The following is a 56,766-nucleotide window of genomic DNA, read 5'->3' as shown; positions in this document are numbered from 1 at the left end:
TGCCGCTGGGCTACCTCCAGACGGTCGTGCAGATCGCCGCCGAACGCGAGGACCTCGGCACCGAGTTCCGCTCCTGGCTGGCCGAGTTCGTCAAGGCCGACGCGGCAGGCGGAACTGGTACATGACAGCGACGGCCGACGCCGAGGCGGCCGCGAACGAGTTGACGCCGCTCGCCGACTACCTGGGCAGCGTGCTGCGCAGGTTACGAGCGCTGCCGCCACTCGACCTCGACCTCACCCAGGCACACGGCAACGTCCTCGCCGAGGACGTGGTCGCGCCGCACGCGTTCCCGGCCTTCGACCAGGCGGCCGTGGACGGGTACGCGGCCCGCTGGGAGGACATCTCCGGAGGGGGTCGGGGCCCCAGCTACGTCCCGGCCCCCTCCGGCACGCCCGGCGGGCGGACCATCCGCCTCAACGTGGTCGGCGACCTCGGCGCGGCCAGCTGGCGACCCGTCCGCCTCACCCCGGGCTCGTGCTTCTCGGTGGCCGCCGGGGCGCCACTGCCGGTCGCCGCGGACGTGGTGGTCCCGGTCGAGTGGACCGACCAGGGCATGGCCGCCGTGGAGATCTTCCGCACCCCCAAACGGGGGTACGGCGTCCGCCGCGCCGGTGAGGAACTGCCCGCCGGTACCCTGCTCGCCCGCGCCGGCACGTACGTCTCCCCGGCCCTGGTCGCGGTCTTCGCCGCCACAGGCATCGGGCACGTGGTGGTCCGGCCCAGCCCACGGGTGGTCATCGTGGCCACCGGCGACGAACTCGTCGACGTGGGCCGGGGGAGCCAGCCGGGGCAGGTGGTGGACGCCAACTCGCACGCGTTGACCGCCGCCGCGGCCGAGGTGGGCGCCCTGGCGTACCGGGTGGGGATCTGCGACGACGACCCGGAGGGGCTGCGCGGGCTGCTGGAGGACCAGACCCTGCGCGCCGACCTGATCATCACCACCGGCGGCACCGGCACCGGCCCCGGCGACATGGTGCGTCGCATCCTGTCCCGGCGCGAGGGCGGCCGGGCCGGGCCTGTCACGTTCACCGACGTGGCGCTCTATCCCGGCACCGCGCTCGGGTTCGGCACGGTCGGCGCCGAGGAGGTGCCGGTGGTCTGCCTGCCCGGCGACCCCGGCGCCGCGCTCATCGGCTTCGAGGTGCTGGCCCGCCCCGCCATCCAACTGCTCGCCGGTGCCGAACCGGTGTTCCGACCCAGCGTCCGGGCGCACCTGCTGGAGACCGTGTCGTCGCCGGGCGGGCTGCGCGAGTTCCGGCCCGCGCACGTCGCCGAGCGGCGCGGCGGCGGGTACACGGTGCAGCCGCTGCGCGGTGGGCCGTTCACCCTGTCCGGGCTCGCCGAGGCGAACGGTCTGCTGGTGCTCGGCGAACGGGTCACCACCGCCGCCGCCGGTTCCACCGTGGACGTCCTGCTGCTGGACCGCCGCCGGTGACGGCTTCGCGGTGTCACCGGCACATCGTGGGTCCACTTGCGCACGAACCGGTCCCGCGCGGGAGACTGTGCGGGTGAGTCTCTTCGGACCAGCCCGGGCGCCCGGATGGCCGGCGGTGCTGGTCGACGGTCCGGTGCTGCTGCGGCCGTACCGGCGCTCCGACGCGGCGGCCTGGTCGGAGGTACGCCGGGCCAACCGGGCCTGGCTGGCGCCCTGGGAGTCATCGCTGCCGGGCAGCTGGGACGAGATGAACTCACCTGCCGCGTTCCGCTGGGTGCACCGCGACCAACGCCGGTCCGCGCGCGAGGGCGAGGGCATGCCCTTCGCGGTCTGCCTGCGCGAAGCCGACCGGGACCGGCTCATCGGGCACCTCAACGTGGGCAGCATCGTGCGGCGGGCGTTCTGCTCCGGGTACGTCGGCTACTGGGTGGACGCCCGCGTCGCCGGCCAGGGAGTGATCCCGACGGCGCTCGCGCTCGCCGTCGACCACGCGTTCGGCCCGGGTGGGCTGCACCGGGTGGAGGTGAACATCCGTCCGGAGAACCGGCCGTCCCGTCGGGTGGTGGAGAAGCTCGGCTTCCGCGAGGAGTCGTACCACGTGCGCTACATGCACATCGACGGCGCCTGGCGGGACCACATCGGATACGCGATGACCAGCGAGGAGATCGCCGCCGAGGGCGGACTGCTGGCCCGCTGGCACCGGGTACGCGCCGCCGCACGGTGAGCCGTCCCACGGACGGGATCGGCGCGGCGCGGTGGCATGACGGTCGGTGCGCCGTAACCTCAAGTAACTGCAAGCTGTGGCAAGCGCTGCCTGTCCGGACGATCCACGCACCCGAGCGCGACTGGTGGAAGATCCTGCGGTCCGGCGGCGGTTGCTCCGAATTCGGTGACGGGAGGGGTGAGGGTGCCGACCTCGGTGCTCCTCGCCGTCCTCGCCGCCGCCGGCCTGCTCGCCCTGGCCCCGGCGCTGGTCCGCCGGTACGACGCCACCGAGCGGCTGGTGGCGGAGCGGGCGCAGTCGACGGCGCGGGTGCTCCAGCGCCGCCGACGGCGTCGCACTGTGCCGGGCCGCAAACCGGTCCAGCCGCCACGCTCACTCGTCGTCACCCTCAGTGAAGATGCGACTACTGGAACATTGGTGGTGCCGGTCTCCGCGCCGCCGGTGGCCCGCCGCTCCGGCCGGCTGCGCGCCGTGCCACCCGCCGCGAAGCGACCCCGTCGACGGCCACCCCGCCGGCACCACACGCCAGCTGTCTACCGACGCCGCCGCGTCCTCGCCGCCCTGCTGCTCCTCAACGTCGTCGAACTGATCGGCGTGCTGTTCGTCAGCCCCGGCTTCTGGATCAGCTTCGGGGTCACCTTCCTGCTGCTGGCCGCCTACGTCGTCCACCTGCGTGGTCAGGCCCTCGCCGGACGCCGTCGCCGCCGCGCCCGCGCCCGCGAGGCGGCCTGGCTGGCCGCCCGGCAGGCCGAGGTGCGCCGCGAACAGGCCCGCCGCGCCGCCGCCCGCCGGGAGGCGCAGCGCCGCCTCGCCGCCCAACGCGAGGGGGTACGCCGCGCCGCGATGGGCCTCGACCGACCCGGGGACCTGCCGGCCGCCGTCAACGGCGGTTCGGTGTCCTACCGGCGCGCGGGAGGCCTGCGCGGCCGTCCCTACGAGGCCGGCCGGGGCGCCTGAGCGCCTTGTCGGCGCGCACCCAAGTGGATCTCCGACAGCGTGACGTTGCCGCGCCGGGGGCGGATTCGCGGTGAGGGTCAGCGACCTGTTAGCCTTGCTCCCGGCCCGCCCGGTGTAAGCCGGGTGGGACCGAAGCCGGTTCGCCGGCGGGGGGCTGTGGCGCAGACTGGTAGCGCACCTCGTTCGCATCGAGGGGGTCAGGGGTTCAAATCCCCTCAGCTCCACCAAGAAACAGCAGGTCAAGGGCGGGTTTCCGGAAGACGGGGAACCCGCCCTTGATCATTTGACCGTCGTTTGACCGCCGGACAGGGCCCCAGACCGTGGCACAGGGCGGCAGAACTCGAGCCGAACAGCTGAGTTCGACGGAGGCGGTGGCCCCAAGCGTGAGGTTGCGCAGCGGTCGAGTGCCCCAACGATGTGCGTCACCGTGCGGCTCATAGCTCCCGCCCAACACTTTGACGGGCGCTGTGCGTCGATGAAGACGTGGTTCGCGCTGGATGCCGAAGTAATCGCTAGCTACAGGGTCGTCCCAGTTGTGAGAGAACTTGACCGCTAGCACTCCTAACGTTGGATCGCTGACGCCAGCACCGATCTGCCGCGCATCGATCCACCGGTACGTAAGGAATCTCTGGCGGATTATCGAACCGGACCTGGACGTCCGCGAAACCGGTCGGGACCTCCTGCTGGCTGGCACGGGTCCGCAAGACCACCCGTCCGACGACAGCCGCCGTCGGCTTGTCCGTGACCTTCAGCAACACCAGAGTGCTCACCGTCAGTTGACCAAGGCTGCGGCAAGTCAGGCGCGGCCGAGCCATGTGGCGGTCCGACGATGTTCCTCGACGATCAGTGTGCCGCATATCGAACGCCACAGGCCCGCGAACCGAACATCGCCGGGCCGCAAATCGAAAGCATGCCTGCCCGCAGATCGTAACCCCGCCGGTTATCATTGCTCGTGCCCACACCGCACTTGATCCCCCGCCACGCCGCCGCGCAGGTCGACGCAGCACTCGCTGACACCCGCGTCGTACTGATCAGCGGAGCACGCCAAGCAGGCAAGAGCACCCTGGTCCGCATCGTCGCGGGCGACCGACTCGCCGAGCGCCGCGATCTCGACCGGGCGCAGGACCGGGCCGCGGCGATCGCCGACCCGGTTGGTTTCGTGGACTCCGCCGAACTGCTGGTGATCGACGAGATCCAGCGCGCTCCGGAACTGCTGCTGGCCATCAAGGCGGCCGTCGACGAGGACGTTCGTCCCGGCCGCTACCTGCTCACCGGCTCGTCCCGGCTGTTCGGCATGGTGGCTGCCCCGGACGCGCTGCCCGGCCGGATGGAAACCGTCGAGCTCTGGCCGTTCTCACAAGGTGAACTCGACGGCGAGCCGGACGGGTTCGTCGACGCCGTCTTCGCGCTCGGCCCCGAACTGCGACACGAGTCGGACGTGACCCGCGCCGACTACGCGGCCAGGATCGTGCGAGGCGGCCTGCCAGAGGCCACGAACCGAGTCGACCCGCGGCGCCGCCAACGGTTCTTTGACGCGTATGTTCAAGCGCTCATCGATCGCGACGTGCGACAACTGTCCGACATCCAGCACAAGGGCGAGCTGCGCAAGCTGGTGCGCCTGCTCGCCGCCAGATCCGCGACCATCATCGCCGCCAACGCCCTCGAATCTGCCCTCGGACTGAGCCGCCCGACGATCGCACGATACTTCCAGGCACTGGAAGAGATCTTCCTCATCAAGCGGATCCCCGGTTGGTCTCGAAATCTTGGCACCCGTTCAACTGCCGCGCCGAAACTGATCTTTGTCGACTCGGGCATCGCCGCCAACGAGATCGCGACCGACGCCCGCGCACTGCTCCGGCCTGGCGCATCGTTCGGCGCATTGCTCGAATCATTTGTCTTGTCCGAGCTGTCCCGCCAGCTCACCTGGTCGGAGCAGTCTGCCGACCTCTCTCACTACCGCGACCAGAGTAGGTACGAGGTCGACGCGGTGCTCGAGAACCGATCCGGGCATGTGGTCGGGATTGAGGTCAAGGCAGCCACAACCGTTGGATCCGACGATTTCCGCGGATTACGCCGACTCGCCGACCGTCTCGGCGACGACTTCGTCGTCGGCATCGTCCTCTACACCGGGACCTCGACACTGCCGTTTGGCGACAGGCTCCGCGCATTGCCGGTTAGTGCCTTGTGGCAGGTTGCCGGCCCACGGACAGGCTGACCGGGACGCTCGCCTCCGGCGGCGACGGCGCCAGTGCGAGCACCCGCGCCGGGTCGCGGTCCGCCGTCCGCTTGTCCGTGGCGGCCCACGTGCAGCCCGTCATCGACTTCGGGCACCGAGCCCGGCCCTGATCTTCTGCTCCGAAATCCTCGAGTTCTGGTCCAGCGGCGCCACCCTGACTGATGAGGCAGGGCTGAACTTGAGTTTCGTCAGCCGTAGACCGTCCGTCCATGGCCGGCTGTTGTCCGCAGACGGGTTTACCTGGACCGAATTTATTGGGTGGTGGCAGATCTTTGAATCAATCGCTGCCGCTCAGTTGCCGGCAGGCCGGTGAGAAGTCTGCGAGACGCTCACCTCGGGCACAGACACCATGGTGCCTGACTACTGGCGCTGACCCCCGGAAGCGGGCAGCACCGCATGTGTCACTCTTCCATCGCCGCGACGAGCCGCCGGAGGCCGGCGCGTTCCCGGCGGTTCTCGTGGGTGATCCATTCCTTGCCTTCGGCGGCGATGCCTTCCAGCACATGCAGGGTGCGCTCGAGGCCCGAGGCGTCGAGGGAGACCTGGGAGGCGATGCGGTCGTCGTCGCCGAGCTCCGGCATGCCTGGCCACTCACCAGTGATCGTCAGCTCGTCCCGGGGATTGTTCGTCAGGGTCAGGGAGAGCTTTTTCTCGCCGTTGCGGGCATCGACGACGTGCGCCGCCACGACCGAGTTGTACTGGTAGGTGAGGCGCTGCTGATCGCCGAATTCCGTGGTCTCGAAGTCGAGGGTGACTGTGACCTGCCGGACGCCGTCCTTGGTGAGCAGGAAGAGAAGGAGTTTGTATCGCGAGTAGCGCCAGGGTCCTTTGCTGACTCGGGCCCGCTTGCACCCGGGCACGGGCGCCTCGATGAAGGCGTGCGCTATCACGTCCTGCGCGGCCACGCGGTAGTGCCGCAGCGTGTCCTGGACCAGGATCTTGCGATCGCAGTCGAGCCAGTGCGCCATCTCCGCGTCGGTCGGCTTCGACTCCAACTTGCGCACCCACCTGTCGTACGCCGCGCGCCGGCCCTCATAGTCGTGCCGGACCCGGACTAAGTCGTCTCGGTAGCGGTGGCGCTCGAGAGAGATCGCATGCCAGCCCCGGACGGCGAGCCGAGCCCCGGTCACGACGCCGGCCGTCGCGATCACCGTCGTGAACGGTGCTTCGACGAGGGCCTGCCACAGAAGCAGCGGACCGGCAACCACCAGGGCGAACATGGCCGCGCCGAAGGTGATCCGCGTCGAGGATGGCACTCGGGAGTTCTCGGGATCCGCAGTGAGCTGACCGCTGAGCCACAGCCGCTTGACGTCGCTGGCGAGGAATCTCACTAGCCAGGCGACACGCTTGGCGTCGACCGCTTGCTCCCGGTACAGCTCGACCAGCTCGTTGCGAAGGGACTGCCGGATGCCCGCCGTCTCCGCCAGCCACGTCTCCCGGGCCATGCCCTGCGGCAGGTAACGTCCGAAATAGCGGTCGAACAGGGAGTCCATCGCTGAGGCGAACCGGTCGGACTGTGCGGGAACACGCTGAGGTGTGAAGGTGAGACGCTGGCGGGCCACCCGGCGTCGATGCTGAGCCAGCCTGATCGTGAATCCCGCCCGGACCGCCACGACGGCGGCACCTAGAGCCACGATCAGGTAGCCGGCCGAGCGAAGCCACGAGTGCGCCCAAGCGTAGTTGACCACGCATAGGCCCGTGACGAGGAGCAGTACCGATCCGCCGGAGGCGCGCAGGAAGTCCGCCGCGTCGGTGCGGATCGGGGGCGGCGGAACCTGCCGAGGAGGGATCGGCTTGGACTGGAAGAACTTCCAGACGCGCTCCGTCCGGTCGTTGGCCCTCCTGTCCCGCCGGGCGGCCGCGAACGTCTTGTGCCAGGTCCAGTCCTGGTGCGGGCCGGCCAGGAAAACCTCGAGGTGGTTGAGGATGCTTTCCTGTAGGGGCGGGTTGAGCGATTCGAACTCCTTGACCACCGCACCGATCGCAGCCGGGTCGGGAGTCTCCGCCGTGGTCTGCGGCAGCGAGTCCAGCAGCGAGCCGACGACATTGATCCCCCGGGCCCAGGGATCTTCGGAGCGTTGCGTCGCCCAGCGGCGCACATATGCCAACTGCGCGACTTCCTGGTCCGTCAGGCTGTGCACGGTACGGCCGCTCAGCAGTGCGAGCGCTAGATAGAAGTAGGCGCGGGAGTTCTTGTAGCCCCGGACGACCGCTTTCATGATTAGTTCCCTCGCCTCGGCCGGGGCGCTGATCTCCAGGTAGCGGAGGCCGACCTCGAACTGCCGCTCAGGCGGGTCGTCGTCGCTGACGTGGTATCCGCCCTCGATGTGGACTTCCTGGGCCTGGAAACCCACCTGAGCATTGCCGTCCGCGACGTTGGTGAACGACCTCTCCTGCGGTCCGGCGCTCATGACAGATCCCGCAGAGCCGCCATGAGCCCCGCGACCCGCGTTGCGAGGTCCGTCCAGTCCATCAGCAGTCCGCGCAGCTTCCGCAGGGCTGTGGTCGCACGACTCCGTGCCTCGTCGTCTGCCGGAGGCACGTCGGCGGCGGCGGCGTCCATCTCCTGCTCCGCGGCGCGGTACGTGACCGTGTCCACGTCACCCGCCTCATGGCAGTTACGGAGCGAGGCGCGCAAGTCTGCGAGCTGGTCGTGGAATGTCTCCCGGCCAGGACCGCCGGGCGCGCTGTGGACGGTCGCGTGGTGAACGGTATGTGCCTGGAATCCGACGTGTGCGTTGCCCTTCGCGACGTTTCTGACGGAGCCGGACATCGACGCATCACCTGCTTCTTTCCGAGGACGGCGAGGGGAGGAGCAATGCTGCGCCCCGAGCTCCTGAGCGAGCGCGAGGGCGAAGGCCGCGGCGTTGGCGGCGGCACGCGGCTGCCAGTTCTCGCCGTCGGTGTGGACCTTGGTCCCGTCGGCACGGTCGCTGATGCCGCGGACGACGACGGCTGGCAGAGAGCGGTTCAGGTGGGCGGCCTGTGCGACCCCGGCGGACTCCATCTCTACCGCCAACGCGTCGTTGTAGTGATCACGAATGCGCTTCGCCTCGGGCGAGGACGCCGAGTCGAGGACGACCTCCCCGGCGGCGATTGGGCCGAACCGTACCTGGGGCACTGCTCCGGCGAGGCCCTGCGCCCAGCCCTGCTCCCGCTCAAGATGCCGGGCGAGCTGATCACAGGCGTGGGGGATCTCCCACACGCGAGGTCGGGTGCGGAACGCGTCGCTCTCGCTAGTGCCGCCGTGATAGGCGTACACGTGGGTGGCCACGACGACGTCGCCGAGGCCGACGGAGGGCCAGAGCGCCCCGGCCACGCCGGCGAAGATGACCGCTTCTGGATCGAACTCGGTCATGGCGCGTTCGGCGATGACGGCGGAGGGGTGGTTGCCCTTGCCGACAAGGCCGAGAATGATCTCACAGGAGGCTCCGGTCACGGTGCCACGCTCGAAGCGTGTGCCCATCGGATGTACGTGCGGTTCGACTTTTGTGAGACGTTCGCGGACTGCGTTGTACTCGAGGTCCAGTGCGGTGAGCACGACCACAGGTCTGGTCATCTCTCGTCTCCTTCGGCTGCGACGGTCGGAACCGTGCGGATCATGGGTGGGTAGAGGTTCCGGCACGGACCGGCGCGGTAGACGCGGGCCGGGCGGCCGGTGCCCGTGGCGCGGGGCGGACCGGCGGGGACCACAAAGCCCTTCGTGCCCTGGACCTTGCGGTAGAAGTTGCGGGGGTCGAGCGGCGTGCCCCAGACCGCCTCGTAGACCTGCTGCAGTTCCGTGAGGGTGAAGACCTCGGGACAGAAAGCGGTCGCGAGCGCCGTGTGCTCCAGCTTGGAACGGGCACGTTCCACCCCGTCGACGACGATGCGTAGGTGGTCGAAGGCGAGCGGTACCCGCGCGTCGAGTACGTCGTCGGCCGGCGTCCACTCGGCGGCCGCAGCGTCGGTTCCGGCGATGGGCTCGGGAAGGCGCGGCACGACGGCGAGGTGAGCGACGGAGACTACGCGTCCACGAGGGTCACGGTCGGGGTCGCCGTATGTGCCGAGTTGCTCTAGGTGCGGGATGTCGATGAGCCCCGCCTCCTCCCGCAGCTCCCGCCGGGCGGCGCTCAGGATGTCCTCGCGCTCATCGGCGAGGAAGCCACCAGGCAGCGCGGCCCGCCCAGCGAACGGCTCGACGCCGCGCCGCACGAGAAGCAGGTGCAGACGGCCGCCGCGCAGGGTGAGAATCACGAGATCGACGGTGAGCAGGATCCGGGGTGGTTTCCACATGTCAACGGGCACCGCTCGACCCTAGCTTTTTGTCGATCTGACAAGAAGCCGTCCAGCTGTCGTGTCGCCGACACTTGAAGTAGCGGCCAGGTGACCATGAGTCCAACGTCGATGTGGTTGGACGGGGTGGTGGCGCGCATGCGCGGTGGGTGGTGGGTGGCGTTCTGGCCTCGGCGCCTTTCGGCGAGCCAGGGGCCTGCGATGGGATCAGGCGGCCTGAACAGCGCCGGCACGAAGAATCGCCGCCATGTCACCTCGGTGCGGAGCGTCCAGTACGCCTCGCGGGGCATTAACTTCCGGAAGGTCGCCCACCGCCGGAGGACCGGTGGCAAGGTACGCCCGATATAGGACTGCAGTGCCTCGGTCAGGTGCAACTCGATGAGGTCGTCGAGGTCCGGGATCTCGCGGCGGAGCCGATCCAGGTAGCCCTCCGGATCACGGGGCTCCCAGCTGCCGCCTTTGGTGACTCATTGCCTATCGGCCCAAGGCTCCGCTGCCAGTTGTCATGCCGCAGCGAGCGAACCGACGCGCGAGAGCGATGACGCTGAGGGGCGCGGCGGCATGGTCAGGCTGTGCCTCTTGTCAAGATCATCTGACCGTGCCCTGACCGTCGGCAAGGCTGCCAAGGGGTATCGGAAGCCGGTTCCGCGTGATTTTCGAAGATTCTTCTAACCCGCCATCGAGCCAGGTGGACGTGTCGTGTGAGCATTGCCAAATGTGGACAGTCGATTGATCGAGTTGTTGCGGGTGCGGTGTTGTGACGCGGATCAAGGTCGTTGCACGCGGCATTTGTTATGGCGAGGCAGGTGTCAACCCAATCCGTTTTGCCTTGGAATGACGCGTGCTAACGATCTTGCTCGCGTCGATGACAAGTGGCCCTCTCGTTCGCATCGAGGGGGTCAGGGGTTCAAATCCCCTCAGCTCCACCCCAGATCAAAGGCCGTTTCCGCCAGGCGGAAACGGCCTTTCTCGATCTTGCGCTGCTGGTCTGCTCAGCGGAGTCAGAACCGTCTGCCGGTCATCCCCGCCGGGCCCGTACGGCGTAGGCGGCGCTTCGCGGCAGTGGGCCGACGTCGGAGTGGCGGCCGGGACGCATGGCCGCGTGTCGTTGACCGGGGCCGGCGCCGTCACGGGCGGCGAGAGTGTCAGCGACCGCGCCGGTGACGAAGCCGTAGATGGACTTGTGCAGGACGTCGACTGCGAGTTCGGAGCGCGGCCAGGTCAGCGGCGGGGCACCCACGCCTGTGGCGTTCTCGAGAATCTGGTCGCTTGTCAGCCGTGCGGCGGTGAACATGCTCGACGCCCAGACGCCCCGCAGGCCGACCTGCGCCATCGTGCTGCGCAGCACGCCGACGAGCGCGCCCTGGCCGTAGTGCATCGCGAGGTTCCGCCACCGCGGCTGCCGGGTCGGCGCCTCGGGCATGCCGGTGATCCGTGCCAGGACGCGGGCCGGCACGTACGAGTCGGGGCGTCCGGTCACCCGCTGCTCCAGCTTCTCCGCCGCGGTCATCACCGCGGCTCCCGCCAACCCGGCCACCAGTCCCTGCCACACCGCTCGCTTCAGCATGGCGATTCCGTACCCATCGGTTGGTCGGCCACACCCCGACCGCCGCTCGAACCCTTCCGCGGCGGACCGAAGGCCCTAGTAGTGGTCGTCGATCGGCCGGCGGGCCTCGTCGAACAGTGCCGGGCCCTCGTACCGCACCGGGGGTAGCGGCGGTGTGGCCGGCTTGACCTGCTCGAACTGTTCGCTGGACAGGGCGTACACCACCCGGCCGAGGCCGGAGCGGTCGATCGCTGTCGCGCACATGGGGCAGGGCTGGCAGCTCGTGTACATCGTGGTGCCGGCCGCCACGTCGGGGGCGAGTTGCCGGGCGGCCCAGCGGGCGAGCTTCAGTTCCGGGTGGGCGGTGATGTCCGAGTCGGAGACCACCGTGTTGTGGTCCTCGATCAGGATCGTGCCGTCCGCGCCGACGAGCAGCGAGCCGAACGGCCGCTCGCCTGATGCCCCCGCCTCGTCGGCGATGGCCACGGCTCGGCGGAGAAACTGCTCGTCGTCGGGCGTCATCGGTCCTCCTGGGATGTGCGATGGTACGCGGCCACGGCCGCGAGGGTCTGCCATGCTTGTTCGGGTTGACGGATCTCGGTCAGGTCGCCGTTGAACGGGTCGAGTACGACCGTCCCGGCGCCGAGCAGTCGGATCTGGTCGAGGTCGGCGAGGATCTGCTCGATGGTGCAGACACCGGCGAGCCGGTCCGGCGTGGTGACCGGTTCCATCAGCCCCACTTCAGACTGGCGAGGACCGCGCGGAACACCTTGAGGCTGAGTACCGCGCCCTCGCTGGGAATCAGCCGCAACGAGTACGCGAGATCCCCGACCTCCCATCGCACCTGCCAGGAACTGTCCGCGCTCCCCGTGATGGTGCCCCTCCGCGAGCCGACCGGGACGGTGGCGACCGCGGGAGGGTCGCCACCCTCTTCGGCGGTACGGCTGCTGGCACTCGTAAACAGCGCCAGGCCGTCCGGACCGTTGTAGCCCTGGCACAGACCCTCGTCGCATTGACTCGGGTGGGGACTCCACCTCGGGTCGGAGGCCAGGTCCGGCAGGTCGCGGTCGGCGAAGGTCGGCGGTGGTCGGTTACTGGCGGCGTCGCGGAGCACGCGTTCGCCGAGCGGCGTGGGCAGCGACACGACCAGGGGTACCCGTCTGCCGCTGGTCGCGCAGTCGACGGCAGCCACGACACGACCGCTCACCGCCACGACCACCTCGGCGTCCGTCTGCTCGGTGATCGTGGCCTGCGGCTGCACGAGGTCCCCGCACCGGGTGTCGCCAGGGGTGGCGTACACGGTGATGGTGGTGCCGTCGCGGGCGACGGCCGCGGCGTTCCACCCCACGGCCGCCACCTGCGGTGCTGCCGTGGTCGTAGCTGTCGCCTGGGCCTGGACCTGGTCGGGTGCGGGGCGGCCGAGATGGATACCGACACCCAGCGCGACGACGAGGGCGACCGCTGCCGCCGCTGCGCCGATCCGCCGGCGGCGGGCGATCCGGTCGGCGCCGACCACCTGCCCGGCGGGGTGTTCGTCGCTCCGCACGATGGGGCTCCTCTCGGATGGAGAACGCAGAGGCGGGACCCTGTGCGAAGGACGGTCGACCGCAGAGCCGGTTCAGGCGAAGCGTTCGGTGGTCACCGGGATGGGGCCCTGCTCCCGCAGAGTGTCGGTCAGGTCGGACAGTGCCACACGCGCGGCCGTGTCCGCTGCCCCGGATCTCATCAGGACGGTCAGATCGAGGCAGGCGGAGCTCCACCAGCCGCCGCGACGGGTACGGGCTAGCATCCGGATCCCGACGTGAGGAGCCCTGATGACAGCTACGACCCAGACCCGGTTCGGCCTCGTCGGCAGCGGCTGGCGGGGTGAGTTCTTCCTGCGCCTGGCCCGACTTCTACCCGAGCGGTTCCGGGCGACCGGGGTGGTCACGCGTACCGCGTCGCGCGGTGACGTGGTGACGGCCGGGTGGGGTGTGCGGACCTTCCGCACGACAGCGGAGCTGCTCGCCCACGAACGGCCGGACTTCGTCATCGTGTCGGTGCCCTGGTCGGTGACGCCCGAGGCGACCCGTGAGCTGGTCGCGGCAGGTGTGCCGGTGCTCGCCGAGACGCCGCCCGCCCCCGACGTGGAGGGGTTGCGGTCGCTCTGGTCCGACGTCGGCGGCAGCGGTCTGGTGCAGGTCGCCGAGCAGTACCTGCTGATGCCCGGGCACGCGGCCCGCCTGGAGGTGGTCCGCGCCGGGGTGCTCGGCGAGCCGACCTCGGTGCAGATCTCCTCGACGCACCTCTACCACGCCGTGTCGCTGATCCGTGGCCTGCTCGGCGTCGGGTACGACGCCGCCGAGGTCAGCGCGCGGGCGTTCGTCGCGCCGCTGGCCAACCCGCTGTCGCCCGGCGGCTGGAGTGGCGACAGCACCCCGCAGCAGCTCAGCACCACCCTCGCGACAATCGACTTCGGCGGGCGGATGGGTCTGTACGACTTCACCGACAACCAGTGGTGGAACCCGCTGCGTACGCGCCGGCTGGTGGTCCGGGGATCGCTCGGCGAGCTGGTCGACGACCGGGTCGTCCGCCTGGTGGACCCGAGCACGCCTGTGGAGTCGCCAGTGGTCCGGCGGCAGACCGGCCTCGACCTGAACCTCGAAGGGCTCGACCTGAAGCACATCAGCTTCGACGGCCGCGTCGTCTACCGCAATCCGTTCGTCGGCAGTGGAATGTCCGACGACGACATCGCGGTTGCCGACATCCTCGCCCGTACCGGCGCGTGGGCGCGCAACGAGGGGCCGGCGCCCTACCCGCTGGCCGAGGCGTGCCAGGACCACCTGGTCAGCCTCGCCATCGAGGAGTCGGTACGCACCGGCCGTCCGGTCGTCACCGCCGAGGAGTCGTGGGCGCGGTAGCCCCTCGGCGTCGTGGGGCCGGCCGGGCCGGCCCCACGTGCCGTGGGTTCAGGGCTTCCAGGAGCCGGCGGTCTCGAACCGGTGCTGGTACTCCAGCACCCCCGAGGTGTCGTGCACGTCGAAAACGACGCTGCCGGTGCGCCTGCTGCCGGCCGTGAGGTCGCTGCCGGCGGGCATCGGCTTACCGCAGCCGGAGAACACCCCACCCACCGCGTTCTTCTCGGTGCCGTCGGCGGCGACCCACTGGAAGAAGAGCGGGTTCGCCGAGCCGGTGCCCCTGGTCACCGTCACCGTCACGTCGGCGATCACGTACATGCCCTCGTCAGGCTTGAGGCCGTACGACTTGCAGGGCTTGGTGGCGGTGCTGAACTTCGTCACGGTGATCTCGACGGTGCCGTCGTCACCATCGATGACCAGGGTTTCCCCGGCCGACATGTTCCGGGTTTCGCCGGTGGCCGACCGTGGGGTCGGCTTCGGCGGGTCGGCCGGTGGCTGGCCGACGCCCCGGGTCACATCGGGCGTGGGCAGCGCCTCGGTCACCTGGTTCCCGGCACGGTTCGCGCCGATGACCGCCGCCACGATGCCGCCGGCGCAGCAGAGCAGGGTGAGCAGGGCAGCCGTGACCGCGACGGCCACGACTGTCGTCTTGGAGTTCTTCGGTGGCACGGGCGGGGGCATGGTGATCGGGTGGCCGGGACCACCGGCCGCCGGGTACGCGCCCCCGGAGAACGGCGGCGGTGGCCACGTCTGGTCGGGCGCGGGAGCGGTTGCGAACGGCGGCTGCGGTGTCGGTGGTGCCCACTGGCCCGATGTGCCCGGCTGCGGTGTCGCCGGGATCGCCTGCGTCGGCGGCTCCGGGTTCGGCTGCTGAGGGTCCTGCGGCCCGACGGGGGGCTGGGGGTGGGTCACCGTACTCCTTGACGCCTCGGTACGTGCGGTTCGGGAACCCGCCGACGCTACCGTGCGTCGTCGACAGCCCTGTCGTCGCGCCGCAGCGCGTCCACATCCGACCGAAACCGACCAGGATGGACACCCGGAGGGTCAGCGGGGCAGCAGGACGGCGGCGGTGCGGGCCAGCCCGTCGGCGACGACGAACCGTCCGCTGATCGTCGCGGGCGGGTCGACGACGTCGGCGGCGTCCACCCGGGCCGGTGCGATGCGGGCCGTGAACATGCCGGCGTCCGGGTCCACCTCCAGCCGTGCGTCGTGGAAGTCGAGCCAGCTCCCGACGATCGGGTGCCAGACCTTGTAGACGGTCTCCTTGGCGCTGAAGAACACGACAGGCCAGGAGATGCCGGTGGGAAGCCGTTCGCAGGCCTCCTCCTCCTCGGGCAGCAGCACGAGTCGGCGTACCCCCTGGTTGATCTCGCGGTGCTGCTCGGCGTCCATTCCGACGGACCTGATGTCGGTGCTGCGCGCTGCGGCTGCGGCGCAGTAGCCGGTGGTGTGGGTGATGCTGCCGACCACCCCGGCCGGCCAGACGGGCGCGCGGTCGGCGGCGGCCGGGACGGCCGTCGGCGGGAGGCCCAGGACGGCCATCGCCCGGCGGGCGCAGACCCGCCCGGCCGTGAAGTCCCGTCGGCGGGCCTGCACTGCCTGGGCGCTGAGGCCTGCCTGTTCGGCGGCGAGCAGTTCGCCCGTCCAGTCGTCGCCGGTGGCGACGGCCACGGCGACCGACGGCGGCAGGAGATCACGCACAGCTGCCCCCTACTGACGGGTAGTAGCGAGGTGGTCGCTCAATCGTCAAATTTCCGACTCCCACGACCGCCGAAGGTACCGCAAAGATGTATCACCGGAGGGACGCGTCGCGCCCTCCCTGATGGCTCCGGGGGGACCACCATCAATTACTGGCCGGGCACGGCAGCCGCCAGTCCGTGGACATCTGGAGAGGACATGCGATGACCGATGGTGCGGAACGGCCGGGAGGGCGGGTTGACGATCACGCCCCGACGACCCCCGGCTGGAGCTGCGGCTCCTGCGGTGAGGAGTGGCCGTGCGCGACGAAGCGCAGCCGGCTGCTGGCGGAGTACGGGGGTGACCGGGCGATGCTCAGCGTCTATCTGGGCTCCTGTCTCGCCGCCGCCACGGAGGATCTGCGCGCCGCCCCGGTGATGTCGCTCCAGGACCGGTTCATCGGCTGGCTGCCCCGCGGCACGCGCCGCGCCTGAAGACGCCTGTGGCCCCGCCGTCGGGCGGGGCCACCGGGCGGGCGGGTCGGCTCAGGCGCGCCGGGGCCGCCGGGTCAGGGCGAAACCCACCACTCCGGCCACCGCGGCGAGCACGCCGCCGACGCCGGTCCAGATCCAGCGCGAGCCGAGATCCGGCAGCCAGTCCGCGGGCCGGTCGCCGTCGTCGTCGGCCTCCGGGTCCACCGGGGGTACGGCGTTGAGCACCGTGCCCGCCTTCGTGTTCGGCACCAGCGGCGCGGCCAGCTCGCCGTCGTCGGCCGACGCACCACGGTCGGTGATGGTGCCGACCAGCAGGTCGACGTCGATCGGCGCGCCCAGGTCCGGCTCCGGCAGGTCGATCACGGAGAGCCGGATGACGTACGTGCCGGGCAGCGGGTCGGCCGACCACGGTTCCGCCCAGGGGCGTACCTCCCGCAGCGTGCAGCCCAGCGCCACGCTCGACGTCTGCGCGTCCACGGTCGGGGTCTGCGCCCCGGCGGTGCACGCCTGACGCCGGCGCAGCCCGTCGAAGACGTCGACGGTCCAGGTGGAGGCGCCGCCGCGTGCCTTGGGAAAGGTGACCGTGGCGTTGATCTCGTGCACCTGGCCGGCCGTCGCCTGGAACGACCAGTACAGGTGGTCGCCGATCGAGGCGTCCACCCGTACCGGCTGGCCGGCGGTGATCGGGGTGGCGGTGAGGAACGACGTGCCGGCCCGGTTGACGGGCGTGGCACCGGGCGAGGGCGTCGGTGCGGCGGCGGCCGCGGCGGGCAGCAGCGTGGCCGCACCCGCGGCGAGCAGCGCCGCCATCGGCCGGAGCAGTGCGGTACGCATCAGTTCTCCCTCCAGGTGGCGACCCACCAGCGGGTGAGCAGTCCGGCGAGCAGACCGGTGAGCAGTCCGGCCACGGTGAGCAGGACCAGCAGCATCCAGCCCCGGCCGAGGTCCGGTCCGTTCGGTGCGGGCGCGGCGGCGACCACGTCGATGGTCAGCTCCACGGGCATGCCGGGGGTGGCAGCGGTGCCGGGGCGCGCGGCGAACGAGTTGCTCACCACGAGGCACACGGTGGTCGGCTCCACGACCGCCGCCGACGTCTCCTCGGCCTCGGTGGCGTCCTCGTCGTCGGCGGTGGCCGACCAGCGCAGCCCTGCGGAGAGCACGTCGGCCCGTCCGCTGCCGGCGTCCGCGCCGCGGACGAGTTCCCGGCCGTCGGCGGCGGTGGCCCGCAGCAGCACGCCGTAGTCCCGGTTCACCGGTCGGTCCAGCGCCATGCTCACCGATGCGCGCAGCTCCTGGCCGGGGCGCACCGGCACCCGGTACCAGCGGTGCTCGGAGAACGCCTCCCGGTCGGCGTACACACCGGGGGCGAGCAGCGGCGCCGACGCGCAGGCGTTCGCGCCGCCGACGACTGTCGGCGCCCGGGTGTGGGTGTCGCCGGCGCGTTCGACAAGTTGTTTGATCCGGCCGGTCAGCTCCTCGGCGCTCTGCGCGGCGGTGTACGTGCCGCCGGTCGCCCCGGCGATGCACAGCAGCTGCCGGCGGACCTTCTCGTCGGGTGCCAGGCCCAGGGTGTCCACCACCAGGCTGGTGCCCTGGGCGGCCAGTTCCCGGGCCACCTCGCACGGGTCCGGCGGGGCGCAGGTGTCCTCCCCGTCGGTGATCAGCACGATCCGGCGGGTGGTGGCCCCGGTGCCCAGGTCCTGCGCGGCGGAGCGCAGCGCCAGCCCGACCGGCGTGAACCCGGTCGGTCGAAGGGTCGCCACGGCCGCCTTGGCCGCCGACCTGTCGACCGGGCCGACTGGGACGATCTGCTGGGTGTCCTGGCAGCCGACTTTCTTGTCCTTGCCCTTGTACGTCGCGCCGAGCACCCGGATGCCGAGCTGTGTCTCCGCCGGCAGTGCGTCGACCACCTCGTTGAACGCCTGCTGCGCGACGGAGATCCGGCTACGTCCGTCGATGTCGGCGGCCCGCATCGAGCCGCTGACGTCGAGTACCAGTTCGACCCGGGGCGGCTCGGCCACCGGCTCCTCGTCCTCGGCCGCCGCCCGGGCCGGCCCGATCAGCGCGGTGGTCGCCAGCAGTCCGAGGAGGACGGCCGTCGATCGTCTGAAGTTGATCACGGCCCGCAGTGTAGTGAGATCCACTTTGGATGATCATTGGGGTGCCCGGTCCGTCCCAGGCGCTCCGACCAGGCTCTCGATCGAGCTGACCCGCGCTCTGGGTCCACGCCAGGTCACCCTCGGTCAACTATCGGAGGACGAATATCGGATCGGCCACCATCCGTCGGAAATCTGACCCAAGTCGACCCGTTGTGCCGGTGGTGCGCCGTGGTTAAGCTCTTCATGCGCGCCCCAATCGCCCGCTTCCCCCGTGGCAGGCGATCGGGGCGCGCGTCTTTGTCGAACGGGCCCCCACGCTGCACGCGTGGGGGCCCGTTTCCGTCGCGCTGTGCGGCGCGTCGCCTGCCGGTGCCTATATCCAGCGGCCGTCCAGCCACATCCGGGACAGCCAGTCCGAGTACGGGATCAGCTTGCCGACGAAGATCGGATAGAAGTACGCGAAGCAGGCCGCCACCAGCAGCACGTACGCCCCCGCCGCGATGCTGCCGACGAGCCGCCTCTCGTAACCCGGGTCACCCGGGACCAGCGGGGCCACCTCACCTACCTCACCACCCGCCGGGGCGATCAGCGCGCCCAGCACGTACACCACGGCGAGCACCAGGAACGGCAGCGCCGGCGCGGCGTAGAACGAGAACATCGTCCGACCCTGGAGGGCGAACCAGAACCAGGGCAGCAGCCCCGCCGCCACGGTCAGCAGGATCGCGCCGGCCCGCCAGTCACGGCGGGCCACCCCGAGCCAGGCCAGCGCCACCAGGGCGGGCAGGAACGACCACCACAGCAGCGGGGTGCCGAGCAGCAGGATCTCCGAGGCACAGCTCGGCGCGCCGCAGGCACCCTCGCCGGACCAGTGGAACGCCACCGGGCGCCCGAGCAGCAGCCACTGCCACGGCCACGACTGGTACTTGTGCGCGTCGTCGAGCTGGGCGTGGAAGCCGTACGCCGCGCGGTGGTACTCGAAGAGGTTGATCAGCGGGCCGATCACCGGACGGTCACTGAGCGGGGCGTTCGGGTAGGACGACGCGAGCCGGTAGTAGCCGTCGTCGGTGAGCAGCCAGCCCGACCAGGTGGCCAGGTAGGTGCCGACCATGAGCACACCGGCGAGCACCAGCCAGGGCAGTTCGTCGAGCAGCGTGTCCCGCAGGGGCCGGCGGACTCCCGCCGAGCGGCGGACGCCGACCTCCCACAGGATCACCAGCAGCGCGAAGACCGGAACGAAGTACAGGGCGCTCCACTTCACCGCGCAGGCGCAGCCGATCAGCACCCCGGCGGCCAGCCGCCACCACGGCCAGGTGCGCCACCCGGTCGGCGGCCGGCCCGCGCGGCCCGGTCGGCTCGGGTCGAGCCCGTCGTCAAGCGCGCGTGCCCAGCGGCGACGGCTGGCGTCCCGGTCGAGCACCAGGGCGCCGAAGGCGGCCAGCACGAAGAACAGCAGGAAGATGTCGAGCAGCGCCGCGCGGGACAGCACCAGGTGGAAGCCGTCCAGCGCGAGCAGCAGGCCGGTCGCGCAGCCCAGCACCGTCGAGCGGAACATCCGCCGGCCGATGCGGACCAGCAGCAGCACCGACAGCGTGCCGATGACGGCAGCCGAGAACCGCCAGCCGAACTCCGGGGCGGTGGTGAACAGGTGCCCGGGCACGGAGACCCGCGAATCGGCGTCCTGGTAGCCGAAGGCCCACTCGCCGAGGCCGATGAGCCACTTGCCCAGCGGCGGGTGCACCACGTACGACGGGACGTTGTCCTTGTAGTTCCACTCGACGCCGCGGCTGATCAGCCCGTAGCCGTCCTTGGCGTAGTACGTCTCGTCGAAGATCTTGCCCTTGGGGCTGGACAGGCCGACGAAGCGCAGGATCCCCGCGATGGCGACCACCACGGCGGTGGCCAGCCACGAGAACCGGTCCAGTTGGCTGTCGACCGTGGCGAACCGTCGGCGGACCACGGCGGCCACCCCGCCGCCACCGGCACTCGGGGGGGTCGGCTCCGCCTCGGGGCTGTGGTCGCTCGTCACCTCGACCATCTTTGCCGGCTCGGCGCTCGGGCTCTGCGCTGTCGACGCACTCGTCACCCGGCGATCGTAGGCTGCCAAGGTGTCCGGTGGCGCCCGTCGTCCCTGATACCGGTATCCGCTGTCAATGAAGGAGACGAATCCGTGGGTGAAATGTCCGAAGCTGGACGCCTGATCCTGCTCGGCGCCCCGCTCGGCAACCCCGCCGACGCCTCGACCCGGTTCCGGGAGGTGCTCACCAGCGCCGACGTGGTGGCCGCCGAGGACACCCGGCGGCTCACCCGGCTCGCCCGTGACCTCGACATCACCATCGGCGGCCGGATCGTCTCGTACTTCGAGGGCAACGAGGAGCGCCGCACGCCCGAGCTGGTCGAGGTCATTCTCGGCGGGTACGTGGTCGCGCTCGTCACCGACGGTGGGATGCCGAGCGTCTCCGACCCCGGCTACCGGCTGGTCCGCGCCGCGCTGGACGTCGGCGCGCCGATCACCGTCGCGCCCGGCCCCAGCGCGGTGACCACCGCGCTGGCCGTCTCCGGGCTGCCCTGCGACAGGTTCTGCTTCGAGGGCTTCCTCCCGCGCACCCCCGGTGCCCGCCGCACCCGCCTGCGCGCCCTCGCCGCCGAGGAGCGCACCCTCGTCTTCTTCGAGGCGCCCCACCGGATCGGCGCGGCGCTCACCGACCTGGCCGAGACGTTCGGCGCGGACCGGCCCGCCGCGCTCTGCCGCGAGCTCACCAAGACCTACGAGGAGGTGCTCCGCCGTCCGCTCGGCGACCTGGCCCGGTGGGCCGCCGAGGGTGATCCGCGCGGAGAGATCACCCTGGTGGTGGCCGGCGCCCCGGCGATCCCGCGGGAACGCCCCGACGACGACACCCTGCGCGCGGCGGTCGCCGAGCGCGAGGCGGCCGGCCGCTCCCGCCGGGACGCGATCACCGACGTCGCCACCGAGTACGCGCTGCGCCGCCGCGACGTCTACACGATCGTGCACAGCTGACCGCGGCTCGCGCCGACGGCCTGTTCACCAGGCGGCGGCGAGGAACCCGAGGGTGATCAGCGCGGGGCCGGCGAGCGCGGTGGCCACCGCCAGACGCCGGTGCCGCCGCCCGGGCAGCCGGGTCGACCCGGTCCACCGGGCGATGCCTGCGGCGCAGCCGAGCACCACCAGCAGGCCGGGCAGCCAGCGCAGGTGCCGGGTCAACCCGATGTCGGCGTACGCCGTGCCCGCGTCCGGGCCGGTCATCCGCGCCGGCAGCGACGTGCCCGGCGTATCGCGTCCGGCAGGTACGCCGCTGACCCGCACCCCGTGCGCCACGAACAGTCCGTCGTCGGCGGTGAAGATTCCCCGGCAGCGCTGGGTGAGCCCGGCGCCGGTGCACCCGTCCACCACCACCGTGCCGACCCGGGCGTGCCCGACCGCGAGCCAGAACGGGCCGGCGCTCACCCAGGCGAAGAAGGCCACGACCAGGCTCAGCAGGACCAGCGCGGTGAGGCCGGGCAGCGGGTCCGGCGGCCGGGGGGTACGCGCAGAGCGGCGCCCCGCCGGGCCGGAACCGCGCTCCCGCTCCGCGGCGGCGTCCTCCCGGACCGGCGTGCCGTCCCAGTGCACCTGCTCGATCGGCGCCCAGGAGGCGCTGTCGTCGTCGTCGGCCGGCACGTCGCCGTCGGCGCGGCGGGCGTCGCGGTGCCAGCGGGTCTGCTGCCGTACCGGCACCCGGCGGGGCACCGCGTCCACCGGCGCACCTGTGGTCGGCTCCACCTCGACGGCCTCCACCCGGTCGTGCCCGGTGGGGGTCGTCGGCGCGGCGGGGCGGGTCGGGCCGGGCACCGGCGCCACCGGGCCGGAACGGGCTGCGGGTGTCGGCGCGGCGGACGCCGGACGGGACGGGGTGGCGTCGAGCCCCGCCGCCGCACGCCCCGCCGGTGTCGGGCGCTGTACCCCGGCGGGGCCCGGACGTGCGCCGGTGCCCGGGTCGGTGCCCGGCACCAGCCGCGGTTGGGGCGGGACGCCAGCCGCCCGGGACCCGCCGAACTCGGAGCCGGCGTCGTCGTCGACAGCCGACCCGGTGTGCCTGTCGTCCTGGTCCCGCGCCGCTCGTCTGCCACTCACGACGTTCATTGCACACCTGCGAAGGAGGCGGAACGGGCAGCTCGGACGCGTGTCGGCGACAAATCGGACCAACGGCCGGCGTGGTCGGCCCGGTCCGCCGCCCCGGCACCCCCTATTGGTTCGCGGGCGCCCGGCACGGGTCACTAGGCTTGCTGCTCATGAGTCACGTTCTCGCGGCAGTGGCCTGGCCGTACGCCAACGGCCCCCGCCACATCGGCCACGTCTCCGGTTTCGGCGTTCCCTCCGACGTCTTCGCCCGGTACATGCGGATGGCCGGCCACGACGTGCTCATGGTCTCGGGCACCGACGAGCACGGCACCCCCATCCAGGTGCAGGCCGACGCCGACGGGGTCACCCCGCGCGAGCTCGCCGACAGGTACAACAGGGTGATCGTCGAGGACCTGCACGGCCTCGGGCTGTCGTACGACCTGTTCACCCGCACCACCACCCGCAACCACTACGCGGTGGTGCAGGAGCTGTTCGAGGGGATGTACCGCAACGGCTACATCGTGCCGAAGACCACCATGGGCGCGATCTCGCCGTCCACCGGGCGCACCCTGCCCGACAGGTACATCGAGGGCACCTGCCCGATCTGCGGGTACGACAGCGCGCGCGGGGACCAGTGCGACAACTGCGGCAACCAGCTCGACCCGATCGACCTGATCGACCCGAAGTCGCGGATCAACGGGGAGACCCCGAAGTTCGTCGAGACCGAGCACTTCTTCCTGGACCTGCCGGCCCTGGCCGACGTGCTTCGGCAGTGGCTGGACACGCGGGAGGGGTGGCGGCCCAACGTGCTGCGGTTCTCCCGCAACCTGCTCGACGACCTCCAGCCCCGGGCGATCACCAGGGACCTGGAGTGGGGCGTACCGATCCCGCTGGACGACTGGCGGGACCGGCCGGACAAGCGGATCTACGTCTGGTTCGACGCGGTGATCGGCTACCTGTCCGCCTCGATCGAGTGGGCCCGCCGCTCCGGTGACCCGGAGGCGTGGCGGAAGTGGTGGTCCGCCGACGGCGCCGGGAAGGACGCCCAGGCCTACTACTTCATGGGCAAGGACAACATCGTCTTCCACTCGGTGATCTGGCCGGCGCTGCTCTCCGGCTACTCCGGCGAGGGCTCCCGCGACGGCGAGCCGGGCGAGCTGGGCCGGCTCAACCTGCCCACCGAGGTGGTCTCCAGCGAGTACCTGACCATGGAGGGGCGCAAGTTCTCCTCGTCCCGCAAGGTGGTCATCTACGTCCGGGACTTCCTGGAGCGGTACGACGCGGACGCGCTGCGCTACTTCATCGCCGCCGCCGGCCCGGAGAGCAACGACACCGACTTCACCTGGGCCGAATTCCTGCGCCGCAACAACGACGAGCTGGTCGCCGGCTGGGGCAACCTGGTCAACCGGTCGGTCTCGATGGCGGCGAAGAACTTCGGGGCGATCCCGCCGATCGACCCGGCCGGGCTCACCGAGGCCGACGAGGCGCTGCTCGCGGTGGCCCGCGCCGGGTTCGCCACCGTCGGTGACCTGATCGGCAGGCACCGGCAGAAGCAGGCGATCGGCGAGGCCATGAGGGTGGTCGCCGAGGCGAACAGGTACCTGTCCGAGCAGGCGCCGTGGAAGCTCAAGGACGAGGCCGACAAGCCCCGCCAGGGCACCATCCTGCACGTCGCGCTCCAAGTGGTGAGCGACGCCAACACGCTGCTCACCCCGTTCCTGCCGCACTCCGCGCAGCAGGTGCACGAGCTGCTCGGCGGCACCGGCGTGCACGCGCCGATGCCGGTCATCGAGCAGGTCGACGACCTCGACGGCGGGCCGGCGTACCCGGTGCTGACCGGGGACTACACGGTCGGCGCGCGCTGGGAGTCGGTGCCGGTCGAGGCGGGCCGGCCGCTGGCCGCGCCGAAGCCGGTGTTCCGCAAGCTCGACCCGTCGATCGTCGACGAGGAGCTGGCCCGGCTGGCCGGCTGAGCGTACGAGCCGCGCGGCGGGAGCACACCGCCCCGCCGCGCGGCGTCACATCGCGTACCTGGCGTCCAGCACCTGGTCGTCGGTCACCTCGGCGCCGGGCGCCCAGGTCTCGTAGACGCCACGGTCATGGCACTGTGCGCCGGTGGCGACAACCGCGTCCGGGTCGGGGAAACGCAGCCGCAACCGCAGCCAGCCGGCCTCCTCGCGCAGCACCAGGCAGGGCACACCCCGCCACCGCGCGAACCGGAGGCGGCGGGCCACCGCGTCCACCGGGTAGCGGGCGGCCCGGGTCATGGCCAGCACCCGAAACCCGCCGGGCAGGTCCGCCACCGCCTCGTACTCGGTGTCGCCGTGCACGCCGACGAGCTGCGTGGAGCGCGGCGCGTCCCCGGTCGGCACGTACTCCTGGTCGGGCGAGAGGCCGGGCACCGCGGACAGCAGGTGCCGCCACTGCGGGCCCACCATCCGCAGCCAGCCGCGCTGCTCCGCCTGGTAGGTGTACAGCACCACCTCCACCCCCTCGCTCGGGTAGGCGAGCAGGGCGGCGTTCGCCGGCATCGGCAGGTCCGCGAAGTCCCGGGTGATGAACTCCGGGATGAGCTGACCGTTGCTCGGCACGAAACCCGTACCCAGCACCGGAGGGCCCAGCCGGTCCCGGGACGCCAACGCGGTCAGGCCACTGTGCGCCTCGCCGACCGGCACGTCGTAGTCGCCCGGGTCGGCGGCCCGCCACCGCAGCGCGTACGCCACGTCGGAGCCGTCCCGACCGACCTCGCCGTCGGTGCGCAGCACGGTGGTCGCCGACGGCGTACGCAGGTGCGCCACGTCGTGTTCCCGGTAGCAGAAGCCGTGCGGCAGCCAGCCCCGTACGTAGCCGGCGAGCTGGCGGGCGGAGAGCACCTTCACCATCCGGGTGCCCCGCCGTACGACGGCCGACGCGCGCGCCGCCACCAGCAGCGGGTCTCCGGCGGCGGACGGCTGCTGGCTGAGCTGGTGCAGGTGCGCCCACCCGCGTTCCCGGTGCGCCGGCATCATCAGCGGCGTGTCCGGCTCCTCGACCGGCTGCGTCGCCCCGTGTACGGCGGACACCTCGGTGACGTGTACGAACCTGCGCCACGGCAGGGCGCTGCCCGGCCGGGGCGCCCACTCGAAGCCTGTCACCTCGTCGGGGCTGAACACCTCGTACGCGGCGCCCCGGGCGATCTCCTCGGCCGGGTACACGCCGCCGTCGAACGTCACGCGCAGCCCGGTGCGCTCGCTGGCGGGACTGCTGGGCTCGCTCACGCGGCGACGCTAGAGTCGCGCGGCGTAGTCGAGGTGAACGCCGGGTGGCGGGCGGATGGCCAGGCCCGGTGTGTGATGCTGTCGCTGATGAGCGAGCCGACTGAAACCCGCCGCGAGCGTGCCGCCCGGCGGGCCGGAGAGTTCCCGCCCGCCCCCGAGCCGCTGCCCCGGCCGGTGCTGGACAGCCACACCCACCTGGACATCACCGTCAGCGAGGCCGGTGTGCCGGGCGGCGGGCCGGCCGACGACCCGGTCGCCGCGGCGGTCGCGGTGGCCACCAGCGTCGGCGTGGACCGGCTGGTCCAGGTGGGCGTGGACGTCGCCTCCTCCCGGTGGGGCGCGGACACCGCCGACGCGTACCCGGCGGTGCTGGCCACCGTGGCGCTGCATCCCAACGAGGCGCCCCGGCTACCCGACCTCGACGAGGCGCTGCGGGAGATCGAGTCGCTGGCCGCCCGCGACCGGGTCCGGGGGATCGGCGAGACCGGGATGGACTTCTTCCGTACCGGCGACGAGGGCCGCGCCGCGCAGGAGGCCAGCTTCCGGGCGCACATCGCCATCGCCAAGCGGTACGACAAGGCCCTGGTCATCCACGACCGGGACGCGCACGCGGACGTGCTGCGGATCCTCGACGACGAGGGCGCCCCGGACACGGTGGTGCTGCACTGCTTCTCCGGTGACGCCGAGTTCGCCAGCGAGTGCGTCCGCCGTGGCTACCTGCTCAGCTTCGCCGGCACCGTCACGTTCGCCAGCGCGACCGCGCTGCGGGAGGCCGCCGCGCTCACACCGGTGGACCAGCTCCTGGTGGAGACCGACGCCCCCTACCTCACGCCGACGCCGCACCGGGGCCGCCCGAACGCCTCGTACCTGATCCCGCTGACCGTCCGGTCGCTCGCCGAGACCACTGGCACCGACCTCGACGAGCTGTGCGCGGCAATCTCGGCGACCGGCGACCGGGTCTTCGGCCCGTGGTGAGCCTCCTCGGCCCGGCGGAGATCCGGGAACTCGCCGCCCGTCTGGGCGTCGCGCCCACCAAGAAGCTGGGCCAGAACTTCGTGCACGACCCCAACACCGTGCGTCGGATCGTCACGGCCGCCGGCCTGACCCCCGACGACGTCGCCCTGGAGGTCGGCCCGGGCCTCGGCTCGCTGACCCTGGGACTGCTGCCCGTCGCCGGGCACGTGCACGCCGTGGAGATCGACCCGGTGCTCGCCGGGGCGCTGCCGGAGACCGTCGCCCGGCACGCCGGCGCGGACGCCGGCCGGCTCACCGTGCACCGCGCCGACGCGCTGCGGATCGACCCCGCCGAACTGGCCGACCCGGCACCTACCGCGCTCGTCGCGAACCTGCCGTACAACGTCGCCGTGCCGGTGGTGCTGCACCTGCTCGCCGCGCTGCCCAGCCTGCGGCACGGCCTGGTGATGGTGCAGAAGGAGGTCGCCGACCGGCTGGTCGCCGGTCCCGGCTCCAAGGTGTACGGCATCCCGTCGGTCAAGCTCGCCTGGTACGCCCAGGCCCGCAGCGCCGGCCGGGTGCCGCCGAACGTGTTCTGGCCGGTGCCGAACGTCGACTCCGGCCTGGTCGCCTTCACCTGTCACGAGCCGCCCCGCGCCGACGTACCCCGGGAGCGGGTCTTCGCCGTTGTGGACGCGGCGTTCGCGCAGCGCCGCAAGACCCTGCGCGCCGCGCTGGCCGGCTGGGCCGGCGGCGCGGACCGGGCCGCCGCCGCGCTCACCGCGGCCGGCGTCGACCCCGGCGCCCGGGGGGAGTCGCTCACCGTCGCGCAGTTCGCCGCCATCGCCGCGTCGGCTCCGGTCGGTACGCCGGCCGCGAAGTAGGCTGTCGCCGTTGCCCGCCGAGGACGCCGAGGAGCAGATCGTGGCCAAGCCGTTCGACATCCGCCTGCCCGTACGGGATGTCACCCCGTGACCGAGGCCTGGCGACCGGACGGCGAGGACGAGCGACGTGGGGCCACCGGCCCGGTGCGGGTGCGGGTGCCCGCGAAGGTCAACCTGCACCTCGGGGTGGGTCCGCTGCGCCGTGACGGTTACCACGAGCTGAACACCGTCTACCACGCCATCTCCATCTACGACGAGCTGACCGCCCGGCGGGGCGACACGTTGGCGTTGACCATGGAGGGGGAGGGCACCGGCGAGCTGGCGCTCGACGACTCCAACCTGATCATCCGTGCCGCGCACGCCCTCGCCGGGTACGCGGGGGTGCTCCCGCACGCCCGCCTGCACCTGCGCAAGCAGATCCCCCTCGCCGGTGGGCTGGCCGGTGGCAGCGCCGACGCGGCCGCCGCGCTGGTGGCCTGCGACGCGCTCTGGGGGACCGGCCTGTCCCGGGACGAACTGGCCGGGATCGCTGCCGACCTCGGCTCCGACGTGCCGTTCCTGATCTACGGGGGCACCGCGCTGGGCACCGGTCGGGGCGAGGCGGTCAGCCCGGTGCTGGTCCGCCCGACGTCCTGGCACTGGGTGGTGGCCATCGCCGACGCCGGCCTGTCCACCCCGGCCGCGTACCGCGAGTTGGACCGGCTGCGTGAGGCGGGCACCGCCGGTGTGCCGCTGGGCAGCACCGACGCGCTGCTGGGCGCGCTGCGTCAGCGGGATCCCCGGGTGCTCGCCCGTACGCTCGGCAACGACCTTCAGGACGCCGCGCTGGCCATGCGCCCGGCGCTGGCCGACACCCTCAAGGCGGGCGAGGCGGCGGGCGCGCTCGCGGGTCTCGTCTCCGGCTCCGGCCCGACGTGCGTCTTCCTCGCCGCCGACGCGGCGAGCGCCGAACGGATCGCCGCCGAGCTGACCAGCGCAGGAGTCTGCCGGGAGGCCCGGGTCGCGCGCGGTCCGGTCGCCGGCGCCCGGGTCGGCTGACGGCGGGTCCCGCCAGCCCGGCGCGGGCCGCGGGCGCGCGGCGCGGGTGACCGGAACGCCCGCGTACCCTTGGGTCAGGCGTCCCGAGGTGCCCGCCGGCACCCGGACGCCTTGATCTTGAAGGGTGGAACGTGGCCAACATCGTCAATCTGGACCGGGTGTCCAAGGGGTACGGCGCCGCCGGGCGGCTGCTCACGGACGTCTCGCTCGGCCTGGACGACGCCGACCGGATCGGTGTGGTCGGCCTCAACGGCGCCGGCAAGTCCACCCTGCTGCGCCTGCTCACCAAGCAGGAGGATCCCGACGACGGCCGGGTCACCCACCGCCGTGATCTGCGCGTGCTCTGGCTGCCCCAGCAACTCACCCTCGCCCCCGACGCCACCGTCCGGGACGTCGTGCTCGGCACCGCCTGGCTCGGCGAGGGCATGGGCGCCGAGCACGAGTGGGCCGGCGACGCTGGTGTCCGCAACATCCTCGACGGCCTCGGCATGCCGCACCTCGGCCTCGACCAGCCGGTCGGCCCGATGTCCGGTGGCGAACGGCGGCGGGTGGCGCTCGCCGCGCTGCTCGTCCGCGAATCCGACCTGCTCATCCTCGACGAGCCCACCAACCACCTCGACGTCGGTGGTGTCGACTGGCTGGCCCGGCACCTGGTCGGCCGCCGGGGCGCCCTGGTCGTGGTCACGCACGACAGGTGGTTCCTGGACGCGGTCTGCACCAACACCTGGGAGGTCGCCGACCAGACCGTCCGCGCGTACGAGGGCGGCTTCGCCGCCTGGACCCTCGCCCGCGTCGAACGCGAGCGCGTCGCCGCCGCCACCGAGGCCCGCCGGCAGAACCTGCTCCGCAAGGAGATCGCCTGGCTGCGCCGCGGCCCGCCGGCCCGTACCTCCAAGCCCCAGTTCCGCATCGACGCCGCGAACGCGCTGATCGCCGACGTGCCGCCGGCCCGCGACACCATGTCGTTGCAGCGGATGGCGGTGTCGCGCCTGGGCAAGCAGGTATACGAGCTGGAGAACGTCGAGCTGCACGCCGGCCCGAAGGAGATCCTGCGCGACGTCACCTGGCTGGTCGGCCCCGGTGACCGGATCGCCATTCTCGGCGCCAACGGCGCCGGCAAGACCACCCTGCTGCGGATGCTCGCCGGCATCACCCGCCCGGACGGTGGCCGCCTCAACACCGGCTCCACGGTGCGGCCCGCGTTCCTCTCCCAGGAACTCGCCGAACTGCCCGGGCACCTGCGGGTGCTGGAAGCGGTGGAGGAGGTCGCCCGCCGGGTGCAGCTCGGCGACCGGGAGGTCTCCGCCTCCCAGCTCGCCGAGGTCTTCGGCTTCGACGACCGCCGCCTCTGGACCCCGGTCAGCGACCTCTCCGGCGGTGAACGTCGCCGGTTGCAGATGCTGCGGCTGCTCGCCGGCGAACCCAACGTGCTGCTCTTCGACGAGCCCACGAACGACCTGGACACCGACACCCTCGCCGCGCTGGAGGACCTGCTCGACTCGTGGCCCGGCACGATCATCGTGGCCAGCCACGACAGGTACCTGATCGAGAGGGTCACCGACACGGCGTACGGGATGTTCGGCGACGGTCGGCTCGTGCACCTGCCGGGCGGCGTCGACGAGTACCTCGCCAGGACCGCGGAGCGGGCCGGCTCTCCTCGGGCGGGCGTCACCTCGACCTCCGCGCCCGCCGCCTCCTCGGGAGGCGGCATGTCCGCCGCCGAGGTGCGTCAGGCCCGCAAGGAGCTGACCCGCCTGGAACGCCAGCTCGGCAAGCTCGACCAGCGTGAGGCCACACTGCTCGACCAGCTCGCCGCCGACGCCACCGACTACGCCCGGGTCGCCGAGCTGGACACCCAGCTCAAGGACCTGCGGGCCGAGCGGGAGCGGATCGAGGAGACCTGGATGACTCTCGCCGAGGAGCTTCCCGAGAGCTGATTCGGCCGGGCGCGCCGGGGCGGGGGCCGTGTGCGGCGTCACACCGCCACATGCGGGACAATCGTCGGCGACACCTCACCCCACGGCGTTGGAGACTCAGACATGGCCCACACCCCCGTCAACCACCCCGCGCGGCCGATCTACCGGGCGATCGGCGGGCTGACCGGTCTGTACCTGGTGGTCTTCGGTGTGCTCGGCATCATCGCGAGCGCCGGCAACGAGATCCTCGCGCAGGATGACACGAAGGTTCTCGGCCAGGGCACCAACCTCGGCTTCTCGCTGCTCAGCGTGCTGCTCGGGGTCGTCGTGCTGATCGGCACGGGTCTCGGCCGCAACATCGACGTGGCGATCAACCAGTGGCTGGCGTACGCCCTCATGGTGATCGGCCTGGCCGGTCTCGCGTTCATCCGGACCGACGCGAACATCTTCAACTTCAGCATCACCACTGTGGTCGTGGTGCTCTCGGCCGCCCTGGTGCTGCTCATGGTCGGCATGTACGGCAAGGTCGGGTCGGACGAGGAGGCGGAGGCCTTCCAGAAGGCCCGCCTGGTGCTCTGAGGTTGCTGTTGCGGTTTTCGCCGGAGCCCGAGCTGCTCCGGGCGGTCAGGCTTGATCCCTGCGCAGCTCGGGCTCCGGCGAAAACCTGACCTGGTCCAGCCTTTCGGCGGACGCCTCGGCTTTGTGGTTCCTCGAACAGTTGGCGCTGTCTCGAGGGACAATCCTCCTGAATCGGTCAATTCAGGGGGTCTGGGTATGCCGCACTTTCCGGTGAACCATCCGGCTCGGCCGATCTACCGGGTCCTCGCCGGTCTGATCGGCGTCTACATCCTGGTCTTCGGAGTCTGGGGTGTCGCCGAGACGTTGGGCGACCCGCTCTTCGACAGGGGCAGCCACTGGGCGCTCGGACTGCGCACCAACCTGGCCTTCTCGCTCGCCTCGGTGGTCTTCGGGGTGGTCCTGATCATCGGGGCGTCCCGGCGCACCAACCTCGGCCACTACATCAACCTCACCGCCGGTGTGGTTTTCCTGGCGACCAGCATCCTGATGATGTCGGTGCTCCAGACCGAGGCGAACTTCCTCAACTTCTCGATGTCGACGGTGGTCGTGTCGATGCTGTTCGGGTTGGTCCTGCTCGGCACCGGCCTGTACGACAAGGTGGGCCCCCCGGAACACGCCGAGGCGGAACTGGAACTGCGCAAACACCCGGTGGCCGACTCCCACCGCCGCTGAACGGGGTCAGCCGCGCCTAGTGGTGATCAACGTCGGCTTCGCCTCCAGGTGCGACAACCCGTTCCACGCCAGGTTGACCAGATGCGCCGCCACCGTCTCCTTGCGCGGCTTGCGGACCTCCAGCCACCAGCGGCCGGTCAACGCCACCATGCCCACCAGCGCCTGCGAGTACAGCTCGGCGAGCTTCGGGTCGTACCCGCGGCTCTTGAACTCGGCGCCCAGGATGTGCTCGACCTGGTGTGCCACGTCGTTCATCACGCTGCTGAAGTTGGCGGTGCCGGACATCAACGGCGACTCGCGGACCAGCACCCGGAACCCGCTGGTCTCCTCCTCGATGTAGCCCAGCAGGGCCAACGCCGCCTGCTCCAACAGCTCCCGGGGGTGCCCTGCGGTCAGCGCCGTGGTGATCCGGTCCAACAGGGCCCGGACCTCCCGGTCCACCACCACCGCGTAGAGGCCCTCCTTGCCGCCGAAGTGCTCGTACACCACAGGCTTGGAGACCTTGGCGCGGGCCGCCACCTCCTCGATGGAGGTGGCGTCGAAACCCCGCTCGGCGAAGAGCTGCCGGCCAGTCGCGATCAACTGCTCCCGCCGCTGGGCCGCCGGCATGCGGACCCGGGGGGTGGGCTTGGCCTTCGGTGCCGGGACCGGCGGCGTCGCCCGGCCGTTGGCACCGTCACTGACCTCGGACATGTCGCCGCCTCGCTGGCGCTTGGTGACGCCCTGCCGTGGGATGGTGCCTCCGTCGTGCCCGTTCACGTCGTCGCCTCACCGGCGGGCGGTCCAGCCGCCCCGCCACGCCGTCCGACCGTGCCCGGATCGGGCTCGGCTCCCCGTCTGCCGAGCCGTCCGGTCCCCCCGCGTCGCTCGGTCACCCGGCCATCCTGCCAGGCGGCCTCCCCGTGCACCGCCCGCTTTACTGCGTTGCGACGGGCTTCACCAGCTTGGCCTCGAGGCGCTCCGGCTTCGGCCAGCGCACCTGCGAGGCCGCGCCGACCTTCTCGAACAGCCAGATCACCCGGGCGGAGATGTCCACCTGGCCGCGCAGCACGCCGTGCCGGGCGCAGGTCGGGTCCGCGTGGTGCAGGTTGTGCCAGCTCTCGCCGAAGGACAGGATCGCCAACGGCCAGAAGTTCGAGGCACGGTCACCCTGACGCATCACGAACGGGCGCTCGCCGTACACGTGGCAGACCGAGTTGATCGCCCAGGTGACGTGGTGCAGCAGGCCGATCCGGACCAACCCGGCCCAGAAGAACGCGGTGAGCGCGCCCTGCCACGACCAGGTGATCAGGCCGCCCATCACCGCGGGGCCGAGCAGCGAGATGGCGACCAGCACCGGGAAGAGCCGGTCCACCCGGCTGATGTCGCGGTCGGCGATCAGGTCCGGTGCGAACCGCTGCCGGTTGGACAACTCGCGCCGGAACAGCCAGCCCACATGCGCGTGGAACAGGCCCCGGGTCAGCGCCCAGAAGCTGGTGCCGAAGCGCCACGGCGAGTGCGGGTCACCCTCCAGGTCGGAGAAGGCGTGGTGCCGACGGTGGTCGGCCACCCACTGGATGATCTCGCCCTGCACCGCGAGCGAACCCGCGACGGCCAGCGAGGCGCGCAGCCAGCGCTTGGCCTTGAACGACCCGTGGGTGAAGTAGCGGTGGAAGCCGACCGTGATGCCCAGCCCGGACACCACGTACCAGACCAGGGCGATGATCACGTCGGTCCAGCCCAGCCAGCCACCCCAGGCCACCGGGACGGCGACCAGCAGGGCCACGAAGGGGATCACCACGAACGCCCAGAGGGCGGCCAGGATCCCGGAGGACTGGCTGCCGTCGGTGAGCGGTTTCGGGCCGGGGGCGGCGGTGTTGGGTTCGAGCACGGTGGTCATGAAACCTCGCAGAGGGGGGAGAAAGCGATCACGAAGCTACGCCTACGTCACCGTAACTTACGGCACCGTAGATCGCACGGGGAAGTTCCAACAGGCCCCGACAAGCTGCCCAAACAACCAGGGCAGAAGCCTCTGGCGCCGGGTGGCCGACAGCGTCTCGTCTCGTCCGGGCCGCTCGCGGTTAGGTTCCCCGCGCCTGTCGAGTCGGGCGGGACGAAATGAGCCGTGGCGTCCGGCGCTCGGGGCGCTAAGGTGTAGCGCGGGATGCCCATCCCCTGATGCGACACGCTCATGTCGCTGATCGGCCGTGGTGTAATTGGCAACACCCGGGTCTTTGGTACCCGTATTTCAGGTTCGAACCCTGGCGGCCGAGCTGCTCCCCAAAGTCCGTTTTAGGTTCTACTGGGGGTAAGAGGGAACCGTGCCGGGCCCCGTGGTTAGCATGGCCGCGAGAGTGTCCGCCGTCCCGACGGGAGCCACATCGTGCCCCAGCCCCACAGTCGTACCGTCGTCGTGCTCGCCGCCGGTGAGGGCAAGCGGATGAAGTCGACACTGCCCAAGGTGCTGCATCCCCTGCTCGGTCGTACGCTGCTCGGCCACGTGCTGAGCGCGGCCGCGCCGCTGGCCGCGGACCGCACCGTCGTGGTGGTGGGGCACGGCGCCGACCAGGTCCGGAGCCACCTGGGCGAGATCGCCCCGGACGCCACCCCCGTGCTCCAGGCCGAGCAGCTCGGCACCGGTCACGCCGTACGCATCGCGCTGGAGGCCGTCCCGGAGGGCGCCGGCACCGTCGTGGTGATCAACGGGGACGTGCCGCTGCTGCGCCCGGAGACGGTGGGCGCGCTGGTGACCGCACACGAGGAGGCGGCCGCCGCGGCGACGGTGCTGGCCGCCGAGGTCCCCGACCCGACGGGCCTCGGGCGGATCGTCAGGGACGCCGACGGGCGGCTGGAGCAGATCGTCGAGGAGCGCGACGCCGACCCGACGCAGCGCGCCATCCGGGAGATCAACGCCGGGATCTACGCGTTCGACGCGGCGCGGTTGCGCGATGCGCTCGGCAAGCTCTCCACCGACAACGACCAGGGCGAGGAGTACCTGACGGACGTCTTCGGCCTGCTGCGCTCGGCCGGGGAGCCGGTCGCGGTGCACGTGGCCGCCGACCACGTCGAGACGTTGGGCTGCAACGACCGGGTGGAGCTGGCGTCGCTGCGGGCTCTGCTGCGTGACCGGGTCAACGAGGCGTGGATGCGCACCGGGGTGAGCCTGCTCGACCCGGCGACCGCCTGGATCGACGTGACCGTCGCGCTGGACCGCGACGCGGTGGTCGACCAGAACACCCAGCTGCGCGGCGCCACCGTTGTCGGCTCCGGCGCGCTGATCGGCCCGGACGTCACGCTCGTCGACACGATCGTCGGTCCGGGGGCGTCGGTGGTCCGCAGCCACGCCGTCGGCGCCGAGGTCGGCGAGGGCGCCAGCGTGGGGCCGTACGCGTACCTGCGGCCGGCGGCGCGACTGGCCGGCAAGGCGAAGGTCGGCACCTTCGTCGAGGTGAAGAACTCGCAGATCGGCGCCGGCTCGAAGGTGCCGCACCTGACGTACGTCGGCGACGCCACGATCGGCGAGCAGACAAACATCGGGGCCGCCTCGGTCTTCGTGAACTACGACGGGGTCAACAAGCACCGCACGGTGATCGGCAGCCACGCCCGTACGGGAGCGGACAACATGTTCGTGGCGCCGGTCGAGGTGGGCGACGGCGCGTACACGGCGGCCGGCTCGGTGATCGTGGACGACGTGCCGGCGGGCGCGATGGGTGTCGCCCGGGCGCGCCAGCGCAACATCGAGGGCTGGGTGGTGAAGCGGCGGGCCGGTACGGCGGCGGCCGAGGCCGCGCAGCGGGCCGGCGACGCGAAGGGTGCGTCGGATGTGGCACCCGCCGCAAGCGACAGTGAGGCAATGCACGGGCGGGCCGAGACGGTGGGCGGTGCGTCCGGCGCGGGAGATACTGCAACCGACTAGTCCCCGACCCACCACCACCGGGCCGGGTACCGCCGACAAACGGGAGCAGACGGGCCCATGGGCAGCATCGTCGCCGAAAACCGCAAAAGCCTGATGCTCTTCTCCGGACGGGGTTTTCCGGAGCTGGCCAAGGAGATCGGCGAGGTGCTCGGCGTGGCGCCGACGCCGGCCGACGCGTACGAGTTCGCCAACGGCGAGATCTTCGTACGCTTCAAGGACTCGGTGCGTGGATCGGACGCCTTCGTGGTGCAGTCCGTGACGCACGGGGTGAACACCTGGGTCATGGAGACCCTGATCATGGTGGACGCGCTGAAGCGGGGTTCCGCCAAGCGGATCACCGTGGTGTTGCCGTTCTACCCGTACGCCAGGCAGGACAAGAAGCACCGTGGTCGGGAGCCGATCTCGGCCCGGCTCGTGGCGGATCTGCTGAAGACGGCAGGCGCGAACCGGATCCTCACCGTCGATCTGCACACCGCGCAGATCCAGGGCTTCTTCGACGGCCCGGTGGATCACCTCTTCGCGATGGACATCCTGGCGGAGTACGTGGAGCACCGGTACGCCGGCCGGCCGATGACCGTGGTGGCACCGGATTCGGGGCGGGTACGGGTGGCCGAGCGGTGGACCGACCGGCTGGGCGGCTGCCCGCTGGCGTTCATCCACAAGACCCGCGACCCGATGAAGCCGAACCAGGTGGTGGCGAACCGGGTGGTCGGTGAGGTGGAGGGCCGGGTCTGCCTGATCGTGGATGACATGATCGACACCGGTGGCACGATCGCCAAGGCGGCGGACATCCTCAAGGAGTCGGGCGCGGCGGAGATCGTGGTCGCCTCCACCCACGCGCTGCTGTCCGATCCGGCGATCGAGCGGCTGAAGAACAGCTCGATCAGCGAGATCGTGGTGACCAACACGCTGCCGTTGCCTCCGGAGAAGCAGCTGGACAAGCTGACAGTGCTGTCGATCGCGCCGCTGCTGGCGCGGGCGATCCGGGAGGTGTTCGACGACGGTTCGGTGACCACCCTCTTCGGTGGCCTGAGCTGAGCTGAGCTGAGCTGAGCTGAGCTGGGCGTGCGGGCCCCGTTTTCGCCAGTCGCCGTGCCGGTACGGGTCCGGACTGACAAACTGGTCGAAACGGGGCCGACTCGCTGGCGGGAACACCGCCGGCGCGCCGGCCTGGAGCTGTGATCGGGGACTGCCGGAAACCGTGGAATCAGCTCGGGTAGACTGGTGCGGTTGCCACGGCGAGGGTGCCCGGCGGGCCGCTGAATAGCGCCGCACGGAGGCACCGTCATCGACGCGGTGCTCCGGGCAGTCGTTCATGACGCATGAGCCCCAGCGAGCCCCTCGCCCCAGCACCGCCAGACGACAAGCCGCCGCAGCGAAAAGCATCAGGAGTTTCCCCGTGTCCGAGGTAAAGATCAGCGCCGAGCCCCGTACCGAGTTCGGCAAGGGTGGTGCCCGCCGTACCCGCCGGGCCGGCAAGGTGCCCGCCGTGCTGTACGGCCACGGCGAGAAGCCCAAGCACATCGCGCTGCCGTCGCGGGAGTTCGCCGCCGCGATCCGCAAGGGTGGCGCCAACCAGCTCTTCGCGATCGACATCACCGACGGCACCCAGGTGCTGGCGCTGCCGAAGGCGATCCAGCGTGACCCGATCAAGGACACCTTCGAGCACGTCGACCTGCTGCTGGTCCGTCGCGGCGAGAAGGTCACCGTCGAGGTTCCGGTCCAGCTGACCGGCGAGGCCGCACGGGACACCCTGATCGTGCACGACCACGACACCCTCTCGGTGACCGCCGACGCCACCAAGGTGCCGGACCACCTCGAGGCGTCGATCGAGGGCCTGGAGGCGGGCACCCTGGTGACCGCCGGCGATGTCGACCTGCCGGCCGGCGTCGAGCTGGCCGCCGACTCGGAGCTGACCGTCGCCTCGGTGACCGCCGCCCCGACCGCCGAGCAGCTCGAGGCGACGCTGCCCGAGGTCGAGGTTGCCACCGACGAGGCCGAGGCCGAGGTCGGCGAGACCACCGAGGGCTCCGAGGGCGCGGACGCCCCGGCCGCCGAGGGCGACGAGGCCGCCGAGGCGCGTACCGAGGCCTGATCGGTTCGTACTGTGCGACAGGCGTCCCCGGAGGATCGGGGGCGCCTGTCGGCGTATCGGGAGTCGGTGGGACGGGCGTCGGAGGGGACGGGTCGTGACGGACGAGGCGGGGCCGTGGCTGGTCGTCGGCCTGGGCAATCCGGGCCGGGAGTACGCCGGCAACCGGCACAACGTCGGGTTCATGGTGGCCGACCTGCTGGCCGGTCGGGTGAGCGCGCGGTTCGGTAGGCACAAGCGGGCGGTCGCCGAGGTGGCCGAGGGGCGGCTGGGTTTCGGGGGGCCGAAGCTGGTGCTGGCCAAGCCGTTGACGTACATGAACCTGTCAGGTGGGCCGGTGGCGGCGCTGTCGCAGTTCTACAAGGTGCCGCCGGCGCAGGTGGTCGCGGTGCACGACGAGCTGGACATCGGTTTCGGCCAGGTGCGGGTCAAGTGCGGCGGCGGCGAGGGCGGGCACAACGGCCTGCGCTCGATGTCGAAGTCGTTGGGTACGAAGGACTACGTCCGGGTGCGGTTCGGCGTCGGCCGGCCACCGGGGCGGCAGGACCCGGCGGATTATGTGCTGTCGGATTTCGGCACGGCGGAGCGCAAGGAGCTGGATTTCCTGGTGGACCGTGCTGCCGACGTCGTGGAGTCGGTGATCCTCAAGGGCGTGGAGCCCACCCAGAACCTCTACCACGGGGCCTGAGCCGGGCGGGGCGTACCGGATCAGCCGCACCGGGCCGGTAGTCTGCGCCTCTTGGCGGGCCGCGACCGGCGAGTGCCTCGCGGTGGGTGCCCGTGCGGGCATGGACCGCGGCGAGGTGACGGGAGCGGACACAGATGGGCAGTCCTCCGATGATCGACGGCGCGTTCGCCCGGTGGCTGGCGGCCCGGGCCGGTCAGGCGTTGCTCGACCTGCGTACGGAGTTGGGCTTCACGGACGCCGGCGCGCTCAAGTCGGCCGGGGACAAGGTGTCGCACGACCTGATCCGTACGGAGCTGGCGAAGTGGCGGCCGGGCGACGCGGTGCTCTCCGAGGAGGACGAGGGGTCGCGGCTGGCCTGGGCGGCGGAGGTCAACGCCGGGGCGGTGTCGCGGCTGACCGCCGACCGGGTGTGGATCGTCGACCCGTTGGACGGCACCCGGGAGTTCGCCGAGGAGGGCCGCTCGGACTGGGCCGTGCACATCGCGCTCTGGGCGCGCAACGCGCCGAGTCCGCAAGGGCTGGTCGCCGGGGCTGTGGGTCTGCCGGCGCAGCACCGGGTGCTGGGCACGGACTACCCGCCGGCGTACCCGCCGATGACTGTGGAGGCGGCCACCGCGGGTGCCCGGGTGATCCGGTTGGCGGCGAGCCGGAGCCGGCCGCCGGTGTTCCTCACCGACCTCGCCGAGGACGTGGGGGCGAAGCTGGTGCCGATGGGGTCGGCCGGAGCGAAGATCGCCGCGGTGGTCACCGGTGAGGTGGACGCGTACATCCACGCCGGCGGTCAGTACGAGTGGGACTCGGCGGCGCCTGTCGCTGTGGCGACGGCCACCGGACTGCACGCTTCCCGGATCGATGGTTCTGCGCTGAAATACAACGAGGCGGATCCACGCCTGCCGGACCTGCTGGTCTGTCGCAAGGATCTCGCCACCCGGTTGCTTGCAGCGCTGCAGAGACATTCCGGGTAGCCTGAGCGGACTTTCTTGACATGCCCGACCGGAAAGGTCTGGAAATCGGATGAGCGAGCGAATCGAGCCGGTGTCATGACCACGCCCGCCGCCTACCGGGTCTCCCACCTGGACACCCTGGAGGCGGAGAGCATCTTCGTGATGCGCGAGGTGGTCGCCGAGATGGAACGCCCGGTGCTGCTCTTCTCCGGCGGCAAGGACTCGATCGTCATGCTGCGCCTGGCGCAGAAGGCGTTCGCCCCGGCCAACATCCCCTTCCCGGTCATGCACGTCGACACCGGGCACAACTTCCCCGAGGTCCTCGAATACCGCGACCAGCGGGTCGCCGAGCTGGGGTTGCATCTCGTGGTGGCGAGCGTGCCGGAGGCCCTGGCCAGCGGCATGGTCCGCGAGTCCGGCGACGGGATGCGCAACCGGATCCAAACGCCGGTGCTGCTGGACGCGGTGGAGAAGCACCGCTTCGACGCGCTGTTCGGCGGGGCCCGCCGGGACGAGGAGAAGGCCCGCGCCAAGGAGCGGGTGTTCAGCTTCCGTGACGAGTTCGGCCAGTGGGATCCGAAGAACCAGCGGCCGGAGCTGTGGTCGCTCTACAACGGCCGGCACCACCCGGGCGAGTCGATCCGGGTCTTCCCGCTGTCGAACTGGACCGAGCTGGACGTGTGGCACTACATCGCCCGCGAACGCATCCCGCTGCCGTCGATCTACTACGCGCACGAGCGCGAGGTGATCGAACGGGACGGGATGTACTACGCGGTGAACGAGTTCTTCCGCCCCCGCGCGGGTGAGGAACGGTTCAAGGCGCAGGTGCGCTACCGCACCGTCGGCGACGCCTCCTGCACCGCGGCGGTCCGCTCCGACGCGGACACCGTGGAGAAGGTCATCGAGGAGGTCGCGGCGACCCGGATCACCGAGCGCGGCGCGACCCGTGGTGACGACCGGGTCAGCGAGGCCGCCATGGAGGACCGCAAGCGGGAGGGCTACTTCTGATGACCACCGAGATCGTGGCGTCCGCGAATGCGGAGGACCGGGCTGTCACCGGGACCGGGCCGGAGGCCCGGCCCATGGACCTGCTGCGCTTCGCCACCGCCGGCAGCGTCGACGACGGCAAGTCGACACTCATCGGCCGGCTGCTCTACGACACCAAGTCGCTCTTCACCGACCAGTTGGCCGCGGTGGAGGCGGTGAGCGCGGCCCGCGGCGACGAGTACACCAACCTGGCGCTGCTCACCGACGGCCTGCGCGCCGAGCGGGAGCAGGGCATCACCATCGACGTGGCGTACCGGTACTTCGCCACGCCCCGGCGCAAGTTCATCATCGCCGACACTCCGGGGCACATCCAGTACACCCGCAACATGGTCACCGGGGCGTCCACGGCCGACCTGGCGTTGATCCTGGTGGACGCGCGCAAGGGTCTGGTCGAGCAGTCCCGCCGCCACGCGTTCCTGTGTTCCCTGCTGCGGGTGCCGCACCTGGTCCTCTGCGTCAACAAGATGGACCTGGTCGACTGGTCGCAGGAGGTCTTCGAGCGCATCGCCGACGAGTTCACCGCGTTCGCCGCGAAGCTCGACGTGCCGGACCTGACAGTGGTGCCGATCTCCGCGTTGCGCGGCGACAACATCGTGACCCGCTCGGAGAACATGCAGTGGTACGAGGGTCCGTCGCTGCTGCACCACCTGGAGCGGGTGCACATCGCGAGTGACCGCAACCTCGTCGACGTCCGGTTCCCGGTGCAGTACGTGATCCGTCCGCAGTCCACGACTGTGACCGACTACCGCGGCTACGCCGGCCAGGTCGCCTCCGGCGTGCTCAAGCCTGGTGACGAGGTGATGGTGTTGCCGTCCGGCTTCACCAGCCGGATCGCCGCGGTGGAGACCGCCGACGGGCCGGTCGCTGAGGCGTTCCCGCCGATGTCGGTGACGGTACGACTGGCCGACGAGATCGACATCTCCCGGGGTGACCTGATCTGCCGCCCGAACAACGCGCCGGCGGTGGCCCAGGACATCGAGGCGATGGTGTGCTGGATGGACGAGACAGCCCCGTTGCGGGTCGGCGGCAGGTACGCGATCAAGCACACCACCCGTTCGGCGCGGGCGATAGTGCGTGGGCTGCATTACCGGCTCGACATCAACTCGCTGCACCGGGACGAGTCGGCGGACGAGTTGCGGCTCAACGAGATCGGTCGGGTGCGGCTGCGCACTACTGTGCCGCTGCTGGCCGACGAGTACCGGCGCAACCGCACCACCGGAGGCTTCGTCATCATCGACGAGACCACCAACCGCACGGTGGGCGCCGCCATGATCGTCGAAGCCAGCTAGCGCCGCCCGCCCGCCCCCACCGCTCCCCACCCTCGACCTCGCCGGTGATCAAGAGGTTTGCGTCAGAATCCGGGCTCGGACTGACGCGAACCTCTTGATCAACACGGGTCAGTCGAGGCGGGTGGCACCGGGGGCGGGGAGGACCGTCAGGGTGTTCGGGGCGGTGTAGCCCCGCTCGGCGTAGGCGGCCGTGACGGCTGCGGCCACCGCGTCGGACCGGTCGGTCTCGACCAGCGCCAGGACGCAGCCGCCGAAGCCACCGCCCGTCATCCGGGCCCCGAGCGCGCCTGCCGCCAGCGCCGCCTCGACCGCGGTGTCGATCTCGGGCACGGTGATCTCGAAGTCGTCGCGCATCGAGACGTGCGAGGCGGTGAGCAGCGGGCCGATGTCCCGTACGCGGCCGGCGCGCAGCAGCGCCACAGTGTCCAGCACCCGCTGGTCCTCGGTGACCACGTGCCGGACGCGACGTCGGGTCTCCTCGTCGTCGATCCGGGCCAGCGCGGCGTCGAGCTGGTCGACTGACACGTCCCGCAGCGCGGCTACGCCGAGCGCCTTCGCACCCGCCTCGCAGGACCGGCGACGGGCCGCGTACTCGCCGTCGGCGTGCCGGTGTGGCGCCCGACTGTCGACGACGAGCACGGCCAGGCCGGCGGCGTCCAGGTCGAAGGGGATCTGCTCGACGGACTCGTCGCGGCAGTCGAGGAAGAGCGCGTGCCCGGCCCGGCAGCGGATCGACGCGGACTGGTCCATGATCCCGGTCGGGGCGCCGACGTAGACGTTCTCGGCCCGCTGCGCCAGCCGTGGCAGTCGCTCGGCGGGCAGGTCCAGCCCACCGAGGTCGAGCAGGGCGGTGAGGACTGCCGACTCCAGGGCGGCCGAGGACGACAGGCCCGAGCCCAGCGGCACGTCGGACGCGATCGCCAGGCGGGCACCGGGGACGGCGTGGCCGGCGTCGCGCATCGCCCAGACCACCCCGGCGACGTACGCGCCCCAGCCGGTGACCCGACCCGGCTCGGCCACGTCGTCGGCGCCGAAGGTGATCGTCTCGTCGGACAGCTCGGACCAGACCGTCCACTGCTCGCCGTCCTGCCGGTCGGCGGCGACGACGGTCCGCAGCGGCAGCGCGAAGGGCAGCACGAACCCGTCGTTGTAGTCGGTGTGCTCGCCGATCAGGTTGACCCGGCCGGGGGCCGCCCAGCGGCCGGCCGCGTCGCCGCCGTACCGGCTGGTGAAACCCTCGGCGGCCCGTGCGGCGACGTCGCCGGTGGGGTTTGTCACGGTGCCTCCTCGGTTGGCGGCTGCTCCAGGACGTGCGCGCGGTAGAAGGCCCAGGCGTCGCCGACCATGTCGTGCAGGGTCGGCTTCTGCGGCACCCAGCCCAGTTCGTCGCGGGCCAGCGCGGAGGAGGCGACCAGCTCGGCCGGGTCGCCCTCGCGGCGTGGGGCCACCTCGACCGGCAGGGGTTGCCCGGTGACCTCGCGGACCACGTCGACGACCTGGCGGTTGGTGAAGCCGTTGCCGTTGCCCAGGTTGTAGATCCGGTGCTGGCCGGCGGTGGCGGCGTCCAACGCCAGCAGGTGGGCGCGGGCCAGGTCGGCGACGTGGATGTAGTCGCGGACGCAGGTGCCGTCCACAGTGGGGTAGTCGTCGCCGAAGAGCTGGAGCTTCTCGCGCCGGCCGGCCGCGACCTCCAGCGCGATCGGGATCAGGTGTGTCTCCGGGTCGTGCCGTTCGCCGAGTGGGACGGTGCCGTCGAGGTACGCCCCGGCCACGTTGAAGTAGCGCAGCGAGACCGCGGCCAGCCCGTGCGCGACCGCCTCGGAGGTGAGCGCCATGTCGGCGGCGAGTTTCGTGGCGCCGTACGTGTTGGTGGGCGCCTTGACTGCGGTTTCCGGGATGGGCAGTTCGGTGGGGTTGCCGTAGACGGCGGCGGTGGAGGAGAAGACCATCCTGGGCACCCGGGCAGCCCGTACGGCGTCGATCAGGGCGAGCGTGCCGACTGTGTTGTTCTGCCAGTACAGCTCGGGCTTGACCATCGACTCGCCGGCGGCGATCAGGGCGGCGAAGTGCAGCACGCCGTCGAAGCCGGCCTCGGGGGTGACGATCCGTGCGGCGTCGTGGATGGACGCCTCGACATGGGTGGCGTCGGGGGCGAGTGCCTCGCGGTGGCCGGTACGCAGGTCGTCCAGGACGACGACGTCGTGCCCCGCGTCCAGCAGCATCCGGGTCACCACGCTGCCGATGAAGCCGGCGCCCCCGGTGACGAGCAGTTTCACGTCGTTGCCTCCTGATTCGACCCCGCCCGGGGCTGGCCCTTCGGTGATCACCCTACGGCTGCGGCGGACACCTCGAACGAGCGTGCCGCCAGCACCATTCCATCATAATCCTTCACGATCGAACAGACTCGCACAATCCCGGTGGAGTGGGCCGCCGGTGTCTACCATCTCTGTCATGCGGGAAGCGGCCCGTGCCGGGCTCCGGCGACGCGCGCGGGGGCGGCCCCGCCGCGACCCCGGCCCGCTCGCGCGGGCAGTCGCCCGGGTGCTGGTCCGTACCGCCGACGGCGCCAGCCGCCTTGTCACCGACCTGCTCGGCGCCGGCCCGGCGGCCGGCCGGGAACGCATCACCGAAGACGAACTGCGGGACCTGGTGGCGGCGAACACCGTGCTCGACCCGGACGAGCGGCGGATCATCGACGAGGTCCTGGTTGCCGGCGCCAGCCTCGTCCGCGAGGTGATGATGCCCCGCACCGAAGTGGTCTTCCTCCCCGCCCGACTGACCATCGCCGAGGCCGCCCGGATCGTCCGCGCCGAGACGCACACCCGCTATCCGGTCACCGACGGCACCCACGACGACGTGGTGGGCTTCGTGCACCTGCGCGACCTGCTGCTGCGCCCGGACGTCGACAGGTGCGCCACTGTCGGCGAGCTGAGCCGCGAGGTGAAGCGGCTGCCCGGCAGCAAACGGGTGCTTGCCGCGCTCACCGAGATGCGCCGCGAGGGCCAGCACCTGGCCGTGGTGGTCGACGAGTACGGCGGCACGGCCGGGATCGTCACCCTGGAGGACCTGATCGAGGAACTGATCGGCGAGATCCACGACGAGTACGACGCCGCCCCCGACCCGGTGCACCCCGGTCTGCCCGCCGTGGTGGACGGACGACTCAACCTGTCCGACTTCGCCGAGCGGACCGGTGTGGTGCTGCCCGCCGGGCCGTACGAGACGGTGGGTGGCTTCGTGATGGCCGCGCTGGGGCGGCTGCCGGTCACCGGAGACGAGGTGCCGGTGCCCGCTGAGCCGGTCGACGCGGGTGCTCCCGACCCGCCCGGCGGCTGGTCGCTGCGGGTGCTGGCGTTGGACGGACGGCGGGTGGCCCGTCTCGCGGTCGCCGCCGTGCGGACCGTGGAGCAGCGGCAGGACGTCGTCGGCGGGAACCCTCGGGATCCGGTGGCGGGGCAGCGGGGCCGCGCCCCGGCCCGGCCGACCCGCCGGGAGGACGCGGGGGAGCCGTACGAGGTCAACGCCCCCGCACCGGCGGGCCGGGGCCGACCCGCCGGCCCGTCATGACGGACCGGGTTGCTTGCTGACAGAATTATCGCCATGTCCGACGTACCCGCCCGTCCCCGCGTCTTCTCCGGCATCCAGCCGACGGCCGACTCGTTCCACCTCGGCAACTACCTCGGGGCGGTACGGCACTGGGTGGCCCTTCAGGAGACCCACGACGCGTTCTACTGCGTGGTGGACCTGCACGCCATCACCGCTGGGCACGACCCGGCGGTGCTGCGGCAGCGGACCAGGGTGGCGGCCGCGCAACTCTTCGCGGTCGGTCTGGACCCGGAGCGCAGCACCCTGTTCGTGCAGTCGCAGGTGCCCGAGCACCCGCAGCTGGCCTGGGTGCTCGGCTGCATCACCGGCTTCGGCGAGGCCAGCCGGATGACGCAGTTCAAGGACAAGTCGCAGAAGCAGGGCAACGAGCGGGCCAGCGTCGGGCTCTTCACCTACCCGATCCTGCAGGCCGCCGACATCCTGCTCTACCAGGCCAACGCGGTGCCGGTCGGCGAGGACCAGCGCCAGCACCTGGAACTCTCCCGGGATCTGGCCCAGCGGTTCAACTCGCTGTTCGGTACGACGTTCACGGTGCCGGCGCCGCACATCGTCAAGGACACCGCGAAGATCACCGACCTGCAGGAGCCGACGGCGAAGATGTCCAAGTCGTCGTCCTCGCCGGCCGGCATCATCGACCTGTTGGACGACCCGGCCCGTTCGGCCAAGAAGATCCGCTCGGCGGTGACCGACACCGGCCGGGAGATCGTCTTCGACACCGAGACCAAGCCCGGCGTATCCAACCTGCTGACCATCCACTCCGCGCTCAGCGGTCGCGGCATCGACGAGCTGGTGGCCGCGTACGCCGGTCGCGGTTACGGCGACCTCAAGAAGGAGCTGGCCGAGGTGGTGGCGGAGTTCGTCCGCCCGATCCAGGAGCGCACCCGCACGTACCTGGACGACCCGGCGCAGCTGGACAAGCTGCTCGCCGCCGGCGCCGAGAAGGCACGGGCGGTGGCCGGGCCGACGCTGCGGTCCGCGTACGAGCGGGTCGGTTTCTTCCCGCCGGTGCGCGGCGAATAGCGCCGCGGGACAGGTGGGGGCGGGTCGGTGGCCGAGAAGGCGGCGCGGAGCGTGGATCGCAGTGGCGGGGTGCCGCCCGCCGGCGACACCATCCAGATCGGCATCGCGGTGGACATCCCGGAGCCGTGGGGCGGCCAGCTCACCCGGCGACGGATCGAGGCAGGTGACCCGCTCGCGGTGCCCGCGCACGTGACGCTGCTCGGGCCGACCGAGATCCCGACGGCCAACCTGCCCGCCATCGAGCAACACCTGGCCGCCGTCGCCGCCGCGCACCTGCCGTTCGCGCTGCACCTGCGGGGCACCGGCACGTTCCGTCCGGTGACGCAGGTGGTCTTCGTCGCGGTGGCCGCCGGGATCAGCGAGTGCGAGCTGCTGGCCGCGGCCATCGCCGCCGCGCCGGGCCTGCACCGTCAGACCCGCTTCCCGTACCATCCGCACGTCACCGTCGCGCAGGACGTCGCGCCCGAGGCACTGGACAAGGCGTACGAGGATCTTGCCGACTTCTCGGCGATGTTCGAGGTCGAGGCGTTCACCCTCTTCTCGCACAGCGGGCAGGCCCGGTGGCAGCCGCGTCGGGACTTCCGGCTCGGCGACTGACCGGCCGGCGACGCGCCGGTCGGCGAGCATCGCAAGCCGGGTTGCCACTACGGCGGTGAAAGATCGGCGAGGATGATCGCGTGAACGTGATCGGCCAGATCGAGGCGGGCATCGACCGCTGGGTGAGTGCCGCGCGTGGCCGCTCCGGTCTCTTCGACCACCTGTGGCGGGCCGGAACGCTCTACGGCGAGGTGCTGGCCGGGCGGCTGGCGGCGGCGATCGCCTACTACGGCTTCTTCGCGGTGTTCGCCCTCGCCCTGGTCGCGTACTCGATCTTCGGCGCGATCCTTGAGGACAACGACGAGGTGAGCGCGGCGGCTGCCGGCTTCCTCAAGGAGAACCTGCCGTTCCTCGACGCGCAGCAGATCGCCAACTCCAGCGGCACGGTGGGCGTGGTGGGTCTGGTCATCCTGGTCTTCACCGGGATCGGCTGGGTGGAGGCGATCCGCTCCTCGCAGCGACTGATGTACGCGCTCAACCAGCAGCCCGGCAACCTGGTGATCCGACGGCTTGTCGACCTCGGGGTGATGATCGGCGTCTTCGTGCTCCTGGGCGTCTCGGTGGCGGCCGTGGACGCGCTGGAATCGCTGCTGCGCTTCCTACTGCGCAGCACCGGATCGGTGGGGCTGACCACTGTCAGCGCGGTGCTCAGCGTGCTGGTCAACGCGGTGCTCGCCACCGCCCTGCTGCTCGCGGTGCCCCGGCTGCGGATGAGCCGGTCCCGACTGCGGCCGGTGGTGCTGCTCGTCGCGATAGGCATCACGCTGCTCAACACCGTGGGCCGCTACTACGTGGTGCGCACCGAACGGAACCCGGCGTACACGGTGGTGGCCGGCGCCGTCGGTCTGCTGCTCTACCTCTACCTGCTCAACCAGTTGGTGTTGTTCGGGGCCGCGCTGCTCGCGACCAGCACGAACGGGCGGGTGGTGGACCTGGCGGAGGGCGCTCCGGCGGCGAAACTCGACGAGGACACCGATCCCGGTACGCCGGGCGGCGCGGGCTGATGGCGGAGGGTGTGCAGGTGCTGATCTCGGTCGACCCGGACTCGTCGGTGCCCCCGTACGAGCAGGTACGCGTGCAACTCGCCGAGTTGATCGGCGACGGTCGGCTACCGGTGGGCAGCCGACTGCCCACCGTCCGGCAGCTCGCCGCCGACCTGCGGCTGGCCGCGAACACGGTGGCCCGGGCGTACCGCGAGCTGGAGACGGCAGGTCTGCTGGAGACCAGGGGGCGCAACGGCACCTTCGTCGCTCCGGGCCGGGACGACGCGGTGGACCGGCTCCAGCGGGCTGCCGCCGGCTACGCGGCCGAGGCGGCCCGGCTGGGCGTACCGCCCGCCACCGCCCTCGCGCTGGTCCGTGCCGCTCTGGACGCGGCCCGCCCCGGCTGACCGCCCCGGATCGGTCGCCGGACGGGCGGTCCTGCGGGGAAACCGTGTCCGGCGCTCGCGTTCGCGGCGATGATGAGCCGGTGGGCGCACTCATGACACTTGACCTGCCGGCCGACTCGCCGCTGCTCGGGCTTCCGTGGATCATCACCTTCGGCCCGCTCGGCGATCTCGACGAGTGGGAGCCGGTGGTCTGCGGGCCGTACGAGCGGCCGCACGCGCTGGCGCTGGCCGAGGCGGTGGTGGCCGATGAGCAGCTGATGGCGGTGGTGGAACCACTGCTGCCGGCGCTGTCCGCCGACGAGATCCGCAGCGAGATCGCCGCAGCGCAGGTCGCCGCCGAGGACGAGGCCAGTCAGGTCGAGGGGGCCGACCTGTACGGCGACTTCGAGGACGTGATCGACGAAGAGTTGGACGCCGCCGCCGACGAGGCGGGTCACGGCGAGCCCGCCGAACCGCCGGACGAGGCCGAGGTACGCGAGGGCTTCACCCGGATCGCGGCGCTGCTCACCGCGAAGTGACGCGCCTGCTCAGCGGGTCGGCGGGCCGTCCAGCACGCAGAACTCGTTGCCCTCGGGGTCGGCGAGGACGGTGAACCCCTCGGTGCCGGTCTGCCCGACGTCGACGTGCCGTGCGCCGAGGTCGACGAGGCGTCGTACCTCGGTCTGCGGGTCGTCGTCGGCGACCAGGTCGAGGTGCAGACGGTTCTTGCCCCGCTTGGAGGTGCCGGAGCCCTGCAACCAGATGGTGGGCGCGGGCCCGGACGGCTGCCCCGACGGCCACAGCTTGGCGCTGCCGTCGTCGCCCTGTTCGACCTCGTAGCCGAGTGCCGCCGACCAGAACGCGACCATCAGGTCCAGGTCCTCGACGTCGATCGTGCACTGTGCCACGCGTACCGCCATGGGTCACCTCCGGAGCGTCGGTGCCCGGTGCGGTACCCACGGCGGCGCCGCCGCACACGTCGGCGCAGACGGACACCGGCGCCGCGCGGAGTCAACTCCGCGTGGCGCCGGCGCCACCTCACCCCCCACCACAAGGGGCCGGTAGCCCAGTCGCCCGTTGGCGCGGGGCACGACGGACGACCAGGTCGAGAACGGGTTACCCGCTCAGCGGCGTTCCAACCAGGCGGCGGCGTCAACTCCGAGCAGATGGCCGGAGCCCTGCCCGGTGAGCGTGTCGCTGGCGACGACCGGCTGGCCGTACCCGTCGATCAGGACCGGCGCTCCGCTGAGGTTGACCACGCAGGTCAGCACCGCTTCGCCGTTGGCGCGGGAGAAGGCGAGCACGCCGGGGCCGGTCTCCAGCCAGGTGACCCCACCGGCGTCGGAGGCGAGCGCCGGATGGTCGCGGCGGATCCGCAGCGCGGTCCGGTACAGCTCCAGCGTCGAGCCGGGCACGCCGGTCTGCGCGGCGACGGACAGCGCCCGCCAGGTGGCGGGGGCGGGCAGCCAGCTCAACTCGCTGCCGGCCGGGCCGAAGCCGTACGGCGCCAGCTCGCCGGTCCACGGGATGGGCACCCGACAGCCGTCGCGGCTCTCGCCGGTGCGCAGGAACGCCGGGTCCTGGCGCAGTTCGTCGGGCAGGTCGAGCACCTCGGGAAGGCCCAGCTCCTCACCCTGGTAGAGGTAGGCGCAGCCGGGCAGGGCGAGCATCAGCAGGCTGGCCGCGCGGGCCCGGCGCAGACCCTCGGCCCCGTCGCCGTAGCGGGTGACGTGGCGCTGCTTGTCGTGGTTGGACAGCACCCAGGTGGTGGGTGCGCCGACCACTGTCGCCTCAGCCAGCGCGGTGTCGATCACCTTGCGGAACGAGTCGGCCGACCAGGTGGCGTCCAGGAAGTCGAAGCTGAACGCCTGGTGCAGCTCGTCCGGGCCGATGTAGCGGGCGAGCCGCTGCGGGGTCTCGGCCCACGCCTCGGCCACCGCCATCCGGCCGCCGGGGTAGCTGTCCAGGATGGGCCGCCAGGCACGGTAGATCTCGTGCACCTCGTCCTGGTCGAAGTAGGGCAGGCGGCCCTTGCCGAGCAGTTCGACCTGACGCTGGCCGGTGGTCATCGTGCTGAAGCCGACGTCCGGCAGCCCCTCGGCCTTGATCATGCCGTGGGCGACGTCGATGCGGAAGCCGTCCACGCCCCGGTCGAGCCAGAACCGCAGCACGTCCTCGAACTCGGCGCGGACCTCCTGATGACGCCAGTTGAGGTCCGGCTGGGCCGGGTCGAACAGGTGCAGATACCACTGGCCGTCGGCGACGCGGGTCCAGGCCGGGCCGCCGAAGATGCTCTCCCAGTCGTTCGGCGGCAGCTCCCCCCGCTCGCCCCGACCGTCGGCGAACAGGTAGCGGGCCCGCTCCGGTGAGCCCGGGCCGGCGGCGAGGGCGTCGACGAACCAGCGGTGCGCGCTGGACGTGTGGTTGGGCACCAGGTCGACGATGATCCGCAGGCCGAGGGCGTGCGCGTCGGCGATCATCGCGTCGAAGTCGGCGAGCGTACCGAACATCGGGTCGACGTCGCGGTAGTCGGCGACGTCGTAGCCGCCGTCGACCATGGGGGACGTGTAGAACGGGGTCAACCAGAGCGCGTCCACCCCGAGGTCGTGCAGGTACGGCAGGCGTTGCCGGATCCCCTGGAGGTCGCCGACGCCGTCGCCGTCACTGTCGGCGAAGCTGCGGACGTACACCTGGTAGACGACCGCGGCGCGCCACCAGTCGTCGGCGGGGTGGGTCGGGGTGGCGGTGCTTGCGGTCATCGGTTGACGTTCCCCGTCTGTCTCGTGCTTGGGCGCGACTGTCTGAGCAATATGCCGGCCGCGCCCTGCAAGAGTCAAGCAGATCTTGCGTAAGGGAATCGCACAGCAGCCGGGGCGACAGCCGTCGAACCGCGCACCACCAGCTCCGGGCGGAACAGGTACTCCGAGTGCGGGGCGCCGTGCCCGTTGATCTCGTCCACCAGGGCCCGGACCGCCGCGACAGCCATCGCGGTCACCGGCTGGCGCATGGTGGTCAGCGGCGGGTCGGTGAAGGCCATCAACGGCGAGTCGTCGTACCCGAGCACGGAGAGGTCACCCGGAACGGTCAGGCCGCGCTGCCGGGCCGCCCGGACCGCGCCGAGCGCCATCAGGTCCGAACCGCAGACCACCGCGGTGACGCCACGGTCGAGCAGGCGGCCGGCAGCCGCCTCGCCACCCTCCACACCGAACAGTGACAGCTCGGCGAGCGGGCCCAGGTCGGCCTCGGCCACGCCGGCCAGCCGGGTCATCGCCGCACGCCAACCGGCCACCTTGCGCCGCACCGGGACGAACCGGTCCGGGCCGGTGATCAGGCCGATCCGCCGGTGGCCGAGTGCGACGAGGTGGGCCACGGCCAGTTCGGCGGCCTCGCGGTCGTCGCAGGAGACGAAGGGCGCGCCGATGCCCGGCACGTACCCGTTGATCATCACGACCGGCAGCGGGCGGGCGATCAGCGCCCGGTAGCGGTCGTGGTTGGCGGCGGTGTCGGCGTGCAGGCCGGAGACGAAGACGATGCCGGAGACCTGCCGGTCCAACAGCATCTCCACGTACTCGTCCTCGGTGACGCCACCTGCGGTCTGGGTGCACAGCACAGGTGTGAACCCACTCTGCGCCAGGGTCGATTCGATGACCTGCGCGAAGGCGGGGAAGATCGGATTGTCCAGCTCCGGCACGACCAGGCCGACCAGCCCGGCGCTGCGCTTGCGCAGCCGGGCCGGGCGCTCGTAGCCGAGAACGTCGAGGGCGGTGAGGACGGCCTGTCGGGTCTCCGGGGCTACGCCGGGGCGGTCGTTGAGCACCCGCGACACCGTGGCCTCGCTGACTTCGGCCTGTTGGGCGATGTCGGACAGTCGAGCGCGCATGGCGGCACTTTAGCCCACGGGCAAGTTCTTGCGGTGACCTTTGCAAGCGCTTCCATTATCTGCAACGTCTTGCTAACGTCCCCGCAACATACGCAAGCTGCGGCGCAGCACGTCTGCGCCGGTGGCAAGAAATTCCAGCATTCCACGGCGGGCCGCCCTTCCCCCGGGCGGACCCGCCATGACGACAGGAGTACCGATGCGCATCCGTACCGCGGGTGTGGTCGCCCTCTTCGCCCTGGCGCTCGCCGCCTCCGGCTGTGGCGACAGCGACGAGCCGGCCGCGAAGGAGTCCCCCAAGGCCGCCGGCGGCAAACTGGTCATCTGGGCGGACGACAAGCGGACCGCGGCCCTCAAGCCGTTCGCCGAGAAGTTCGGCCAGGAGAACGGCGTCACCGTCGAGGTCCAGGCCGTCCCGAACGAGGACCTCCAGAACAACTTCGTGACCGTGTCCAGCCAGGGCGGTGGCCCGGACGTGGTGATCGGCGCCCACGACTGGATCGGCAACCTGGTCCAGAACGGCGCCATCGACCCGGTGCAGCTGCCCGACGAGCAGAAGGCCGCCTTCAACGAGACCGCCATCAAGGCCGTCACCTTCAACGGCCAGCTCTACGGCGTGCCGTACGCGCAGGAGAACCTGGCGCTGATCCGCAACACCGAGCTGGCCCCCGAGGCGCCGAAGACCATTGAGGACCTGGTCGCCACCGGCAAGCAGCTCAAGGCGCAGAAGAAGGTCACCGAGACGCTGTGCCTCCAGGTCGGCCAGAAGGGCGACGCGTACCACATCTACCCGCTGTACGCCTCGGCCGGCGGTTACCTCTTCGGCACCACCGCGAACGGCGACTACGACCCGAAGGACCTGGGCGTGGGCAAGCCGGAGTCGATCGAGGCGTTCAAGAAGATCGCCGCGCTCGGCGAGAAGGGCGAGGGCGTGCTGAAGCGCTCGATCGCCGACACCAACTCGACCGCCACCTTCACCGGCAAGAAGTGCGCGTACCTGGTCTCCGGCCCGTGGGCGGTCGCCGACGTCAAGAAGGCCGGCATCACGTACGACGTCTCCGCCGTTCCCGGCTTCGCCGGTGGCAAGGCGGCCGCGCCGTTCGTGGGCGTGCAGTCCTTCTACGTGGCCGCCAAGGGCAAGAACAAGGCTCTCGCCCAGGAGTTCGTCGTCAACTACGTCGCCAAGCCGGAGCTGGCCGTGGCGCTCTACCAGGCCGACCCGCGCCCGCCAGCGCTGACCGCCGCGCTGGACCAGGTCAAGGGCAGCGACCCGGACCTGGCCAAGTTCATCGAGGCGGGCAAGGACGGCCAGGTGCTTCCGGCCATCCCGGCCATGGCCGCGATCTGGGACCCCTTCGGTAAGGCCGAGGCCGCCGTCATCGGCGGCGCCGACCCGGCCAGCACGGTCACCGCGGCCGGCAAGACGATCGCCGGCTCGATCAAGTAATGAGCACACCGTTGTCCGGCCCGGGGTCTGCCCAGCAGGCCCCGGGCCGGGGGCCCGTGGGCACCGGGTCCCCGCGCACGTCCCGTTCCGCGCGGAACCACGCGCCGATCACCGCGGCCGGCCTCGCCGCGAAGGTGGTCCTGCTCGGCCTGGTGGCCGGCATCGCGATCTGGGCGGCCTTCCCGCTCGTGGAGGCCGAGAAGTGGGTCTGGTTGGCGGTGCTGGTGCTGACCACCGGTGCGCTGTTCTACCTGTACCTGGGTCGTCGCCACGTGCCGGCGAAATACCTCGTACCGGGCACGCTCTTCCTGATCGCGTTCCAGGTCGTGCCTGTGCTCTACACCGCGAGCACGGCATTCACCAACTACGGCGACGGCCACCGCGGCAGCAAGGACGACGCGATCGTCGCGATCCAGAGTTCCTCGGTCAAGCAGGTCCCGGGCTCCGCCCAGTTCCCGATGTCCGTGGCAACCAAGGGTGACCCCGCCACCGGCGCCCTGGTCTTCCTGGTCTCCGACCCGCAGACCAACACGGTCTCCGTCGGCGACACCCGGGGCCTGCGCCCGCTCGACGCCGGCGCGGTCACCGTCGCCCCCGGCGGGAAGGTCACCGCCGCCGACGGCTACACAGTGCTGACCATCGGCCAGGCCAGCGCCCGCAGCAAGGACATCACCGACCTGGTGGTGCCGACCGCCGGCGGCGCGCTGCGCTCCTCCGGCCTGTCCCGGGTGTACGAGGGCAAAGCCGTGCGGGCGTACGACGCGGGCTGTGACTGTGTCTCCGACAGCGACAGCGGTAAGACCTGGACGGCGGACGGCGAGGTCGGCGCGTTCGTCGCCGCCGACGGTGAACGCCTGGCCCAGGGCTGGAAGGTGAACGTCGGCCTGTCCAACTTCACCCGGGTGCTCACCGACGAGCGGATCTCCGGGCCGTTCCTCGCCACGCTGATCTGGAACTTCGCCTTCGCGATCGGTTCCACCGGCGGCACGTTCATCCTCGGCATGCTTATCGCGCTCGCGCTGCACTCGCCCCGGATGCGGGGCACCAACCTCTACCGGATGTTGCTGATCCTGCCGTACGCCATGCCGTCCTTCGCGATGCTGCTGGTCTGGCGGGACATGTTCAACACGGACTTCGGGCTGATCAACAACCTGTTCGGGTTGGGCGTCGACTGGTTCGGGCAGGAATGGTCGGCCCGCGCGGCGGTGATCCTGGTGCAGCTCTGGCTCGGCTACCCGTACATGTTCCTGGTGGCCACCGGCGCGCTCCAGGCCATCCCGCGGGAGCTGACCGAGGCCACCTCGGTGGACGGGGCGTCACCCTGGCAGTCGTTCCGGGCGGTCACCCTGCCGCTGCTGCTTGTCGCGCTCTCACCGCTGCTGATCTCGTCGTTCGCGTTCAACTTCAACAACTTCAACGCCATCTACCTGACCACCGAGGGCGCGCCGTTCCCGGCGGACAACCCCACCAACGGCGCCACCGACCTGCTGATCACCTACACCTACCGGCTGGCGTTCGGTGGGCAGGCCGCGCAGTTCGGCTTCGCCGCGGCGATCTCGCTGTTCATCTTCGCCATCGTCGCGGTGGTCTCGGCGGTCAGCTTCCGGCGGACCCGCCAACAGGAGGAGGTGTACTCGTGACCACACTCACCGGCGCGGGCCGCCCGACGGCGGTCGACCGTACCGCGGGGAGGCGGAGGAACCGCTGGTTCGCCCAGGTCGGCTGGCGGCACCTGGTCGGCCTGCTCGGCGTGCTGTTCAGTCTCTTCCCGCTCGTGTTCGTCGTCTCGGCGGCGCTCAACCCGCTCGGCACCCTCTCCTCGACCGAGTTGGTGCCGACCGGCGGGGTGTCGTTCGGGAACTTCGGGGACCTGTTCGCGCGAACCGGGTTCGCCAACTGGTTCCTGAACTCACTGCTCATCGCCGGGGGCGCCTCGTTCGCCTCGATCCTGCTCTCCGCGCTCGCGGCGTACGCCTTCTCCCGGATGCGGTTCAGGGGGCGGCGGGTGGGGTTGCTGTCGCTGCTGTTGATCCAGATGTTCCCGCAGTTCCTGGCGATCGTGGCGATCTTCCTGATCTTCGGCTCGATCACGGACCTGTGGCCGGCCATCGGCTTCAACACCTCGTGGGGCCTGATGCTGCTCTACATGGGTGGCGCGCTGGGCGTGAACACCTGGCTGATGAAGGGCTTCTTCGATACGTTGCCCCGGGAGTTGGACGAGTCGGCAACCATGGACGGCGCCTCGCACGCACAGGTCTTCTTCCGGATCCTGCTGCCGCTGGTGGCGCCGATCCTCGCGGTGACGGGGCTGCTCGCCTTCATCAACACGATCAACGAGTTCCTGATGGCGAGTGTCTTCCTCACCGACACCGACGCGAAGACCCTCGCGGTCGGCATGCGGGGCATGTTGCAGGGCGGCGAGCGGAACACCAACTTCGGCATCTTCGCCGCTGGCACCCTGCTCACCGCGATCCCCACGGTGCTGGTGTTCCAGTTCCTCCAGCGCTTCATCGTCTCCGGTCTCACCAGCGGCGCCGTCAAGGGATGAGCCCACGACGCGCCGACCGGCCGACCCCACTACTACAAACTGTCGTTGATAGGGGAGGATGGGCGGCGTGGAAGCACTGAGACTGATTCTCCTCTACGTCCATCTGGTGGGCTTCGCCCTGCTGCTCGGCGGCGCGATCGCCCAGTACGTCAGCGGCAAGCTGCGGATCAACGCCGCCATGCTCTGGGGCGCGGTGATCCAGTTGCTCACCGGCCTCGGGCTCTCCGCGCCTCTGCGCGGCGGCGGTGACGCCGAGCCGGACCCGGCGAAACTTGTGACGAAGTTGGTCATCGCGCTGCTGATCTTCGTCATGGTCTTCTTCTCCCGGAAGCGGGACGTGGTCAACCGCGGCCACTTCCTCGCGATCGTCGGCCTGACCCTGGTCAACGCGGCGGTGGCGGTCTTCTGGCGGTAGCGCCCGGGCGGGGGGTCAGCCCTCCGCGAACCGGACGTTCGGGACGCCCGGCGCTCACCTACCAGCACTAACAGTGATTTGGCCCACCCAAGGGTTACACCCGGGTAACAGGCGCTCAACAGTCGTGCACGATTGTCGGCCGGTGGGTGGGCGCGGGCGTACGCTCCCGTCCGTAACG

At 71.3% G+C, this 56,766-nt stretch carries 53 protein-coding genes and 3 tRNA genes (1 of these 56 only partly in view); 35 read left to right on the top strand and 21 right to left on the bottom strand.

The annotated features are described in order from the left end of the window. From AB0N27_RS14280 to AB0N27_RS14255, 6 genes are all read left to right on the top strand, one after another. On the top strand, positions 1-125 hold the final stretch of the coding sequence (locus AB0N27_RS14280) for a UTP--glucose-1-phosphate uridylyltransferase (RefSeq protein ID WP_364368418.1). It extends 838 nt beyond the left edge of the window; 125 of the gene's 963 nt are visible here — the last part of the coding sequence; its start codon lies off the left edge, out of view; the stop codon is at positions 123-125. Next, positions 122-1,435, top strand: coding sequence for a gephyrin-like molybdotransferase Glp (glp, locus tag AB0N27_RS14275; protein WP_139582488.1), 1,314 nt, complete (start codon positions 122-124; stop codon positions 1,433-1,435). The genes AB0N27_RS14280 and glp overlap by 4 nt, the downstream gene beginning before the upstream one ends. Positions 1,436-1,508: 73 nt before the next feature. Further along, on the top strand, positions 1,509-2,159 hold the full coding sequence (locus AB0N27_RS14270; RefSeq protein WP_364368414.1) for a GNAT family protein: 651 nt from the start codon (positions 1,509-1,511) through the stop codon (positions 2,157-2,159). 177 nt (positions 2,160-2,336) lie between these two features. Continuing rightward, on the top strand, positions 2,337-3,116 hold the full coding sequence (locus AB0N27_RS14265) for a hypothetical protein (protein ID WP_364368411.1): 780 nt from the start codon (positions 2,337-2,339) through the stop codon (positions 3,114-3,116). Positions 3,117-3,266: 150 nt separating this feature from the next. Then, a tRNA-Ala gene (locus tag AB0N27_RS14260) sits at positions 3,267-3,343 on the top strand. 725 nt (positions 3,344-4,068) lie between these two features. Continuing rightward, positions 4,069-5,331: an ATP-binding protein gene (locus AB0N27_RS14255; protein ID WP_364368408.1), complete on the top strand. Its 1,263-nt coding sequence runs from the start codon at positions 4,069-4,071 to the stop codon at positions 5,329-5,331. A gap of 422 nt (positions 5,332-5,753) precedes the next feature. On the opposite strand, the gene AB0N27_RS14250 is transcribed toward AB0N27_RS14255, so the two are convergent. From AB0N27_RS14250 to AB0N27_RS14240, 3 genes are read right to left on the bottom strand one after another with little or no spacing between them, the layout of a single operon-like run. Beyond that, complete coding sequence (locus AB0N27_RS14250; RefSeq protein WP_364368405.1) at positions 5,754-7,763, bottom strand: hypothetical protein; 2,010 nt, start codon at positions 7,761-7,763, stop codon at positions 5,754-5,756. After that, positions 7,760-8,911: a 5'-methylthioadenosine/S-adenosylhomocysteine nucleosidase gene (locus AB0N27_RS14245; protein WP_364368402.1), complete on the bottom strand. Its 1,152-nt coding sequence runs from the start codon at positions 8,909-8,911 to the stop codon at positions 7,760-7,762. Before AB0N27_RS14245 ends, AB0N27_RS14250 begins: the two co-directional genes overlap by 4 nt. After that, positions 8,908-9,639, bottom strand: a complete 732-nt coding sequence (locus tag AB0N27_RS14240) for an NUDIX domain-containing protein (protein ID WP_364368399.1) — start codon at positions 9,637-9,639, stop codon at positions 8,908-8,910. Before AB0N27_RS14240 ends, AB0N27_RS14245 begins: the two co-directional genes overlap by 4 nt. An 849-nt stretch (positions 9,640-10,488) precedes the next feature. Between AB0N27_RS14240 and AB0N27_RS14235 the strand changes: the two genes are divergently transcribed. Next, positions 10,489-10,553: transfer RNA gene (locus tag AB0N27_RS14235), tRNA-OTHER, on the top strand. Positions 10,554-10,645: 92 nt separating this feature from the next. On the opposite strand, the gene AB0N27_RS14230 is transcribed toward AB0N27_RS14235, so the two are convergent. The 4 genes from AB0N27_RS14230 to AB0N27_RS14215 all read right to left on the bottom strand — a co-directional run bounded on the left by AB0N27_RS14230 (position 10,646) and on the right by AB0N27_RS14215 (position 12,719). Continuing rightward, entirely contained in the window at positions 10,646-11,194 is a 549-nt protein-coding gene (locus tag AB0N27_RS14230) for a hypothetical protein (RefSeq protein ID WP_364368396.1), read from the bottom strand. Between the two features lie 75 nt (positions 11,195-11,269). Then, a complete protein-coding gene (locus AB0N27_RS14225; RefSeq protein ID WP_364368393.1) occupies positions 11,270-11,695 on the bottom strand; it encodes a nucleoside deaminase in 426 nt (141 codons plus the stop codon). Beyond that, positions 11,692-11,904 carry a hypothetical protein gene (locus tag AB0N27_RS14220; RefSeq protein ID WP_364368390.1) on the bottom strand — a complete coding sequence of 71 codons (213 nt, stop codon included), beginning with the start codon at positions 11,902-11,904 and terminating at the stop codon, positions 11,692-11,694. Before AB0N27_RS14220 ends, AB0N27_RS14225 begins: the two co-directional genes overlap by 4 nt. After that, positions 11,904-12,719, bottom strand: coding sequence for a hypothetical protein (locus AB0N27_RS14215; RefSeq protein ID WP_364368387.1), 816 nt, complete (start codon positions 12,717-12,719; stop codon positions 11,904-11,906). The genes AB0N27_RS14220 and AB0N27_RS14215 overlap by 1 nt, the downstream gene beginning before the upstream one ends. A gap of 268 nt (positions 12,720-12,987) precedes the next feature. Here AB0N27_RS14215 and AB0N27_RS14210 point away from each other — a divergent pair, with 268 nt between their 5' ends. Continuing rightward, positions 12,988-14,073, top strand: coding sequence for a Gfo/Idh/MocA family oxidoreductase (locus tag AB0N27_RS14210; RefSeq protein ID WP_364368384.1), 1,086 nt, complete (start codon positions 12,988-12,990; stop codon positions 14,071-14,073). 48 nt (positions 14,074-14,121) lie between these two features. Here AB0N27_RS14210 and AB0N27_RS14205 read toward each other — a convergent pair whose 3' ends face one another. Beyond that, positions 14,122-14,982, bottom strand: coding sequence for a hypothetical protein (locus tag AB0N27_RS14205; protein WP_364368381.1), 861 nt, complete (start codon positions 14,980-14,982; stop codon positions 14,122-14,124). A 132-nt stretch (positions 14,983-15,114) separates the two neighbouring features. After that, positions 15,115-15,771 (bottom strand): 4'-phosphopantetheinyl transferase superfamily protein, encoded by a 657-nt coding sequence (locus tag AB0N27_RS14200; RefSeq protein ID WP_364368378.1) that lies wholly within the window; start codon positions 15,769-15,771, stop codon positions 15,115-15,117. Between the two features lie 200 nt (positions 15,772-15,971). Here AB0N27_RS14200 and AB0N27_RS14195 point away from each other — a divergent pair, with 200 nt between their 5' ends. Continuing rightward, a complete protein-coding gene (locus AB0N27_RS14195; RefSeq protein WP_364368375.1) occupies positions 15,972-16,241 on the top strand; it encodes a hypothetical protein in 270 nt (89 codons plus the stop codon). A gap of 51 nt (positions 16,242-16,292) precedes the next feature. On the opposite strand, the gene AB0N27_RS14190 is transcribed toward AB0N27_RS14195, so the two are convergent. The 3 genes from AB0N27_RS14190 to AB0N27_RS14180 all read right to left on the bottom strand — a co-directional run bounded on the left by AB0N27_RS14190 (position 16,293) and on the right by AB0N27_RS14180 (position 20,375). Continuing rightward, positions 16,293-17,075 carry a peptidase gene (locus tag AB0N27_RS14190; protein ID WP_364368372.1) on the bottom strand — a complete coding sequence of 261 codons (783 nt, stop codon included), beginning with the start codon at positions 17,073-17,075 and terminating at the stop codon, positions 16,293-16,295. Beyond that, on the bottom strand, positions 17,075-18,361 hold the full coding sequence (locus tag AB0N27_RS14185; RefSeq protein WP_364368369.1) for a VWA domain-containing protein: 1,287 nt from the start codon (positions 18,359-18,361) through the stop codon (positions 17,075-17,077). The genes AB0N27_RS14190 and AB0N27_RS14185 overlap by 1 nt, the downstream gene beginning before the upstream one ends. Before the next feature lie 352 nt (positions 18,362-18,713). Continuing rightward, on the bottom strand, positions 18,714-20,375 hold the full coding sequence (locus AB0N27_RS14180; RefSeq protein WP_364370710.1) for a phospholipid carrier-dependent glycosyltransferase: 1,662 nt from the start codon (positions 20,373-20,375) through the stop codon (positions 18,714-18,716). A 132-nt stretch (positions 20,376-20,507) separates the two neighbouring features. Between AB0N27_RS14180 and rsmI the strand changes: the two genes are divergently transcribed. Further along, positions 20,508-21,356 carry a 16S rRNA (cytidine(1402)-2'-O)-methyltransferase gene (gene rsmI, locus AB0N27_RS14175; RefSeq protein WP_364368367.1) on the top strand — a complete coding sequence of 283 codons (849 nt, stop codon included), beginning with the start codon at positions 20,508-20,510 and terminating at the stop codon, positions 21,354-21,356. Between the two features lie 24 nt (positions 21,357-21,380). Here the strand turns inward: rsmI and AB0N27_RS14170 are convergent, their stop codons facing one another. Next, a complete protein-coding gene (locus tag AB0N27_RS14170) occupies positions 21,381-22,469 on the bottom strand; it encodes a hypothetical protein (RefSeq protein ID WP_364368364.1) in 1,089 nt (362 codons plus the stop codon). A gap of 158 nt (positions 22,470-22,627) precedes the next feature. Here AB0N27_RS14170 and metG point away from each other — a divergent pair, with 158 nt between their 5' ends. Beyond that, a complete protein-coding gene (gene metG / locus AB0N27_RS14165; protein ID WP_364368362.1) occupies positions 22,628-24,430 on the top strand; it encodes a methionine--tRNA ligase in 1,803 nt (600 codons plus the stop codon). Positions 24,431-24,475: 45 nt separating this feature from the next. Here the strand turns inward: metG and AB0N27_RS14160 are convergent, their stop codons facing one another. Next, complete coding sequence (locus AB0N27_RS14160; protein ID WP_364368359.1) at positions 24,476-25,714, bottom strand: hypothetical protein; 1,239 nt, start codon at positions 25,712-25,714, stop codon at positions 24,476-24,478. 75 nt (positions 25,715-25,789) lie between these two features. Here AB0N27_RS14160 and AB0N27_RS14155 point away from each other — a divergent pair, with 75 nt between their 5' ends. The 6 genes from AB0N27_RS14155 to AB0N27_RS14130 all read left to right on the top strand — a co-directional run bounded on the left by AB0N27_RS14155 (position 25,790) and on the right by AB0N27_RS14130 (position 31,757). Next, positions 25,790-26,689, top strand: a complete 900-nt coding sequence (locus AB0N27_RS14155) for a TatD family hydrolase (protein WP_364368356.1) — start codon at positions 25,790-25,792, stop codon at positions 26,687-26,689. Continuing rightward, positions 26,683-27,552: a 16S rRNA (adenine(1518)-N(6)/adenine(1519)-N(6))-dimethyltransferase RsmA gene (gene rsmA, locus AB0N27_RS14150; protein ID WP_364368353.1), complete on the top strand. Its 870-nt coding sequence runs from the start codon at positions 26,683-26,685 to the stop codon at positions 27,550-27,552. The genes AB0N27_RS14155 and rsmA overlap by 7 nt, the downstream gene beginning before the upstream one ends. Positions 27,553-27,639: 87 nt before the next feature. Then, positions 27,640-28,590, top strand: a complete 951-nt coding sequence (locus AB0N27_RS14145; protein ID WP_364368350.1) for a 4-(cytidine 5'-diphospho)-2-C-methyl-D-erythritol kinase — start codon at positions 27,640-27,642, stop codon at positions 28,588-28,590. Between the two features lie 131 nt (positions 28,591-28,721). Continuing rightward, entirely contained in the window at positions 28,722-30,527 is a 1,806-nt protein-coding gene (locus AB0N27_RS14140) for an ABC-F family ATP-binding cassette domain-containing protein (protein WP_364368347.1), read from the top strand. 102 nt (positions 30,528-30,629) lie between these two features. Then, complete coding sequence (locus AB0N27_RS14135) at positions 30,630-31,085, top strand: DUF4383 domain-containing protein (RefSeq protein ID WP_364368344.1); 456 nt, start codon at positions 30,630-30,632, stop codon at positions 31,083-31,085. 195 nt (positions 31,086-31,280) lie between these two features. After that, the gene (locus tag AB0N27_RS14130) at positions 31,281-31,757 is read left to right on the top strand and encodes a DUF4383 domain-containing protein (protein ID WP_364368341.1); all 477 of its coding nucleotides are present in this window, start codon (positions 31,281-31,283) and stop codon (positions 31,755-31,757) included. A gap of 6 nt (positions 31,758-31,763) precedes the next feature. On the opposite strand, the gene AB0N27_RS14125 is transcribed toward AB0N27_RS14130, so the two are convergent. Both AB0N27_RS14125 and AB0N27_RS14120 read right to left on the bottom strand, forming a co-directional pair. After that, complete coding sequence (locus tag AB0N27_RS14125) at positions 31,764-32,450, bottom strand: TetR/AcrR family transcriptional regulator (protein WP_364368338.1); 687 nt, start codon at positions 32,448-32,450, stop codon at positions 31,764-31,766. Positions 32,451-32,673: 223 nt separating this feature from the next. Further along, on the bottom strand, positions 32,674-33,636 hold the full coding sequence (locus AB0N27_RS14120) for an acyl-CoA desaturase (protein WP_364368335.1): 963 nt from the start codon (positions 33,634-33,636) through the stop codon (positions 32,674-32,676). A 301-nt stretch (positions 33,637-33,937) separates the two neighbouring features. On the opposite strand from AB0N27_RS14120, the gene AB0N27_RS14115 reads away from it, so the two are divergent. From AB0N27_RS14115 to AB0N27_RS14080, 8 genes are all read left to right on the top strand, one after another. Beyond that, a tRNA-Gln gene (locus AB0N27_RS14115) sits at positions 33,938-34,009 on the top strand. 107 nt (positions 34,010-34,116) lie between these two features. Continuing rightward, positions 34,117-35,652 carry a bifunctional UDP-N-acetylglucosamine diphosphorylase/glucosamine-1-phosphate N-acetyltransferase GlmU gene (gene glmU / locus AB0N27_RS14110; RefSeq protein ID WP_364370707.1) on the top strand — a complete coding sequence of 512 codons (1,536 nt, stop codon included), beginning with the start codon at positions 34,117-34,119 and terminating at the stop codon, positions 35,650-35,652. A 57-nt stretch (positions 35,653-35,709) separates the two neighbouring features. Beyond that, complete coding sequence (locus tag AB0N27_RS14105; RefSeq protein ID WP_139584190.1) at positions 35,710-36,690, top strand: ribose-phosphate diphosphokinase; 981 nt, start codon at positions 35,710-35,712, stop codon at positions 36,688-36,690. A 361-nt stretch (positions 36,691-37,051) separates the two neighbouring features. After that, entirely contained in the window at positions 37,052-37,747 is a 696-nt protein-coding gene (locus AB0N27_RS14100; protein WP_364368332.1) for a 50S ribosomal protein L25/general stress protein Ctc, read from the top strand. 94 nt (positions 37,748-37,841) lie between these two features. After that, the gene (pth, locus tag AB0N27_RS14095; RefSeq protein ID WP_364368329.1) at positions 37,842-38,432 is read left to right on the top strand and encodes an aminoacyl-tRNA hydrolase; all 591 of its coding nucleotides are present in this window, start codon (positions 37,842-37,844) and stop codon (positions 38,430-38,432) included. Positions 38,433-38,566: 134 nt separating this feature from the next. Continuing rightward, entirely contained in the window at positions 38,567-39,397 is an 831-nt protein-coding gene (locus tag AB0N27_RS14090; RefSeq protein ID WP_364368326.1) for an inositol monophosphatase family protein, read from the top strand. A 75-nt stretch (positions 39,398-39,472) separates the two neighbouring features. Next, positions 39,473-40,384: a sulfate adenylyltransferase subunit CysD gene (gene cysD / locus AB0N27_RS14085; RefSeq protein WP_364368323.1), complete on the top strand. Its 912-nt coding sequence runs from the start codon at positions 39,473-39,475 to the stop codon at positions 40,382-40,384. A 74-nt stretch (positions 40,385-40,458) separates the two neighbouring features. Next, the gene (locus AB0N27_RS14080) at positions 40,459-41,712 is read left to right on the top strand and encodes a GTP-binding protein (protein WP_364370704.1); all 1,254 of its coding nucleotides are present in this window, start codon (positions 40,459-40,461) and stop codon (positions 41,710-41,712) included. A gap of 108 nt (positions 41,713-41,820) precedes the next feature. Here AB0N27_RS14080 and galK read toward each other — a convergent pair whose 3' ends face one another. Then, positions 41,821-42,990: a galactokinase gene (gene galK, locus AB0N27_RS14075; protein WP_364368320.1), complete on the bottom strand. Its 1,170-nt coding sequence runs from the start codon at positions 42,988-42,990 to the stop codon at positions 41,821-41,823. Next, positions 42,987-43,988, bottom strand: a complete 1,002-nt coding sequence (galE, locus tag AB0N27_RS14070) for a UDP-glucose 4-epimerase GalE (RefSeq protein ID WP_364368317.1) — start codon at positions 43,986-43,988, stop codon at positions 42,987-42,989. The genes galK and galE overlap by 4 nt, the downstream gene beginning before the upstream one ends. Positions 43,989-44,163: 175 nt before the next feature. Here galE and AB0N27_RS14065 point away from each other — a divergent pair, with 175 nt between their 5' ends. From AB0N27_RS14065 to AB0N27_RS14040, 6 genes are all read left to right on the top strand, one after another. Next, on the top strand, positions 44,164-45,276 hold the full coding sequence (locus AB0N27_RS14065) for a hemolysin family protein (RefSeq protein ID WP_364368314.1): 1,113 nt from the start codon (positions 44,164-44,166) through the stop codon (positions 45,274-45,276). Positions 45,277-45,309: 33 nt separating this feature from the next. Further along, positions 45,310-46,335: a tryptophan--tRNA ligase gene (gene trpS, locus AB0N27_RS14060; RefSeq protein ID WP_364368312.1), complete on the top strand. Its 1,026-nt coding sequence runs from the start codon at positions 45,310-45,312 to the stop codon at positions 46,333-46,335. Between the two features lie 27 nt (positions 46,336-46,362). Beyond that, on the top strand, positions 46,363-46,932 hold the full coding sequence (locus AB0N27_RS14055; protein ID WP_364368309.1) for a 2'-5' RNA ligase family protein: 570 nt from the start codon (positions 46,363-46,365) through the stop codon (positions 46,930-46,932). A gap of 80 nt (positions 46,933-47,012) precedes the next feature. Then, a complete protein-coding gene (locus AB0N27_RS14050) occupies positions 47,013-47,936 on the top strand; it encodes a YhjD/YihY/BrkB family envelope integrity protein (RefSeq protein ID WP_364368306.1) in 924 nt (307 codons plus the stop codon). Positions 47,937-47,947: 11 nt separating this feature from the next. Continuing rightward, entirely contained in the window at positions 47,948-48,322 is a 375-nt protein-coding gene (locus tag AB0N27_RS14045; RefSeq protein WP_139582818.1) for a GntR family transcriptional regulator, read from the top strand. Positions 48,323-48,402: 80 nt separating this feature from the next. Further along, a complete protein-coding gene (locus AB0N27_RS14040; protein ID WP_364368303.1) occupies positions 48,403-48,840 on the top strand; it encodes a hypothetical protein in 438 nt (145 codons plus the stop codon). 9 nt (positions 48,841-48,849) lie between these two features. Here AB0N27_RS14040 and AB0N27_RS14035 read toward each other — a convergent pair whose 3' ends face one another. The 3 genes from AB0N27_RS14035 to AB0N27_RS14025 form a co-directional block, all read right to left on the bottom strand. Beyond that, positions 48,850-49,221, bottom strand: a complete 372-nt coding sequence (locus AB0N27_RS14035) for a VOC family protein (protein ID WP_364368300.1) — start codon at positions 49,219-49,221, stop codon at positions 48,850-48,852. Between the two features lie 204 nt (positions 49,222-49,425). Beyond that, positions 49,426-51,060 carry a glycoside hydrolase family 13 protein gene (locus AB0N27_RS14030; RefSeq protein WP_364368298.1) on the bottom strand — a complete coding sequence of 545 codons (1,635 nt, stop codon included), beginning with the start codon at positions 51,058-51,060 and terminating at the stop codon, positions 49,426-49,428. 74 nt (positions 51,061-51,134) lie between these two features. Then, on the bottom strand, positions 51,135-52,181 hold the full coding sequence (locus tag AB0N27_RS14025; RefSeq protein ID WP_364368295.1) for a LacI family DNA-binding transcriptional regulator: 1,047 nt from the start codon (positions 52,179-52,181) through the stop codon (positions 51,135-51,137). Positions 52,182-52,377: 196 nt separating this feature from the next. On the opposite strand from AB0N27_RS14025, the gene AB0N27_RS14020 reads away from it, so the two are divergent. The 4 genes from AB0N27_RS14020 to AB0N27_RS14005 all read left to right on the top strand — a co-directional run bounded on the left by AB0N27_RS14020 (position 52,378) and on the right by AB0N27_RS14005 (position 56,588). After that, entirely contained in the window at positions 52,378-53,625 is a 1,248-nt protein-coding gene (locus AB0N27_RS14020) for a maltose ABC transporter substrate-binding protein (protein WP_364368292.1), read from the top strand. Beyond that, entirely contained in the window at positions 53,625-55,265 is a 1,641-nt protein-coding gene (locus AB0N27_RS14015) for an ABC transporter permease subunit (protein WP_364368289.1), read from the top strand. Before AB0N27_RS14020 ends, AB0N27_RS14015 begins: the two co-directional genes overlap by 1 nt. Further along, positions 55,262-56,173, top strand: coding sequence for a sugar ABC transporter permease (locus AB0N27_RS14010; protein WP_364368286.1), 912 nt, complete (start codon positions 55,262-55,264; stop codon positions 56,171-56,173). Before AB0N27_RS14015 ends, AB0N27_RS14010 begins: the two co-directional genes overlap by 4 nt. 67 nt (positions 56,174-56,240) lie before the next feature. Further along, positions 56,241-56,588: a hypothetical protein gene (locus AB0N27_RS14005; protein WP_364368283.1), complete on the top strand. Its 348-nt coding sequence runs from the start codon at positions 56,241-56,243 to the stop codon at positions 56,586-56,588. Positions 56,589-56,766: the final 178 nt, after the last annotated feature.

Source organism: Micromonospora sp. NPDC093244, from assembly GCF_040683695.1.
Taxonomy (GTDB): domain Bacteria; phylum Actinomycetota; class Actinomycetes; order Mycobacteriales; family Micromonosporaceae; genus Micromonospora.
Note: the sequence above shows the minus strand (reverse complement) of the source record. Positions and strands in the feature narration are given on the sequence as shown.

What these genes read in the sequence shown, in the direction of transcription:
- glp (WP_139582488.1), top strand. Translation starts at nt 122, where the DNA reads ATGACAGCGACGGCCGACGCCGAGGCGGCCGCGAACGAGTTGACGCCG.
- AB0N27_RS14250 (WP_364368405.1), bottom strand. Translation starts at nt 7,763, where the DNA reads ATGAGCGCCGGACCGCAGGAGAGGTCGTTCACCAACGTCGCGGACGGC.
- AB0N27_RS14245 (WP_364368402.1), bottom strand. Translation starts at nt 8,911, where the DNA reads ATGACCAGACCTGTGGTCGTGCTCACCGCACTGGACCTCGAGTACAAC.
- AB0N27_RS14230 (WP_364368396.1), bottom strand. Translation starts at nt 11,194, where the DNA reads ATGCTGAAGCGAGCGGTGTGGCAGGGACTGGTGGCCGGGTTGGCGGGA.
- AB0N27_RS14225 (WP_364368393.1), bottom strand. Translation starts at nt 11,695, where the DNA reads ATGACGCCCGACGACGAGCAGTTTCTCCGCCGAGCCGTGGCCATCGCC.
- AB0N27_RS14220 (WP_364368390.1), bottom strand. Translation starts at nt 11,904, where the DNA reads ATGGAACCGGTCACCACGCCGGACCGGCTCGCCGGTGTCTGCACCATC.
- AB0N27_RS14210 (WP_364368384.1), top strand. Translation starts at nt 12,988, where the DNA reads ATGACAGCTACGACCCAGACCCGGTTCGGCCTCGTCGGCAGCGGCTGG.
- AB0N27_RS14195 (WP_364368375.1), top strand. Translation starts at nt 15,972, where the DNA reads ATGACCGATGGTGCGGAACGGCCGGGAGGGCGGGTTGACGATCACGCC.
- AB0N27_RS14190 (WP_364368372.1), bottom strand. Translation starts at nt 17,075, where the DNA reads ATGCGTACCGCACTGCTCCGGCCGATGGCGGCGCTGCTCGCCGCGGGT.
- AB0N27_RS14180 (WP_364370710.1), bottom strand. Translation starts at nt 20,375, where the DNA reads ATGGTCGAGGTGACGAGCGACCACAGCCCCGAGGCGGAGCCGACCCCC.
- metG (WP_364368362.1), top strand. Translation starts at nt 22,628, where the DNA reads ATGAGTCACGTTCTCGCGGCAGTGGCCTGGCCGTACGCCAACGGCCCC.
- AB0N27_RS14155 (WP_364368356.1), top strand. Translation starts at nt 25,790, where the DNA reads ATGCTGTCGCTGATGAGCGAGCCGACTGAAACCCGCCGCGAGCGTGCC.
- AB0N27_RS14135 (WP_364368344.1), top strand. Translation starts at nt 30,630, where the DNA reads ATGGCCCACACCCCCGTCAACCACCCCGCGCGGCCGATCTACCGGGCG.
- AB0N27_RS14130 (WP_364368341.1), top strand. Translation starts at nt 31,281, where the DNA reads ATGCCGCACTTTCCGGTGAACCATCCGGCTCGGCCGATCTACCGGGTC.
- AB0N27_RS14125 (WP_364368338.1), bottom strand. Translation starts at nt 32,450, where the DNA reads ATGTCCGAGGTCAGTGACGGTGCCAACGGCCGGGCGACGCCGCCGGTC.
- AB0N27_RS14120 (WP_364368335.1), bottom strand. Translation starts at nt 33,636, where the DNA reads ATGACCACCGTGCTCGAACCCAACACCGCCGCCCCCGGCCCGAAACCG.
- AB0N27_RS14105 (WP_139584190.1), top strand. Translation starts at nt 35,710, where the DNA reads ATGGGCAGCATCGTCGCCGAAAACCGCAAAAGCCTGATGCTCTTCTCC.
- AB0N27_RS14090 (WP_364368326.1), top strand. Translation starts at nt 38,567, where the DNA reads ATGGGCAGTCCTCCGATGATCGACGGCGCGTTCGCCCGGTGGCTGGCG.
- cysD (WP_364368323.1), top strand. Translation starts at nt 39,473, where the DNA reads ATGACCACGCCCGCCGCCTACCGGGTCTCCCACCTGGACACCCTGGAG.
- AB0N27_RS14080 (WP_364370704.1), top strand. Translation starts at nt 40,459, where the DNA reads ATGGACCTGCTGCGCTTCGCCACCGCCGGCAGCGTCGACGACGGCAAG.
- AB0N27_RS14065 (WP_364368314.1), top strand. Translation starts at nt 44,164, where the DNA reads ATGCGGGAAGCGGCCCGTGCCGGGCTCCGGCGACGCGCGCGGGGGCGG.
- trpS (WP_364368312.1), top strand. Translation starts at nt 45,310, where the DNA reads ATGTCCGACGTACCCGCCCGTCCCCGCGTCTTCTCCGGCATCCAGCCG.
- AB0N27_RS14035 (WP_364368300.1), bottom strand. Translation starts at nt 49,221, where the DNA reads ATGGCGGTACGCGTGGCACAGTGCACGATCGACGTCGAGGACCTGGAC.
- AB0N27_RS14030 (WP_364368298.1), bottom strand. Translation starts at nt 51,060, where the DNA reads ATGACCGCAAGCACCGCCACCCCGACCCACCCCGCCGACGACTGGTGG.
- AB0N27_RS14025 (WP_364368295.1), bottom strand. Translation starts at nt 52,181, where the DNA reads ATGCGCGCTCGACTGTCCGACATCGCCCAACAGGCCGAAGTCAGCGAG.
- AB0N27_RS14020 (WP_364368292.1), top strand. Translation starts at nt 52,378, where the DNA reads ATGCGCATCCGTACCGCGGGTGTGGTCGCCCTCTTCGCCCTGGCGCTC.
- AB0N27_RS14015 (WP_364368289.1), top strand. Translation starts at nt 53,625, where the DNA reads ATGAGCACACCGTTGTCCGGCCCGGGGTCTGCCCAGCAGGCCCCGGGC.